General features: G+C 63.0%; 52 protein-coding genes (1 of these 52 running past the window's edge). 17 read left to right on the top strand and 35 right to left on the bottom strand.

The genetic code is table 11. The features are described 5' to 3' along the window. From argC to VFZ66_15555, 8 genes are all read right to left on the bottom strand, one after another. Positions 1-276, bottom strand: the 5' end (the start) of a protein-coding gene (argC, locus tag VFZ66_15590) for an N-acetyl-gamma-glutamyl-phosphate reductase (protein HEX6290612.1). The gene continues 747 nt to the left of window position 1, outside the view; only the first 276 of its 1,023 coding nucleotides appear in the window; its start codon is at positions 274-276; its stop codon lies beyond the left edge, outside the window. Further along, entirely contained in the window at positions 273-1,133 is an 861-nt protein-coding gene (lysX, locus tag VFZ66_15585; GenBank protein ID HEX6290611.1) for a lysine biosynthesis protein LysX, read from the bottom strand. Before lysX ends, argC begins: the two co-directional genes overlap by 4 nt. Before the next feature lie 3 nt (positions 1,134-1,136). Next, positions 1,137-1,301, bottom strand: coding sequence for a lysine biosynthesis protein LysW (gene lysW, locus VFZ66_15580; GenBank protein ID HEX6290610.1), 165 nt, complete (start codon positions 1,299-1,301; stop codon positions 1,137-1,139). A 240-nt stretch (positions 1,302-1,541) separates the two neighbouring features. After that, positions 1,542-2,906 (bottom strand): DegT/DnrJ/EryC1/StrS family aminotransferase, encoded by a 1,365-nt coding sequence (locus tag VFZ66_15575; GenBank protein HEX6290609.1) that lies wholly within the window; start codon positions 2,904-2,906, stop codon positions 1,542-1,544. A gap of 85 nt (positions 2,907-2,991) precedes the next feature. After that, on the bottom strand, positions 2,992-3,567 hold the full coding sequence (locus tag VFZ66_15570) for an alkaline phosphatase family protein (GenBank protein ID HEX6290608.1): 576 nt from the start codon (positions 3,565-3,567) through the stop codon (positions 2,992-2,994). Between the two features lie 23 nt (positions 3,568-3,590). Beyond that, positions 3,591-4,613, bottom strand: a complete 1,023-nt coding sequence (locus tag VFZ66_15565; protein ID HEX6290607.1) for a BtrH N-terminal domain-containing protein — start codon at positions 4,611-4,613, stop codon at positions 3,591-3,593. After that, the gene (locus VFZ66_15560) at positions 4,610-5,203 is read right to left on the bottom strand and encodes a hypothetical protein (protein ID HEX6290606.1); all 594 of its coding nucleotides are present in this window, start codon (positions 5,201-5,203) and stop codon (positions 4,610-4,612) included. The genes VFZ66_15565 and VFZ66_15560 overlap by 4 nt, the downstream gene beginning before the upstream one ends. Before the next feature lie 298 nt (positions 5,204-5,501). Further along, positions 5,502-5,771 carry a hypothetical protein gene (locus VFZ66_15555; protein HEX6290605.1) on the bottom strand — a complete coding sequence of 90 codons (270 nt, stop codon included), beginning with the start codon at positions 5,769-5,771 and terminating at the stop codon, positions 5,502-5,504. A 130-nt stretch (positions 5,772-5,901) separates the two neighbouring features. Here VFZ66_15555 and VFZ66_15550 point away from each other — a divergent pair, with 130 nt between their 5' ends. After that, on the top strand, positions 5,902-6,786 hold the full coding sequence (locus tag VFZ66_15550) for a neutral zinc metallopeptidase (GenBank protein HEX6290604.1): 885 nt from the start codon (positions 5,902-5,904) through the stop codon (positions 6,784-6,786). Between the two features lie 102 nt (positions 6,787-6,888). On the opposite strand, the gene VFZ66_15545 is transcribed toward VFZ66_15550, so the two are convergent. After that, positions 6,889-7,149: a hypothetical protein gene (locus VFZ66_15545; GenBank protein HEX6290603.1), complete on the bottom strand. Its 261-nt coding sequence runs from the start codon at positions 7,147-7,149 to the stop codon at positions 6,889-6,891. A gap of 85 nt (positions 7,150-7,234) precedes the next feature. Here VFZ66_15545 and VFZ66_15540 point away from each other — a divergent pair, with 85 nt between their 5' ends. Then, positions 7,235-7,825 (top strand): 2OG-Fe(II) oxygenase, encoded by a 591-nt coding sequence (locus VFZ66_15540; GenBank protein HEX6290602.1) that lies wholly within the window; start codon positions 7,235-7,237, stop codon positions 7,823-7,825. Positions 7,826-7,872: 47 nt separating this feature from the next. On the opposite strand, the gene VFZ66_15535 is transcribed toward VFZ66_15540, so the two are convergent. From VFZ66_15535 to VFZ66_15510, 6 genes are all read right to left on the bottom strand, one after another. Next, positions 7,873-9,138, bottom strand: coding sequence for a YcaO-like family protein (locus tag VFZ66_15535; GenBank protein ID HEX6290601.1), 1,266 nt, complete (start codon positions 9,136-9,138; stop codon positions 7,873-7,875). A 24-nt stretch (positions 9,139-9,162) separates the two neighbouring features. Then, entirely contained in the window at positions 9,163-10,038 is an 876-nt protein-coding gene (locus VFZ66_15530) for a SagB/ThcOx family dehydrogenase (protein HEX6290600.1), read from the bottom strand. Between the two features lie 157 nt (positions 10,039-10,195). Further along, the gene (locus tag VFZ66_15525) at positions 10,196-12,409 is read right to left on the bottom strand and encodes a hypothetical protein (protein ID HEX6290599.1); all 2,214 of its coding nucleotides are present in this window, start codon (positions 12,407-12,409) and stop codon (positions 10,196-10,198) included. Between the two features lie 93 nt (positions 12,410-12,502). Continuing rightward, on the bottom strand, positions 12,503-12,748 hold the full coding sequence (locus VFZ66_15520) for a hypothetical protein (protein HEX6290598.1): 246 nt from the start codon (positions 12,746-12,748) through the stop codon (positions 12,503-12,505). Positions 12,749-12,793: 45 nt separating this feature from the next. Further along, on the bottom strand, positions 12,794-14,179 hold the full coding sequence (locus VFZ66_15515; GenBank protein ID HEX6290597.1) for a DUF6065 family protein: 1,386 nt from the start codon (positions 14,177-14,179) through the stop codon (positions 12,794-12,796). 38 nt (positions 14,180-14,217) lie between these two features. Beyond that, positions 14,218-15,048: a methyltransferase domain-containing protein gene (locus VFZ66_15510; protein HEX6290596.1), complete on the bottom strand. Its 831-nt coding sequence runs from the start codon at positions 15,046-15,048 to the stop codon at positions 14,218-14,220. Between the two features lie 98 nt (positions 15,049-15,146). Here VFZ66_15510 and VFZ66_15505 point away from each other — a divergent pair, with 98 nt between their 5' ends. Then, entirely contained in the window at positions 15,147-15,464 is a 318-nt protein-coding gene (locus tag VFZ66_15505; protein HEX6290595.1) for a hypothetical protein, read from the top strand. On the opposite strand, the gene VFZ66_15500 is transcribed toward VFZ66_15505, so the two are convergent. After that, the gene (locus VFZ66_15500) at positions 15,455-15,730 is read right to left on the bottom strand and encodes a hypothetical protein (protein ID HEX6290594.1); all 276 of its coding nucleotides are present in this window, start codon (positions 15,728-15,730) and stop codon (positions 15,455-15,457) included. The genes VFZ66_15505 and VFZ66_15500 overlap by 10 nt on opposite strands. 142 nt (positions 15,731-15,872) lie before the next feature. After that, the gene (locus tag VFZ66_15495) at positions 15,873-16,265 is read right to left on the bottom strand and encodes an MTH865 family protein (GenBank protein HEX6290593.1); all 393 of its coding nucleotides are present in this window, start codon (positions 16,263-16,265) and stop codon (positions 15,873-15,875) included. 805 nt (positions 16,266-17,070) lie between these two features. Here VFZ66_15495 and VFZ66_15490 point away from each other — a divergent pair. Continuing rightward, the gene (locus tag VFZ66_15490; GenBank protein HEX6290592.1) at positions 17,071-17,604 is read left to right on the top strand and encodes a hypothetical protein; all 534 of its coding nucleotides are present in this window, start codon (positions 17,071-17,073) and stop codon (positions 17,602-17,604) included. Positions 17,605-18,521: 917 nt separating this feature from the next. Here the strand turns inward: VFZ66_15490 and VFZ66_15485 are convergent. Further along, positions 18,522-19,571, bottom strand: coding sequence for a ParB/RepB/Spo0J family partition protein (locus VFZ66_15485; GenBank protein HEX6290591.1), 1,050 nt, complete (start codon positions 19,569-19,571; stop codon positions 18,522-18,524). Next, entirely contained in the window at positions 19,555-20,535 is a 981-nt protein-coding gene (locus VFZ66_15480; protein HEX6290590.1) for a ParA family protein, read from the bottom strand. Before VFZ66_15480 ends, VFZ66_15485 begins: the two co-directional genes overlap by 17 nt. A gap of 412 nt (positions 20,536-20,947) precedes the next feature. Here VFZ66_15480 and VFZ66_15475 point away from each other — a divergent pair, with 412 nt between their 5' ends. Beyond that, on the top strand, positions 20,948-21,787 hold the full coding sequence (locus VFZ66_15475; GenBank protein ID HEX6290589.1) for a phage antirepressor N-terminal domain-containing protein: 840 nt from the start codon (positions 20,948-20,950) through the stop codon (positions 21,785-21,787). A 574-nt stretch (positions 21,788-22,361) separates the two neighbouring features. Here the strand turns inward: VFZ66_15475 and VFZ66_15470 are convergent. From VFZ66_15470 to VFZ66_15455, 4 genes are all read right to left on the bottom strand, one after another. Further along, entirely contained in the window at positions 22,362-23,831 is a 1,470-nt protein-coding gene (locus tag VFZ66_15470) for a DnaA N-terminal domain-containing protein (protein ID HEX6290588.1), read from the bottom strand. A gap of 698 nt (positions 23,832-24,529) precedes the next feature. Next, the gene (locus tag VFZ66_15465; GenBank protein ID HEX6290587.1) at positions 24,530-25,543 is read right to left on the bottom strand and encodes an ATP-binding protein; all 1,014 of its coding nucleotides are present in this window, start codon (positions 25,541-25,543) and stop codon (positions 24,530-24,532) included. Positions 25,544-26,002: 459 nt separating this feature from the next. Beyond that, entirely contained in the window at positions 26,003-26,506 is a 504-nt protein-coding gene (locus VFZ66_15460) for an isoprenylcysteine carboxylmethyltransferase family protein (GenBank protein HEX6290586.1), read from the bottom strand. 388 nt (positions 26,507-26,894) lie between these two features. Beyond that, positions 26,895-27,314 (bottom strand): nuclear transport factor 2 family protein, encoded by a 420-nt coding sequence (locus VFZ66_15455; protein ID HEX6290585.1) that lies wholly within the window; start codon positions 27,312-27,314, stop codon positions 26,895-26,897. Positions 27,315-27,666: 352 nt separating this feature from the next. On the opposite strand from VFZ66_15455, the gene VFZ66_15450 reads away from it, so the two are divergent. Continuing rightward, positions 27,667-29,328 carry an ABC transporter ATP-binding protein gene (locus VFZ66_15450; GenBank protein HEX6290584.1) on the top strand — a complete coding sequence of 554 codons (1,662 nt, stop codon included), beginning with the start codon at positions 27,667-27,669 and terminating at the stop codon, positions 29,326-29,328. A gap of 30 nt (positions 29,329-29,358) precedes the next feature. After that, positions 29,359-31,206: an ABC transporter ATP-binding protein gene (locus VFZ66_15445; GenBank protein ID HEX6290583.1), complete on the top strand. Its 1,848-nt coding sequence runs from the start codon at positions 29,359-29,361 to the stop codon at positions 31,204-31,206. Positions 31,207-31,271: 65 nt separating this feature from the next. On the opposite strand, the gene fxsT (VFZ66_15440) is transcribed toward VFZ66_15445, so the two are convergent. Beyond that, entirely contained in the window at positions 31,272-33,788 is a 2,517-nt protein-coding gene (fxsT, locus tag VFZ66_15440; protein ID HEX6290582.1) for an FxSxx-COOH system tetratricopeptide repeat protein, read from the bottom strand. 458 nt (positions 33,789-34,246) lie between these two features. Here fxsT (VFZ66_15440) and VFZ66_15435 point away from each other — a divergent pair, with 458 nt between their 5' ends. The 3 genes from VFZ66_15435 to VFZ66_15425 all read left to right on the top strand — a co-directional run bounded on the left by VFZ66_15435 (position 34,247) and on the right by VFZ66_15425 (position 36,045). Next, positions 34,247-34,798 (top strand): matrixin family metalloprotease, encoded by a 552-nt coding sequence (locus tag VFZ66_15435; GenBank protein HEX6290581.1) that lies wholly within the window; start codon positions 34,247-34,249, stop codon positions 34,796-34,798. Between the two features lie 74 nt (positions 34,799-34,872). Further along, a complete protein-coding gene (locus VFZ66_15430) occupies positions 34,873-35,535 on the top strand; it encodes a hypothetical protein (GenBank protein HEX6290580.1) in 663 nt (220 codons plus the stop codon). Between the two features lie 312 nt (positions 35,536-35,847). Then, the gene (locus VFZ66_15425) at positions 35,848-36,045 is read left to right on the top strand and encodes a hypothetical protein (protein HEX6290579.1); all 198 of its coding nucleotides are present in this window, start codon (positions 35,848-35,850) and stop codon (positions 36,043-36,045) included. Positions 36,046-36,105: 60 nt separating this feature from the next. Here the strand turns inward: VFZ66_15425 and VFZ66_15420 are convergent, their stop codons facing one another. Then, positions 36,106-36,696 (bottom strand): TetR/AcrR family transcriptional regulator, encoded by a 591-nt coding sequence (locus VFZ66_15420; protein HEX6290578.1) that lies wholly within the window; start codon positions 36,694-36,696, stop codon positions 36,106-36,108. A gap of 235 nt (positions 36,697-36,931) precedes the next feature. Between VFZ66_15420 and VFZ66_15415 the strand changes: the two genes are divergently transcribed. Continuing rightward, on the top strand, positions 36,932-37,654 hold the full coding sequence (locus VFZ66_15415) for a methyltransferase domain-containing protein (GenBank protein HEX6290577.1): 723 nt from the start codon (positions 36,932-36,934) through the stop codon (positions 37,652-37,654). A 263-nt stretch (positions 37,655-37,917) separates the two neighbouring features. Here the strand turns inward: VFZ66_15415 and VFZ66_15410 are convergent, their stop codons facing one another. The 7 genes from VFZ66_15410 to VFZ66_15380 form a co-directional block, all read right to left on the bottom strand. Next, a complete protein-coding gene (locus VFZ66_15410) occupies positions 37,918-39,378 on the bottom strand; it encodes a glycoside hydrolase family 32 protein (protein HEX6290576.1) in 1,461 nt (486 codons plus the stop codon). 301 nt (positions 39,379-39,679) lie between these two features. Continuing rightward, positions 39,680-40,681, bottom strand: coding sequence for a VWA domain-containing protein (locus VFZ66_15405; GenBank protein HEX6290575.1), 1,002 nt, complete (start codon positions 40,679-40,681; stop codon positions 39,680-39,682). Positions 40,682-40,720: 39 nt separating this feature from the next. Further along, a complete protein-coding gene (locus VFZ66_15400; GenBank protein ID HEX6290574.1) occupies positions 40,721-41,722 on the bottom strand; it encodes a VWA domain-containing protein in 1,002 nt (333 codons plus the stop codon). 13 nt (positions 41,723-41,735) lie between these two features. Further along, a complete protein-coding gene (locus tag VFZ66_15395; protein ID HEX6290573.1) occupies positions 41,736-42,635 on the bottom strand; it encodes a DUF58 domain-containing protein in 900 nt (299 codons plus the stop codon). Continuing rightward, the gene (locus tag VFZ66_15390) at positions 42,604-43,614 is read right to left on the bottom strand and encodes a MoxR family ATPase (GenBank protein HEX6290572.1); all 1,011 of its coding nucleotides are present in this window, start codon (positions 43,612-43,614) and stop codon (positions 42,604-42,606) included. Before VFZ66_15390 ends, VFZ66_15395 begins: the two co-directional genes overlap by 32 nt. Positions 43,615-43,716: 102 nt before the next feature. Further along, the gene (locus VFZ66_15385; protein ID HEX6290571.1) at positions 43,717-44,544 is read right to left on the bottom strand and encodes a trypsin-like peptidase domain-containing protein; all 828 of its coding nucleotides are present in this window, start codon (positions 44,542-44,544) and stop codon (positions 43,717-43,719) included. A 521-nt stretch (positions 44,545-45,065) separates the two neighbouring features. Further along, positions 45,066-45,194 carry a hypothetical protein gene (locus VFZ66_15380; GenBank protein ID HEX6290570.1) on the bottom strand — a complete coding sequence of 43 codons (129 nt, stop codon included), beginning with the start codon at positions 45,192-45,194 and terminating at the stop codon, positions 45,066-45,068. 469 nt (positions 45,195-45,663) lie between these two features. On the opposite strand from VFZ66_15380, the gene VFZ66_15375 reads away from it, so the two are divergent. Together VFZ66_15375 and VFZ66_15370 are read left to right on the top strand one after the other, a co-directional pair. Next, on the top strand, positions 45,664-46,779 hold the full coding sequence (locus tag VFZ66_15375; protein HEX6290569.1) for a hypothetical protein: 1,116 nt from the start codon (positions 45,664-45,666) through the stop codon (positions 46,777-46,779). After that, positions 46,776-47,072: a MoaD/ThiS family protein gene (locus tag VFZ66_15370; protein ID HEX6290568.1), complete on the top strand. Its 297-nt coding sequence runs from the start codon at positions 46,776-46,778 to the stop codon at positions 47,070-47,072. Before VFZ66_15375 ends, VFZ66_15370 begins: the two co-directional genes overlap by 4 nt. On the opposite strand, the gene VFZ66_15365 is transcribed toward VFZ66_15370, so the two are convergent. Further along, the gene (locus VFZ66_15365) at positions 47,069-47,809 is read right to left on the bottom strand and encodes an alcohol dehydrogenase catalytic domain-containing protein (GenBank protein ID HEX6290567.1); all 741 of its coding nucleotides are present in this window, start codon (positions 47,807-47,809) and stop codon (positions 47,069-47,071) included. The genes VFZ66_15370 and VFZ66_15365 overlap by 4 nt on opposite strands. 1,143 nt (positions 47,810-48,952) lie before the next feature. Continuing rightward, the gene (fxsT, locus tag VFZ66_15360) at positions 48,953-51,445 is read right to left on the bottom strand and encodes an FxSxx-COOH system tetratricopeptide repeat protein (GenBank protein HEX6290566.1); all 2,493 of its coding nucleotides are present in this window, start codon (positions 51,443-51,445) and stop codon (positions 48,953-48,955) included. Positions 51,446-51,986: 541 nt separating this feature from the next. On the opposite strand from fxsT (VFZ66_15360), the gene VFZ66_15355 reads away from it, so the two are divergent. The 3 genes from VFZ66_15355 to VFZ66_15345 all read left to right on the top strand — a co-directional run bounded on the left by VFZ66_15355 (position 51,987) and on the right by VFZ66_15345 (position 55,197). Next, positions 51,987-53,252, top strand: a complete 1,266-nt coding sequence (locus VFZ66_15355) for a S8 family peptidase (GenBank protein HEX6290565.1) — start codon at positions 51,987-51,989, stop codon at positions 53,250-53,252. A gap of 72 nt (positions 53,253-53,324) precedes the next feature. Further along, positions 53,325-53,525, top strand: a complete 201-nt coding sequence (locus VFZ66_15350) for a hypothetical protein (GenBank protein ID HEX6290564.1) — start codon at positions 53,325-53,327, stop codon at positions 53,523-53,525. Positions 53,526-53,799: 274 nt separating this feature from the next. Further along, positions 53,800-55,197, top strand: a complete 1,398-nt coding sequence (locus VFZ66_15345) for a hypothetical protein (protein HEX6290563.1) — start codon at positions 53,800-53,802, stop codon at positions 55,195-55,197. Positions 55,198-55,281: 84 nt separating this feature from the next. On the opposite strand, the gene VFZ66_15340 is transcribed toward VFZ66_15345, so the two are convergent. Next, positions 55,282-55,638 carry a hypothetical protein gene (locus VFZ66_15340; protein ID HEX6290562.1) on the bottom strand — a complete coding sequence of 119 codons (357 nt, stop codon included), beginning with the start codon at positions 55,636-55,638 and terminating at the stop codon, positions 55,282-55,284. Positions 55,639-56,145: 507 nt separating this feature from the next. Between VFZ66_15340 and VFZ66_15335 the strand changes: the two genes are divergently transcribed. After that, the gene (locus tag VFZ66_15335; GenBank protein ID HEX6290561.1) at positions 56,146-57,600 is read left to right on the top strand and encodes a hypothetical protein; all 1,455 of its coding nucleotides are present in this window, start codon (positions 56,146-56,148) and stop codon (positions 57,598-57,600) included. Positions 57,601-57,671: the final 71 nt, after the last annotated feature.

The following is a 57,671-nucleotide window of genomic DNA, read 5'->3' as shown; positions in this document are numbered from 1 at the left end:
GATCACGGTCGGCGCGAGCGTGAGCCAGCGCGGCAGGCTTTGCATCGCCGTGCCATGCGGCAGCGCCAGCAAGAGCGCATCGCACGGCTCCACGGCCTCAGGATGCACGAAGGTGAGATCGGTCTGGCCCCGCAGGTTGGGATGCGCCGCATGCAGCGGACGGCGCGCGTAGCGCGTCGATGTCGCCTGGACGAGCGTCGCGTGAGGATGGTGCAGCAGCAGCCGGATGAGCTCGCCGCCGATATAGCCGGAGCCGCCGATCACCGCGATCTTCATAGCTCGGCGACCTCCAGAACATACTGGACCAGCGCGTCCGCAACGTCGACCTTCGTGGCTGCCATCATGCCGTGGAACTCCATCGTGTGATTGACCTCGTTGACCAGGAGCGTCCCGTCGGCGCGCTCCAGAAAATCGATCGCCAGCGCGCCGCCGCCGACCGCATGTGCGACGCGCAGCGACAGCTCCGCCAGCTCATCGGTGATCTCACAGGCCGTCGTCGTCGCGCCGCGCGCGGTGTTGGTAATCCAGTGCTCGGCGTGCCGGTACATCGCGCAGAGCACGCGCTTGCCGAGCACGATCGTACGCAGATCGCGTCCCGGCTTGTCGATATACTCCTGCATATAGATCACCGAGTGCATCGGCGATCCCAGGACCTGTTTGTGCTCAAGCACGGCCTCGGCGGCATCGCGGTCGTTGACCTTTGCCAGCAGCCGCCCCCAGGAGCCGCTGACCGGCTTGAGCACCGCCGGGTAGCCAAACCGATCGAGGGCCTCCAGCGCCGCCTCCGGCGTGAGCGCCACCGCCGTGCGCGGCGTGGGCAATCCCGCCTGCACCAGCGCCAGACTCGTCAGCAGCTTATCGCCGCAGGTGGCGATGACCTGGCTGCTGTTGCAGACCATGACACCGCGCGCCTCGAACAGCCGGGCCACGTACGGGCTGCGGGTGTTCGACATACAGCGATTGATCAGCGCCGCCCAGGGTACCGGCTCGTCGGCGAGCGCCATGCTCAGATCGCGCTCGTCGAGATGGCAGTACGGAATGTTGCGCCGCTCAAGCGCATCAAAGATCCGCTTCTCTTCGATCCGAACGCGCGAGGTCAGAACGGCCAGGGGCGCGTCGCGTCCGACACTCATGGCCTACTCACCCCAATCCTCATCGACCTCAGGTGCCAGCGCCAGCTCTGCCGGGTCCAGGCCCAGGATCTCCAGCTCGGTCTGACAGTCGGGGCACGTGACGATCTCGCCGACGCGGGCATCCGCCGTGATCGAAACCTGGGCGTCGCATTCGGGACAATTGCTCATGGGTGCGTTTCCTTTCTTGAACGTGAGTGAGACGTGTATGATTGATGGATCACAGCTCGTGCGAACCTACCATGCCGAGTTTCGAGGCGGAACGTACAGCCCCGTCAGAATATCCGTCTCCGAGCGCGAGCCGCCGACATGCGTTCCGCCGAGAGCCATGCCTATCGTCAGGAGATGCTGGCGGATGCGCAGGGCCGTCTGCCGGAAGGTTTCAAGATCGGTCGTGCGGCAGCGCCTCGCTTAGTTCGCCACGTCGGCGACGGAAGCCTGGCGGCGCTTGAGCACCGTCTCCCAGGGCGCTTCGTAGCGCATCGACTGTGCGATCCGCCCGATGCGATCCAGGTTGTCCCAGATCTTGCAGAATGCGTTGGCGTACAGCTCAAGCAGCGGGCCGGAGCCCGGGTTCAGATGGACGCGCCGCAGACACAGCGAATCCTCGATCACCGCCAGCGTGTTGGGATACTCCTCGATCGCGTATGCCTGCGGCGACGTGCCCGCGATCGTCCAGGGATAGCCCCGGCCAAAGCCGTGCTGCTCGGCAAAGACGGGCTGGCCCGGCAGCGGGATCAGCTGGTACTGCGAAACCTGCACGCCCTCCGCCGCCAGCGCGCGGCGCAATGCTTGGCGGAACCGTCCAGGGGCAACACCCGTCAGACCGGCGGCCTCAGGATCGAAGCGGAAGCGCAGAATATGCCAGACATGCGTCCGATCGGGCAGCGTCCTGGGCACGATCACGCCCGGTAGCTCGGCCAGCTTGCCGAGCAAGGCCGCAATGTTACGCTCACGCGCCGCCTGATCTTCAGCATAGCGCGACATCTGGCTGCGGGTAAAGGCGGCCTGCATCGCGCTCAGCTTGTAGTTCCAGCCGAGCACATAGGAGACGTAGGCGCGCGGCACGTCGCTTTCGATCTCCTCGCCCATCTGGCGCAGCATCTTACATCTGGCGTACAGCTCAGGATCGTCCATCGTCACCAGGCCGCCCTCGCCGCAGGTTGGGATGTTCTTCTCGACGTTGAGGCTGAACGCGCCGATGTCGCCAAGCGCGCCGACCAGCTTGCCCTGGTAGGCAGCGCCCTGCGCCTGCGCGGCATCCTCGACGATGACCAGGCCATGCTTGCTGGCGATGGCGCGGATCGCGTCCATGTCGGCGGGCAGGCCATGGAGATGCACCGGCATGATCGCGCGGGTGCGCGGCGTAATCTTGGCCTCGATCTGCCGCACATCGATGTTGAAGGTAGCGGGATCGATATCGACAAAGACCGGGATCGCAAGCTGGTGCAGCGCCGCCAGGCCGGACGCGACATAGCTCAGCGCCGGGACGATCACTTCGTCGCCGGGCTGCACGCCGAGCGCCGTCAGCGCCACCGCCAGCGCGGCGGTCCCGCTGTTGACCGCCACGCTGTAGCGTGTCCCGACGAACTGCGCCCACTCCTGCTCCAGGCCGCGCACCTCCTGCTCGTCCTTGGAGCTGCTGGTGAACTTTCCGCTCGCCAGGACGCGCAGCAGCGCCTGCTCGTCGGACGGCGCGATCACCGGCCAGGGCACGTTGCGCTGATCGGCTGGGACGGCTGGCTCGCCGCCAAACATTGCTAGCTTCGCACTCATGACTTCCTCGTCTGATTAATCCAGGTACAGGGCACGCAGCCGGTTCGTCAGCTCCGCCTCGTCCTCGTCGGAGTGGACCGGGTCCTCATCGACATGAATCGGGCGTCCGTCCAGCTCGGGCGGGACCGGTCCATCTCACGAATCTGAGGCAGCAGCGCATCCCGATCGTATGCGCCTGCTCAGGCACGCACGCATCGAGGATGAACGGCGCGCTGGTCTGCTGCAAGAGCTGCTGCTGAAGCTCGGCGGGCGCGGTGATCGGCCGGTTGGTCGACGGTGCCATACAGCAGGAGACGCCGACGCCGTCTTTGATCGCGATGGGCGGGTAGCTGACCGGCACGCTGACCAGATGCACGCGCCGCCCGGCCTCCGGCAGCAGCGTGGCGAGCGTCGGCACCTGAGTCATCCGCGCGTGGACCAGGTGCAGATCGGTGTAGCTCGTGCCTTTGCGGCAGACAAAATCGGTGTAGCCCAGGGGGCTGGGATCGCGACCGCTGATCATCGTGGGCCACGCGACGGGCGTCACCGGCTGGATAATGCTGTGCAGCGGCCCGTAGATCCCGCGCTCCATCAGGTGGCGCATATGCGGCAGATCAGGCAGCCAGCGCTCGACCAGCTCCGGGCTGAGTGCGTCAAGGCCAACAACAGGCACTCGTGTCATCGCGTACGTCCTTCACCGGCTCCTTAGACCGGATGCAGCGCCCAATCTAACAGCTTCAAGGTCTGCTCGTGATCGGCCAGGAACCGCACCGTGCGCCGTCGCAGGCGCTCGGCAACGTCGGCGGGCCGTGAGAAGCCGTGCGCGCCCAGCATCCTGAGCGTCGTCCACTCGTTCGCGATGCGCTCCACATGCCGCCCGACCTCGGTCAGACGCGGCCAGTCGAGCCGATGCCCGGCCTGCATCAAGAAATCGGCGTGCAGCGCAGCCGCGCCCTGAGCCGTCCAGCCGACGGTGTACAATTCCTGCAAGGCCACGCCCGCATCCGGCCCGGTCGCGCGCTCGCCGATCGCATACAGATAGTGCTGCAACCCCTCCAGCCCAGACCAGGCGGGGCCGGAGCTGGGCGCGTGGAAGCGGCTCAGATTCGTGCTGACGACCTCCATCACCCACGCACGGGTGAGATCCGGGAACGGCTCGTGGATCTCTAGCTGCAACCAGCGGCTCTTAATCGGCGTTCCGGTGAAGAAGAAGTCGCGCTCCCCCACGATCGGGTTGTCGGAATTTCTGGCGATCAGGAATTGCGTGACCGGCAGCGGCCCGCGAAACTGCGGCGGCGTCGATTCGAGGAGATAGACCTCATCTGCATCGTCGTCGAAGCCGAACGCGACCATCAGGTGCGCGGCGTGAACGTCGCCATACGCCGGGCGGATCGGCATATAGAAATTATCCACGGCGACGATCACCGGCTTCTGCTGCGCGATCATCGCCTTCACATCGCGCCACGCCGCTTCCGGATCGTCCGACTGGTGCCAGGTCGAGGTGAGCGGATGAAAGGGCATCATGCTCTGCGCCAGGGTTGGGCGTGGCAGCGGATGATAAAACTCCTCGCGGCTGACCTGCGCCGGATCGTGGTAAAACTCCCACGACGCGCCCATAGTCAGAATCGGGTCGTGCCCGTAATACAGCAGCACCGTGGCGATACAATCCTGGAGACAGCTGCACAGATCGTGGAACCAGAAGGACATCGGTGAGAGCACAACCTTCATACGCGCAGCCCCCTGGTGGTCTTGATCGCCGTTGCCGCGAAGATATGCATCGCAAGGTTGTCGGGAAGATGGAGCCAGGCCAGCGGCTCCTGGCGCGGCACGGGGATGCGCTGCATCCAGATGCCGGGCTGCACGCGCGGCTGCACATGGCGCGGAAAATGCATCACCGAGCAGCGGAAGGCTTCGATCTCGCCAAAGCGGGCGCCCGCCTCCGGCCAGAAGTCGGAGACGCGCAGCCATTCGGGATCGACCGCGCCGCTGGCGTAATGTAGATAGATCAGATCCTCGGAGCGGCGCTCGCCTGCGACGAGCATGTAGATCCAATCATAGCGCGCGACGGGCACATCAAGGCGCTGCCCGGCGCAGACGATGTTATTGAGCATTCCATCGTCTTTTGGTGGAAAGCGAAAGGGAATACCGGCGACCTCGATCAGGCTGCGGCTCTCAGGAAGTTCCTCGGCAGGAAACGTGTTGTTCCAGACGTTAAAGCCGCCATCGCGCAGGTCGTGGGCGTACGATATGCCGTCGTTGTTGAAAAGAGCGCCTAGATCGAGCAGGACACATTCCTCGCCGACCGGGATAGCTGACACGCGCTTGCCTCTTTTCTGCTTCGTACTACCTTAAGGACCGGAAGTATGGCACGACGATTGAATGCGTGTGCCTGTTAGCCCACGAATAGCTGTCGAGACGTGTTTTGCAACACGCTCGTTATCTTCACGAAGCGTTGGGATGAAAGATACTATTCACGCCGGGGCGTGTGGTTAAGGGGGGTGCTCCAATATCGGCAATCGCCTTCCCAAGGGTACATGATCGTCTAAAATATGTCAAAATTGTGTTAATTATCACAAAATCCTCTATGTCTTGCGTATTCATATAGTTGTGATCGTGCTATGGTTTCGTTGAAGGCGGCACTGTGCTCCTGCGGCGGGTGAGCACCATGACGCAGCCAAGCCAGCGGCGGGGCATGCCCAGGTGAGCGGTTTCATGTTCACCGGAGCAGGCATCGGCAGCTACCGCGCGAACGGGCTCGTGCTCCGTGACGGCGCGGAAGTTGCTCTCGGCCAGAATCGTACATGCTCGCATGGACGGCTCCTCCTGCGCGACCGGATCGGAATAAAGCGTGTCGGGTGCCCTGGCGGTGTCTGGGCCTTCGGGCACCGCGCATCCTTGAACGGTCGTGCATGCGGAGCCGTCGAGGAACGGGCCGTATGGGCGCTGAGTCGATACAGGTGTGATCGCAGACAACTGCGCACACGCGAAGTCGCCGCAAGGCGAGGAGGACAGACGAATGCCGTTTAACAATCGATCACGCCTGGACCCCTCCCAGGTCCAGGATCGGCGAGGTCGGGGAGCTGGCACCACCGTCGCCATTGGCGGCGGCGGGCTCGGTCTGGTGGTCCTGCTGGTGGCGCTGCTGCTGGGCGTCAACCCGGCCGATATCGGCGGCCTGGCAGATGCGTCGCCGCAGCCCGTGCCGGAGCGCTCCGGATCAGTCGGCACCTTGGCAGAGCAGTGCCAGACCGGCGCGGACGCCAATGCGCGTGAGGACTGTCGTCTTGTAGGCTTTGTCAATAGCATCCAGTCGTACTGGACCGATGAGTTTGCCCGCCGTGGGGCACGCTATACGCCCGCCAAGCTCGTGCTGTTCACCGACGCTACCGAGGCTGCCTGTGGCTACGCTAGTGCTGCGGTGGGGCCGTTCTACTGCCCACGAGATCAGCAAGTCTATCTGGATATGAGCTTCTTTGAGGAGCTACGCACGCGCTTTGGCGCCCAGGGCGGCGCGTTCGCCGAAGCGTATGTGCTGGCGCATGAGTATGGGCATCATGTGCAGCATTTGACCGGCGCGCTGGAGCAGCGGGCAGGCGCGCAAGACACCGGCCCGACGAGCGGCGCCGTCCACACGGAGCTTCAGGCCGACTGTCTGGCGGGCGTCTGGGCATACCACGCAACCGAAACCGGCTATCTGACCGAGGTGTCGGACGCGGAGATTTCTCAGAGCCTGGACGCCGCAGCCGCGATCGGTGATGACCGTATTCAGCAGCAGACTCAGGGCTATGTCACGCCCGAGTCATGGACGCATGGGTCATCCGAGCAGCGCCAGATGGCATTGAAGGATGGGTTACAGTCAGGCAACCTGGATACGTGCGAGACGCCGGGAACAGCACCGTAGCGACGACGATCTGACGTGTCGGGGGCTGCACGAACGTCCCACCGGCACCGCTGTGGCAGCCCATCCGTGAGGGCGCCCGCCACGCTCAGGCACGGCTGTATCTCAGCAGGCAGACTGAACGGGCGCTGCGGCGGCATCCAGCGCCCGCCAAGTGCTGCGCGGCCAACGCTTCGGGATGCCGCAATCGTATGCCAGCACGTGGCCTCCTATCGTGGGTTCCTGCGGAAGTTTGCCCCACGCACGACGGGCCTGGGCCGCATCCAGGAGCGCCGACAGGCGGAGCGGACGGACATCCACGCGGTGCTGATCATTGCGCTCGTCGACCGTGATCAGCCAGTGCCGCCGTCCAGTGGGCATCCCCACAGGGTCCCTCCGCAGGCCCCAGACAACGCTTCGCTCATTTGACACTGGCCTTACTGTAGTGGTCATATCAACAAGGAGGCACGCTATGTTGCTGGTCCGGCCCGCATTTATTCCATCCAGCTCGTGTACCGACCTCATTTCCGCATTTCAACACATTGCTTCTACCGCGCCACCTGATCGGAACGATGTACGCACAATGCAGCGTCGCACCGAAATCGATGGGTATGCCCTGAGGACATTGGGATTGACCGAGCCAGACACCGTCCTTGTTGATATTCGACAGCGCGCGCTCACCGCAGTGCTCGACTACTATAACGTGGCAGATCCCGGTTACGTCGAGTTCACCCTCCTGACCGAAATGCGGCGTGGCGACTCACACGCCTTGCATGCGGACAGTGAGAAACAGGATCACGATGGAAACTGGATTCAAAACCATACAGCGTGGCGTAGCTATACCGCGATGGTATACTTGAATACGAGTGGCGTAGATTATGCTGGCGGTGTATTGCAGTTTCCTGAGCTCGGACAGGATATTGTCCCGCAGGCAGGTCTACTCGTCGGCTTCCCGTGTGGTCATCTCTATCAACATGCAGTTACGCCGATTCAAGCAGGAACCCGGTACGCCCTTTCCATCTGGATGACGGACGACGCCGCCTTCGCCGAACGTTGGGACTGAGCGGTGCGTTCCAGCGGCACAGCCGTCCACCATCGATCGTGGACCGGCTAGGCCATGAAGTGGGGTAACAATGTCGCAAGGCGACCGGTTGCTGTTGGCTGCGTGAGACGACGACAGCCAAGCCTCCATCGCTGATAGCCAAAATGTATTGGAATGAGTCCTGGTATCAGCACTCGTTGCACGGTCGTCCCGTAATCTGCCACGACCGCAGGCGTAATATCACAGCCGTAGGCGCGATAGCGACACGCGGCTAGCGCGTCAAGCACGTGCGCGAGGGCCTGCTCATCGGTGGTAGCCTGCGCCTCGATCGTCTGAGATGCTTCAGCCTCGCCGACGCGCAGGACCTGACTCAGGACCTGCCGCAACACCTGGTGAAATGGACCGCCGTTATAAAGATGGTAATGATCGGCTGGCGTGCGCACGTCCAGCAATGAACCGTGAATCTGCCTCACCAGCGGTCCCTCGTGGAGCGTCGAGATACCAGCGGCCAGCTCCAGCATCGCATGGTGCAATGCGTGGTACCGGCTGGGGTGACAGCCAAGGCCATACGCGAACGTGTCACCTTTCAGGGCGAGAACAAGGAAGCAGGGCAGCGCCACATCATACACCAAGCTGCATACGGTCACTACATACCCCACCGCTTGCATCTCCTGGAGCGCGGCGCGGATGTCCGGCTGCGGGATCGTCCGGATGGGGATCGTCTGTGTCGTCGGCTGTCGGTACCAGAATTGCATAAAGCTATCGCGCTCGACGAGCTCGCAGAGCGCCGCTACGGTCGCGGCTGTCGGCTCACTATGGGCTGCTGTACCGCTTGATGTCTCGGCAACCAACGGCTGACGTGTGAGACTCGCGCGTGGGTAGATAAATTCCACGGGCAGCAAACGGGGCGCGCCCGTGGTGAGATCAACCACGTCAAGCCATTCGAGCGGCTCCTGCTCTGAGAAGGCGGCAAGGCCGAAGTCTGGGCTCGCATACTGCGCCGCGCTGTAGAGTCCACACGCCAGCGGCGAAATTGCATCGGGCATCAATGCCGCGTAGGTATCGACGACGGCAACCGGTGGCGCATAGCATCCAAATTGGGCATAGCGCTCAACACACTCCATCACGGCTCGGCGTCGTGCCAGCTCCGGAGACGATCCGGTCGCAGATCCATAGATCGGTTCGCGACCAATCGCCGTTCGAGCGGTCGCACTGAAGCCAGGGAGCAGCGCTGTCGAGCGCGACGTGCTCCGTACGACAACCTCCATCTTCAATCGTTCGATGATCGTCTGCTCATCGATGGTCGTGCCACCCTCGCGATCGAAGCGTGCCATATCTGCGACCTCTGAATCCATCGTCTATGCATCCGCACCATGTGCAGGTGCGCCAAGCGCAAGCACGTAGACGATCGCCTCGTGGGGAAAGCTCAACGCCGCAGCGCGGCTTAACGCCGCGTCGTCGAATCCACAGATCGGAAGCGCCGCGTATCCGAGGCCAGTCGCGACAAGTACGACATTCTGGGCCATATGCCCGGCCTCCAGTAACGCTAAGCGATACGCCTTCTCGCCATACTTGCCGAGCGACGGACGCGCAAAGTCTACAAACAGGCACACGATGACGCTTGCGTGTTCGATCGGATGGTTGCCCAGGAGCACCACCAGATCATCCGCTGGCCGTGGCGCTGCAACGGGAACGATTCGGTGAGCGAGTGCCTGGTAGGAGTAAAACCCGGCGCTGACATCCTCCACGCGCAGGGGATACACCAATGTTTCGACAGCATACAGGCCGCCCCCGGAAGGATAGGTCCGTCGACCGACTGGGCCACCGGGAACCAGCGGAGCCGGAGGCTCTGGATCGCTGCCGAGGCCCACGCCACACGCCAGAAGCGTGGCAAACTGGCTCAGGCGCATGGGAGCGTCGTGGAACGCGCGGCAGCTCCGCCGAGCATTCAGCACAGCCATCAGGTCGATGTGTGCAGGCGCGGGCGCGGGAAGCGAGATCGCGCCTGCACACTGCGCCTCCCGCAATATGCGGCTGGTTTCGACGGCCGGGCTTACCGCCGCCCATTCGCTAGCGACCGTCGTCCGTAGGTGGAGATCGACGAGACGCGCGCCAAGGCTCCACGGAACCAGCATCTTCTCGGTGACGAGACGATCGATCAGACCGTTCGCGGATACTGGATCGACGCGAGCGAGCGCTGCTCGGAGCCATACCTCAGGACGGGGACTCTGCAACAGAACCACCAGGTTGGACAGCAGCGTCCCCTGATGGGCAAGAATCAGCGGAGGTCTGTCGGCGCATTCAACGATACCATCATCCGCATAGACGCGTATGCGAACATCATCGGCGAAACGGAGCATCATGGCGTCTCTATCGCGCGCTGACCAACCCTCAGGTCGTTGCCAGGAGCGCTTTCAGGCAGAAGGCCGTCGTGATCGTGCGACTCGCGTAGATCTCAACACCGTCTGTCGTCGGAAAAGCAATAAATGGCTGCGCGGCCCAGCCACCATCGCCCTCCTGTGTTCGTCCGAGGTAGTCTCCCCCGCGCGTGATCGCCGCATGGTCGCGCGGCAGGCCAGCGGCTGCTAATGCCAGCAGCGCGAGTGCGGTCGACAATGGATCGGTATCATGAACACCCCAGCCGCCGCAATCATGCTGGCGTTCCAGGAGAAAGCGCTGGGTGCGCTTGAGTGCGGTACTCTTCGGCGTCAGCCATCCCAGCACGGTCGCAACGCGATAGGTTCCATAGAAGGGACCCGCATACCACTTACTGGGCCACATACCGCCTGGATCTTGCACGGCTTCAAAATACCGTACCGAGCGCATCAGGGGAGCCTGATACCGCACCGGGTTGTACAGCAGCAAGCCATACACCAAATTGGCGACCACATCGGGATGGACCCCCGATCCTCCGATCACACCGAGATAGGTACGCATGATCTGCTGAAGCGATGAGCTGCCCCGCAGGTCGAAGATCCAGGTAGGAAACCCACCATCGGCAGCCGTCGCATCGAGCGCTAACCGGATCGCTTCGTCGCAGGTCGCGGCAAGTGCAGAACCACCGATCCGCACAAGCACCTGAAGCACCATGCCGAGATCGTCGGCGTCCGGCGGCAGCTCGGGAACCTCAGGGATGTAGCTCCAGCCGCCACGGACATCACGGTGTTTGGCACGCAAGATGGTCAGCGCTTCGGCGCTCATCACCTGCTCAGGAATCGTGTAGCCAGCGGCCTGCGCATCGAGCAACCCATCCAGCACAATCGCCCGCTGGAAGAGCAGCGCCGCATGCGTCTCGTAGCGCACGGTCGAGATCGTGCCGCGTGGAAAGCGAAGGTTATGGATCGCTTCGGGATAGCCCAGACGTTGTTGAGCAAGCAGCAGGTCTGTCGCAGGACGGATCGCGGTCGATCCTCGACGCCCACCCTGGAGCGGCTGCCGAGGAAGAGTCGGCGTGTCGGGCTGATCCTCAAACCAGTTGACCCATCCTGCCACCATACACGCCGCGAAGGTCGCGAGATGTGCCGGATCACTGTCGCGCAGGCGATCCGCTGCGCCCGGATCGTGGTCGATCTGGAGACGTGGCGCCTCCTGCTGGTCGGTGGGAAGCCCGCGCAGCGTGCGCAATAACGCGACGACCTCCGACGCCGCCGCGTCGATCAGATCGTAGAGATCGGTGTCACTCGCCCATGAGCGTCCCGCTGCCGCCAGCAGATCGGCAAGTCGGAGGAGCGCCATGCTGGGCGTGCCTCGGCGACAATCAATCGGGAGATCGACCAGATCGTCAATCCAGCAGAACAGCCGACCAAGGATCACGCTTGCCTGGTAGGCGTGGTGAGATTCTTGACCGGCATGCGGCAGCGCAAGCGCCGAGAGCTGCCACATTGCCACCGACGGAAGCACGGATTTCGCTTCGATCAGGGGTCCCTGGCTGCGCGCCTGCTCCACCGAGCGGAAACCGCCGAGACTGACGGCGCGCTCAGATTCGTACAGGCGTCCCAGCGACTGGGCAAGGTCATGCCAGGCGGTATCGTTGCCACTACGTTGATACAACGCTCGAAATCCGCGCTCGCAGGTTGCGATCAGCGCGCACAATACGCGGAGGCGTGGATCGTTCACCTGGGCGTAGGTCGTTGCCAGCCTGGCAGCGGCATCGCCGGTGGGAGCGCAGAGCTCATGGATTAGCTCAGTGGGCAGCAGCTCGAACAGGGATACGCCCGTCTCGGATTCATCGACGAGATAATCCAGCACCGCGATGCCCGTGTTAAACGCTGCCCCGACGAGCGCAGCAGCAGCGCCTTGATCTGGCGAGAGGGCTGCCGCGCGGGACAGCGCACACGTCTGCTGGTAGCCAAGCCCGGCCATCCACGCGAGTCGCTGCCACAGGTAGGGGTCATGGTGCGCAATCGCTCGGTACTCGTCAACGTCAACAAACGCAGGAAACTGCTCCGGCAACATCTGGTCGCGCAGCCAGCAGCCGCACTCCCATTGGGCAGCGACGGTCTGCGTATAGGCGTCCTGAGCGACGGCGAAGCCATGCGCGCGCAGCGCAACACGGATCGCAGCATGCAGGTGACGATCGTCTACAACACTCCGCAGTAGCAGCATGGATCCTCGCCGTGGTGAGAACCAACAGAGCGAAGACGGTGCAGTGACTCACCTCCTTCGCCCTGGGACAAGCATTGCACGGGTTAAGCTGGCCTAGGTCCAGCAGCTGCTGCTGCTCGGCGGCGGCGGCGGCGTGTACACCGATAGGGCAATCCACATACTTGAGTAGGAATCGGTGCTGCCCCAGATGGAGTTATACCCGGTCGCGCTGCACACGAAGGACTGGTTCCAGCCGATGTACACATAGTAGTAGCCGTCACCACGGTTGTAAAACTGATAGTTGAACCTGGCGTTCGTGATAACGTTGCCGGTACTCGCATTCGTCACTAGCATCCACATACCTGATACCTCCTGTCCTACACGATGGGTAACATGTCCTGCCGCTTACTCTGACTTCTTCAGGCCAACGGCTCCCGGCACCCCCGGCTGTCGTGGAATGCCGTGGAGCAATTCGTCGGGTGGCGGCACGTCGGGCGGCGTGTCCACTTGCTCGCCCCACTGAATATCGGCGTGATCCGGTTGTACCGGTGGTCCTCCGCGTACGCGCGCCTGCACATCTGCAAGTTTTGCGATCAGATCGTCCTCGGAATCGATCGGAAAATAGTAGGCGGGGATCGCCGACCGAAGCGCTGCCAGGGAGAACGAGCGCCCGTGGAAGCTGATCGTCGCATCCGGTCCCCCAAGCGCGGCGACGAAATCGTCAGGCGTCTGGATGGGGTAGACGGTCTGCTTCGACAGCATTTTGAGCGTAGAAATCAGGTCGACGACCTCCGGGTAATGCTGCAGCACACGATTGATAAGGTCCAGATCGGCTGCCTCAAACGGCGTGGTCAACATCGTATCCCTCCTTGACCTGAGTGCGTCTGCTCCTGCGGAGGCTGCGCCCGAAGCAGCGGCTGTCGCACGTCGGCTCCTAGCCACGGGCATGGTCCCAGGCTCAGCCGAGGCCGACCCACTGCCATCATCAAAGGGGTGCAGCTGCAGCTTAACCTGGTGCTCCGGAGCATGGTCGCCACCTGGCGACGTGCCCTGGAAGTAGTGTTTCTGCCAGGCGTCTTTGGCAGAACGTACCGTCGGCAGCTTGAGCCCCGCGAGAAATTGCTCACGGCTGCCTAGCCACTGTCGATAACCGGCATGGATGGCTGGCGCGCTGGCAATGTCATGGATCTCAGGCCGAAACGCTTCGAGCTCGCCACGTCGTTGCGGCACGATCATGCACATGGGCTCGTCAACGTCGAACGTAACGGCATGGTTCGGGCGAGTCAGCTTCCAGTTCATGGTGAAAGTTGCCACGGCCCAATCCGTTTCGACCATACCCTCAAGTGGGTATATTCCGTCCTTGGGTGAGTTCGCCGGACCACGCACCAACAAGTTATACCCTGGTGGCGTGCGAAACATATAGGGGATATGCCACGTCAGAATACCATGTCCGAAATGGCTGGCTATGGGATATGGTGCTGCGCCGCTCAGGTACTCGACGCGGACACCCGAGATATGGTCGTCCCCGGTCCAGGTCACGCGCACAGCATGGCTGTTGAGGATCACCCAGCCGTGCTGATTCGCGATGCGCAGCGGTAAACAACGATGTGCAAAACGATCTGCGGTGTTGTCCATCCATGCGCGGGCAGCGGTGGCCGGAGCAAGACGCATCGAGTCCGTCGGCGTGAGGCGGTATGCCATGAGCGTTGAAGCCTGACGATCCGGCGCGCTACGCTCCGTCACGGCCCGTTGTTCCGAGGGCTGATCGGCCTGATCCTCATACGCAGACACCGCGTACTCCTCCCACGTATGCACACCGTGCTCCAACATTAACGCCAGGCTCTGGCCTTCACCGTACACGGCAAGATCACGAGCGAATCGGGCTGCTGGCACCATTGCGTGACGCCGGCAGTAACCTCATCGATCGCATCAGGCGCGATCAGGCCGTGCCGCGCAGCAGCCGTGAGGACACCGAGCAATGGTGCCAGCCACGTGCCGTGCGCCAGGTCCCTCCCGGATAGCACGGTGGCATGAGGTGCCGCCTCGGCAACCTCAACGTGCTGAAATCCTGCGGCGCGAAAGAGACGGGGCAGCTTGCGGCCAATTTCGGGATCACCGCCGCTGCGCCGAATATGGTTGCAGAGCACGTCGATGCACTGCTGAAGATGCTCGGATGGTGGGTAGATCGCGACCGTTCCCCAATCACCCTCAGACAGTGCCGCCACCATCCCTCCGGGCACTACCAGCTGGCGCTGCCGGGCGAGCGCCGCAGCAGGAGTATCCAGGTACATGAGGAGCGTGTGGCACACGACAACATCGAACGATTCGGGGGGCAATTGTGGATGGCACGCATCGTCGCACACAAAGTCCACGTTCGCGACGCCGTCCGCGATAGCGTGCCGTACGGCGAAGCCTAACTGCGCGGGCGATGCATCGATCCCAAGCACCCGGGCCGGCTGCACGGCGCGCGCGATCTGGCGCGTAATGCCACCCGTGCCACAGCCCAGGTCGAGCACACGCATGCCACGCTCAAGCTGAAGCCACTGAAGGTCAACCGCTTGCTCCCGCTCGTCAAGGAATGCCTGGGTTTCCGGCGTTGGCGCTGGAATACATCTGGCATCGCCGTCTGCCGTCGAATTGTGTTGTCCGGTTGCGAGCATCAGCCCCTTCTTTGTCGGCAGTGTTCAAACGCGACGTGGTTGGTCGGCTCTGGTACAGGCGTGCCTGACTCGGAATCAAGCGAATGATGGGATGAGGGATGGATAAAGACGTCGAGGCAATCGCAAATATCGGCAACTGCATGAGTCTCCCCTCGGGCTATCGCAGCCGTCAGATGTTCAAACATCTGAATCATCGCCTGACGCGCATCGTCGGCCAGCCGGTGTTGCCACAGTGCCTCGCGCCACAGCTCCAGACCATGCGGATGTTTGGTAAAGCACAGGGCATGGTTGACGACATCCAGCGCCTCCACCAACTCCTGGCTGAGGACACCTTCGGTTGGCTGCTCCTGAAGGCGGCGCTCGATCACGTCGACGATCTGCGTAATCTGCTGGAATTGAGAAGCGCTCATGGCTGACTCACGGGTGCGAGGCCACGTGCGATCAGGAGCTCGTATGCTTTCTCTACCAGGTCCTGCTCTGACGCAATGGGAAGGTAGAAGGTGGGGAGCAGGCGCGAGGCAAATTCGGCATCGTATGCCACGCCCCGAAAGACGATCGCCTCACGCGATCCGCTGATCTGTGAGACAAATTCATCCAGGGTTTCGATTGGGTACGTGAGCTGCAACTCACGCACAATCTCAACGATCTCGTCACGTGGAGTTGCTGTCGTTTCTGGCTCCATCACCGTAGCGGCCTCCAGGAACATACGATCGAGCTGATAACAGGAGCGCCAGCATGCACCTCACGAGCGGCTCAACACGATGCGCTGATCGGCAATAACCAGCGCACGGTTCAGCCTGAGCGTGCTCAGGACCTCGGAGGGGCTATTTCGTCTTCCACCCTTTGACGGCTGGAACACCCCGTCCTTTCGGGATTTCATTTTGGGGAATGTTTGGATTGCCTGCGTTGTCGGGGGGACTGGCGACGGGATCGGTATACTTAACGTCGTCGGTATCGGCGTCTCCGCCTTGACCGCGCAGGTGCGCAATCTTCGCGATCAGATCTTCTTCTGACTCGATCGGGAAGTAGTCCGATGGGATCAGCTTGCGCACGTGACCGATTTTGTGCCCCTGGCCTTCAAAATCGATGGTGCTGTTGTCTCCACCTAATGCTTTTACAATGTCGTCGAAGCTGTTGATCGGATACTGCACCTTTTTAGAAACATTCTTAGCAGTATCGATAACATCATCCACCTTGAACTTATTGCGTGGCATCATGACCTCCTATTACTGAACCTTCGGAGATGGTGGCGAATGAGAACAGGCACAACTGCTTCATAGTCCTCACATTGTTCTCTGTGTCGGTAGCGATCAACTCCTTTCATGTTTCGTGTTTTTCCGTATGCGTGAGCTGCTATGAATTATTACCACACCCTGTGGAACGGTTCATTGGATTATGTATGTAGTGATGTCTCATATTATGTACTTTAAGTTAGCAAGCGCAGAAGATTCTTGTATTCAACAATAGGATTAGGTACGTCCTATCAATAAAATACATAGAAACGGGGATAATGAGGCTTTGTATGGAGTGGTGGTAGAAGGTGATGGTAGGATGATCTGTAAATACGTTATAGCCTGTATTACCCTCTGCTATGATTATGCGTGCCTCTTTTCAATACCACACAGCTACATAAGAAAACATTCAAATTCAATATACACCGCTTGTCAAGGGGAGGGGTTTTTCCAGCTCCAGGCGGTCACAGCCGCCACACTGCTGCCGTGCCCATCCAGCAGATCGGTATAGGTGCCTGGATCAGCCAATACAGAGGCGCTCGACCGAACGGTATGGTGGCACGGTTGCCACGGATGCTATGATTCTTTCGCGAGAATGTGATTGACTCTTCTTAACGCTGGTTATAATCACCGAGCCGCGATGGCCGAGGCGGGTACACGTCACCCAAGACGGCGGCGCCACAACGACGCTGAACGGCCAGCGTGGGCTGGGCCACCACGGTTTGAACAAGAGGCACGCCTGCATCGTGAACTCCACGCAGTACGATCAAAGGCTACGGAGCTTCAAGGATTGCTTGAGACGTATCACGATGCAAATGTTCTCCCATTTCTCAGCGAGTACCCGTTTGAAGTAGCCGTGCCAAGGTTTTTTGCCTCCCATCTTGGCATCGCGATCTATCGAGACGCACACTATCCCGAAGATTTTTGGATCACGAATGCACAATCAGAAAAATTGGCTCTTGTGGAAACAAGGACCTATGCCGGTGAATTTAAGAAAGGTGGGATCGATGCCCTCTACAGTCATCGAGAATCGTATCATCTTGATCCGGATTTTCCCGCACTGCTGGTTGTGAATGCACAGACAAACGCAAGGTCGTGGAAAGAAAAACTCCGCCCGATCGATCGCCAGGACTATGAGTTAGCGGCTGCCGAAAAGGTGCTAATTGTTCGTATTGAAGATGTGCTGTACTTGTGGAACGCGATTGTTGAAGGACGGCTGGATCAAGCGCAGCTTATCACGCTGTTCCTGCATGAGCATGGATGGTTAGAAGTGCAGGAGGACGGCACGTTTCGCGTCCATCCCTCACATGCGGATACGGAATAAGTCCGTATCCTCGGTCTATCGCCCAAGACATACGGAAATGGGCCACGGACTACGGCGTCTTGTGCTCACCCCCACGACCCCCCAGTCGCCTCGTCGACTCAGCGCTGCATCGGCAACCACTGCGACTCATGGAGGCACATCTGATTCTCGCCACGCTCGTCCAGGGCGTCTCCTGCCAGCGGGACGATAACCTGAATGGTCCGATCGACGAAGGCTGCGACGATGCGCCGACCGTGAATGCCGGTGGGCCGTACTCCAGCAGCGAAGGCACGCCAATCACCTTAAATGAAAGTGCCTCCGACCCGAACCCTGGTGACCGCTCACCGCGACTTGGAGCTACATTCCGGCCCTGCTGTTACTTCTGGCGCGACCTGCTCCTTTGGCGGACGTGCCCGCCGACACCATGAGCGCAATCGTCGCCCGCGTCGACGAGGCGTACCAGCGCTGTTCGCGGATCGCAAGGCGGGAAAGCCGGTACGCTGCGCTGAGAGAAATGTTATTATGTCAACTGTACGTCAGAAGTACACCTTTAGCGGACCTCCGCGCATCGACGGTCATTCTGCGCGCGCCCCTGCGTGCGCACTGCGTACAGGTGAGATACGCACCGGCAGGAAGCGATGTACAGCCGCACATGTATCACATCAACAGGTGGCAGGGGCCTGCGGTCAGAGACTCTTTCGGCACGGGAGCGAGGTATACCGCAGATCAATCGTTATGTCAACTGTACGTCAGAAGTACACCTTCAGCCGCGATCGGCGCAGGCACACACAATAATTTGTCGCATGTTGCACTCTCTCGGCTGGATCAGATCCACGCGATTGCCTGGATATGTACCTGCTCCCGATGTCTGGGTCTACGCAAACGGTCGCCCTCTAAAGAGCGACCGTTTTATGTCAACTGTACGTCAGAAGTACAGTCTACTCGTCGGTGGAGCTGCGGAGCTGATTGATGATCACCTCCAACTCCTGAAAGTGCTGCTGCACGATAAAGTCAAGCAGCGCTGCCCGCTCTGCCGCTTGCAGAGCGGGCAGCGCGTCGTGCAAGTGCGTCGTCATCGCGCGCAACATGTGCGTCGCGCGTTCAAAGGCACGCTCGCTGTGACGTGTCAATCGCTTCTGCTCGCCCACCGCTCGACCACGCCGGTCATGACCGGCAGCCTGTCCCTGAACCTGACGCTCGGACACTGGCATCGCCGCCGGGTCGTCCCATCTCGCTTCCCCCGCATCCTGTCTCGGCGGCTGCGCGCGCCTCGGCACCACCCCAGTTGCGGCGACATCACGGACAATACCGCGCACCGACTCCTTGTCCAGATCACCTTTGATCACACTCTCGATCAGGGGCCGACGCTGCTCAGCCGTCGGCAGTTGACCGATCAATAAGGCGGCGGTAAACGTTTCGGGATGTGTATCCACCATCTGCTGCACGTCGTCGGGCGCGCGGAGGAGATCGAGGCGGCTCTGCACATACCCTTTACTTTTGCCGATCTGCGCGGCAAGGGTACGGATCGAATACCCGCCCGCGTCGATCGCCACCCGAAACGCCCGCGCCTCCTCCAGCGGCTCCAGGTCACTGCGCTGCAGATTTTCGGTCAGCCCAATCTCGCGCATCTGCTGATCGCTATAGTCTGCGACATCACAGGGAATGACCTTGATGCCGGCGACATGGGCCGCGCGCAGGCGGCGCTCGCCGTAGACGAGCTGGAAGAACTGCGGCTGGGCAGGATCGCGCCGGACCCGGAGCCGACTCGTAAACCCGTGCGTCCGCATGGAGTCGGCGAGCTCGTCGATGTCTTTGAACTTCATCCGGGCCTGAAAGGGATTCGTGCGAATGCGCTCGATGGGAATTTCCTGGGGGGCACTCGTCGTCCGTTCGGTCATCGGGCCAAACACCGCATCGAAATCATCATCCGTTGCGACCACCGGCGCAGCATCGCGGTTAAAAAAGCGGCGCTTATTCCCCGAGCTCATGCAACACCTCCTCCGCAAGTGCCCGGTAGGCGGTCGCGCCGGGTCCCTTGGGCTCGTAGGTCAGAATGCTCTGGTGCGCGGCCAGGCTTTCGCGGATGCGCACCGAGTTTTTGATCTGCGTCGTGAAGAGACGCGCCTGGTCGCCAAAATCGCTTTGCAGCACGTCCAGCACTTCGCGGTGGAAGTTCGTCTGGGCCTGCACCCGTGTCAGGAGCACGCCGGCGATGCGCAGATTCGGATTAAGACCCGGTCGGCGCATGCGGCGAATGTTCGCGAGGGTGAGCGCCAGAGACTCGAGGCTGACCGAGTCGGCCTCCATTGGCAAAATGACCTGATGCGCGGCGACCAACGCAGCGCGCACCAGATGGTTGTTGGCCGGTGGCGTGTCGATCAACACCACGTCGTAGCGCGGCGCTACCGGCGCGAGCAAGGATTTCAGCACCAGCTCGCGCTGGGTCGCATGTAAGAGCTCATCTTCCATCGTGCTGAGCCGAATGCTGGCCGGAACCAGATCCGCGCCGATGGTGGTGCGAACGATGGCGTCGTCGAGCGCGGCCTCATAGTCGGTAATATAGCGATGAATGACCGCGTACAGATTGTCGTCGGTGCTCTTCGGACGAACGCCGAGCGCGAACGTCAGGCTGCACTGATGATCCGTGTCGAGCATGAGCACGCGAAGGCCGCGCTCGCTGAGCGCTGCCGCCAGATTTAGCGTGGTGGTACTTTTTGCGACCCCGCCTTTGACCAGCGCAATGGCGATGATCTTGCCCATAGGGTTTCCTTCCCGGGTCGGCCCGACGATGAGCCGTGGTCGCCCTTCGCGCAAAAACCGTTCAACTTCGGCAGGGGTCACGAGATTGTCCGTCGTGATGAGTCGGCCATCGTAGGCCGCCCGGCGGAGGCGATCATACTTGACGCCAAAGCGTAACGCCGCATCCTTGATCGTGAGCAGTTCATCGTCCATGTCGATCTCCCGTGCGTGCTGCACGCAGTGTACCATAGATTTCCTAAGAATGTGAAAATTTCACACGATGTGAAATCTATGCTACACTAGGGACACGCAGGGCTTGGAGGTCGAACCTGACGGGAGTCCTCGAAGCGACCACGACACGTACCTCAGAGCAGGGAACCCATGCGAGCGCAGCACGCTGGAGGCGTTGGCCGGGGAAGCGTGGTTATTATGACCATAGTTGACATAATACAGCACACAGCGCAGGCCAGGGATCGGCGACGCGCCGACACGAGGACACCCGCTCGCTGATGCCAGGGGGTGGAGCGAGGCGCTCCTTCGTTCCGCCGCCACGGTGATCAGGAACGGTGGTTGTTATAACCACGGTTGACATAATATATATCACATCGATAAGCAGGAGCCGCGTATGGCTGATCACGACGGAGCGATCCCCGAGGCCGAACGGACGATCGACTTTTACGGCGACCCGATCACGGTCGCCGTCATGCCGGATGCTGAGGTCTATGTGCCCGTGCGACCGATTGCCGAGCTGCTCGGCCTCGATTGGAGTAGCCAGCTCCAGCGTATCCGGCGCGATGAAGTGCTGACACGGCGCGCAGCGACGCTCGTCATGACCACCACCGATCAGAGTCGTCGTGAGATGGTGTGCTTACCGCTCGACCTGCTGCCGGGCTGGCTCTTCGGCATCTCTCCAAGCCGTGTGCGCCCCGACTTAGCACCCAAGCTGCACCGCTATCGTGAAGAGTGCTTCCGTGTCCTGTGGCGCGCCTTTCAGGCCGATGCGCTGACGGCGATCGGTGCCGGCGAGCGATCCGGTCCCACCTCCACCAGCCTGGTCCATATTCGCGACCTGGGGATCGCCATCGCCCAGATGGCCGAGCAGCAGCTTGCCCTCGAACAGCGCGTGAGCACCCAGGCTGAACGCCTCGACAAAGCGGCGCAGGTCATGCGCGCATTTGATCGCCGTTTAGGCGCGCTGGAAGATCAGCTCCATCCCAGCGCCTATCTGACCGACACGCAGGCCGCCGATATTGCCGCAGCCGTAAAAGCGCTGGCTGAGCTCCTCACGACACAGGATCGCAGCAAAAATCACTACCAGGGTGTCTTCGCGGAGATCTATCGTCGGTTCCGCGTCAGCTCGTACAAACACCTCCGTCAGGACCAATATGCCGCCGTCCTCGCCTTTCTTGCAGATTGGAGTACCGTCGCCCAGGGTCCTGATCAGCTATCGCCAGGATCGGCGTGACGTCATACCGCCCGCGACGTGCCCGCTGCCGAGGGTATCGCGGTGGTTGATCCCCGGCGCTTCCCGACGCAGCCTGCGCTGCGGACGATCCGGCAAGGGACCGGTCATCATCCGGTCGCGCAGGATGACCAACGAGCAGCGCACGGTCGCGCATCGCTGCCTATGCCAGATCAGGAGATCGATGACCGCGACCTCGATCGTGGGGGCTGCCGATACTCGTGAGCGAGAACGCGCTGTGTCAGCAGGAAGCAGCGCATCGTCTGCCGGGGCGACACCAGGATGCATGATCAGCACTGCTTCGCGCTCCGGATGGATACGATCAGCTCGACATAATGCATAACAGCCATTGGATCTCGATTGCCGGTGCCTGTCGTGGGCAGCCGACCGTTCAACAGGTGCTCGTCGAAGCCTTGCAGGCCGATCCGGCACGCTACGGGTGGGAAACCCGCACCCTCTGTGCGCCACCACCCGTGGTGATCGTGACTGAGCGGGACCGATCGCCGTATGGGTACGGCGGGCAGGCTTCTTGATCGCCTCCCTGGCAGCCTGGAGCGATCGCTGGGGGCGATCCCTATCACCGCGCGCTCCGTATCCCCATCGAGGAGCGCGACGCGCTATCCCACGGTGTGGCAATCACAATCTGAACACGCACCGACCGTCCGAGCACCTCGCTCAAGGTCTGCTGGATGGTATCGAGATACGCGGCTTCGATGTGCTCGCGCGCGAACACGTTGCTGGCTCCCACAAACGCCGAGGTTGCATCAAGCTCGATCAGCGTTGTTTCTTGCAGCCAGGTGGTAAACTCGCGCGGCGCGACCTGGGCTGCGATCCGGTCGAGCACGCTGACCCACGTCATCATCTGTGGTGGCGGCGCGACGGTCTGGCGGATCGCCGCCGATAGGGGACACGGCTTCCCTGGCAGCCTGCGCACGTCGGCGATCATCCGCCAGACCGCTTCGAGCGCCGCCACCGTGTCGGGGGCTGGGGGTGTCCCGACGAGCTCCATGAGCGGCGGGAGCGAAGCATCCGGCCACTGTTCGGCAACCAGATCCAGGAGTTGCTCGGCTTTGTCGGGATCGAGGCGCGCGAGCGATGCTCCGACGGCGTCGTAGTGCTGGGGAAGAGCAGCCGGACGGGCCTGCCGCACCGCTTTGTCATACACGGCATTGATCAGCAGGGGGACGCTCCAGCGTTTTGCTCGCGCATACGTCCAGAGGGTCCACGCTTCCGCCGGTGCCAGGCTGGCTCGGATGCGTGAGCGAACCGGAAGATCGATCCCGATGCGCTGTAAAATGCTATCCGTCTGCGCGACCTCAGCCGCCGACAGCGGTTGACCCTGCCGGAGCGACCATCCGGGTGGGGCATCGCCTGCGCCGGTATCAGCGACCTGTTGACCTGCTGCATGATACATCATGCTTTCTTGTTCTTGTGGGATTCTTTTTTCCGTTTTAAGCCCTGACGGATCGATCAGTCGGTCCGTGATCGATCCGTCAGGGGTGCCCCTGACACCCAGGTCATCCCACCCCGTGACAGATCGGTCAGGGGTGCCCCTGACCGATCCGTCAGGAGGGCGACGGCCAGATCCAGCGGCGGCATATGGAGACGCCGTCTGCGGGACGAGGTCGCCGCCGGACGACGTGCGCCGCTCGCGCCGCCGGGCCTGGCCGCCAAGCGGTGGCTCCGGCGCAAACGCGGCCAGCCGCTCGAAGAGCGGGGAGAGATCATAGCCGTTTTCGATCTGCGCCCCAGAGTCGTCATACTGGTCGTAGAGCGTGATGAGTCCCAGCGCAGCGACGGTTTCGCTATAGCGACGCACGCTGCGCGCATGAACACCCATCCGCCGGGCGATGTCGTTGACCGTCTTCGGCGGTGCCGCCAGATCCCAGTTGATCTCCATGAGCTGGAGCACAAACATCGCCTCAGCGTGACCAAGCCCAAGCTGGGCATAGTGGCGCAGGAAGAGGTGGGGCGTTGGCATAAAGCCCGCACGCATCACCGCGTCGCCGAAGTAGGCGGTGATGCGCGGATCGTACGAGCCGCTCATAGCGCGCCTCCGAAAATCGCTGGGGTATTGACATGCGCCACACACACTGTTAAGATCAACGACAACATCTAACCCTCCCCTCCGGGGCGTGGTGTGCATCGCGAAGCTAGCCGGCGGGCGATGCACGGCGCGATGGGTTTTGATCCTGCGAACAGTCACCATGGCGGTGGCTGTTTCGCGTGTTTAATCCTGATTCGCCATGCTAGAAAAAATGCTAGAGATTTTATCGGCAAGAGTCAAGAGCGTTGACGGCAACCTTGCGGATTCTTTAAGGCGACCTTTGGGGCAACTGCGGCGGAGTATGGCAAATTGCGGCAGATAGATGCGCATTCCGGCAACGGGCATGATGTCGGCACCTGGAGCGCGTGACGAGTCGAAGCGGGTACACGGAGCATGAGGAGACAGGCAGAGCGGCAGCGGTAGCGCGTGGCGCTTATCGGCAAATTGCGGCAGATTCCGGCAAGATGGCGGGTGCCTCAGGCGGCGGCTCGTCTTCGGCAGATTCCGGCGAACTTTGGTAGCGGGCAGCACCCGCCTGCGCCGCGCCCTTATCGGCAAATTGCGGCAGATTCCGGCAAGATGGCGGGTGCCTCAGGCGGCGGCTCGTCTTCGGCAGATTCCGGCGAACTTCGGTAGCGCGCGGCGGAAGATCGCTCTGCCTCCTTATCGGCAAATTGCGGCAGACAAGGGACGGCCAGCTACAGGGGGAGTCGTTGGACATCGCTCGTCAAGCGATAGGTCACGGCGCGCGTTTCGCCTAAGCGCAGGATCACGCCCATCTGCACCAGCCCGTTCAGGTCGCTGCGGATCGATCGCTCCGAGCGATGCGGCAGCAGCGCGCTTGCCTGTCGCGGATTGAGGCTCCCAGCCTTGACGAGATGCTTGAGCAGCACGAGCTGCGGCTCGCTCAGTCGCTCGACCAGCTCCATGCTCAGCCCCGTTGGCTGATGGCCTTCAATGCTGATGAAAAAGTTGGCGGCGGCGACGTCGATTCGCGGCTCAGGCAGATCTTCGCGCGCCATAGTTTCCAGAATCGTGCGCAGGCCAAGACCAAACGCTTCGCAGAAGCGCACCTGCCACAGCAGCCGCATAAGGGTTGGATTCCGCGCATGCGATGATTGCATGAGGCCCTGGAGCGGCGCCGCAACGGGCGGTCCTCCCGGCGACGCGACCTCGATCCGATTGGGAAACATCGAAACCCGCACCGCCGCACCCGTGAGCGCATAATCCCGATGCCCCCCGGCATTCACCAGCATCTCGCGCAGGACGACGGGTGGAAACTGGGGGCGCTCCCGTCGCTGCGGCCCTTCCTCGATCGAAAAGCCGCGCTCCATGTGCGACACGATGAACTGCTCTACGCTTCTGATTTGCTCCGGCAGCGTGCCGCCATAGCGCTCCAGATGGCGGCCTTGCTCCGAGGTAGCCTTATCGCCCGGAAAGCGGCCCAGCACGAACTCGGCGTAGGGCAGCCAGCGCTGCGGGTCGTTCCCAAAAAAGAGGATGCCGGCGACGGTGGGCACCGTTTCACCCTCGACCTCCGTCAGGCAGCGGTGGTACCGGAGGAAGCGTTCCGGCGTCGTAGCCTCTTCGGGGCGCATGAGCCGACCTTCCCGACGGGCCTGGTCGATATGCTGCGTGACGTGCTGCATGCTGATGTCGGCGATGGTTGTGCCCAGTACTGGTTCTTCTTCAAACGCGCGCTGCTCGATCATGATGGATCCTCGTTGGTCGCCATGCTACGCTCGCATCCTGCGCGTATGGTCCTTCGCTGTGGTGTCGGACATACCCGCTTGGATGAGCATATCGTACCACAGCTCGGGAACAGCGAGGGAGCGCAGCACTCCGGATGCCTCCGCTTCGTGGGCCATGCTCCACGTCAAACGCGGTCCCGGCCCGCCGGGCAGGACTGAGCAGCGGCGGGACACGCCAACAGCCGAGACGCCGGTGGACAGCCAGTAAGATCGCTGATGGCGGTAGGGTTGGCAGACCGGCAGGATCGATCCGGTACGATTCCCCTGGCTCGGCGCGTCGACCCGCGACAGATGGCAGACCGCCATCCGCTTCACGAAGCGTAACGGGCTGCACGAAACGGCTACATAGCCGCGCGTCGTTTCCTGCGACGTGTGGGGCGGTCGCTTGCCGCGCGCTCTGCTGTGGCCTTGGAATACATCTCAAGGTTGCTTTGAGTGGCGCGCGCGGCCCATCCACCGCTGCACAGAGGCGGCGTACGTCTGGTATTCAGCACCAAACTTCGTGGCGAGATACCGCTCTTCCGGCGTGATGAGCAGATAGTGGCAGGCGAGGATCGCTGGCAGGAGCAGCACGACGATCCACGGAAGGTTGAGGACCAGGGCAATCCCCACGAGAAGGCACATGCCGCCGAGGTAGAGGGGGTTGCGTGAGATCGAGAAAACACCGGTGGTGACAAGCGTGCTGGTCGGAAGCCCTGGGTCAGTCGGTTGCCCACGCTGGGCCAACTCCCGCCGCGCAAGGACGACCAGGGTGGCACCCGCAAGGATGAGCGCAACGCCCACGACCATCATCGTGCGCGTGAGGACCCCATGTGGCAAGACAAGCGGAACCATCAGGTGCAGGGCAATGGCAACAAGGAGCGGAATGCCAACGACCACCTCAAACATCTGCCACCACCGAGTGTGGGCGGTATCTGTCGTCATCGGGTAATCTCCTTCACCTGGACGCTGGCGCGTGTTCAAGACGCAGCCGCCCAAGATCGCAATCGCAGTGGATCACCTGCGTACCACCTTCCCACTGCGATTACATCTAACCGCCCAACGAAGGAAGGAGCGGTTGCATCGGCAGAAGAGGCTTGTGTCATTGCTGCTTGCCATCTCATCATAGCGCGTGCGCCGCGCCAGTTGTATCCGATGTCGCGTCGAGCAGCATATCGGCACGAACAACTCAACCACGATGCCCGTCTGGACCATCGCTTGCGCCTTGCGGGAGCAGCATCAATCCACTCAAGGACGGACGCTGTACGCTGCGGTCACGAGCACGGGGTCCACCCGGCTACCGACCGCCGGATGCTGCCGACCGATCGTTGCCTCATACATCGCTTGCACCATGCGCTGCGTCCGTAGGTCGCCGATCGAGCGGGGCGGCATAATACACCTGCCACACGGCCACTCGCGTCCCTCGGACCACCACGTTCCACGCCGCTGGCACCTCCCAGGGCTGCCCTCCCTGCCTCACGCCATCATGCCGATCCGTGCCGCTCACCGTGCCGAAGATCGCGATGGTTTGATCCTCCGAGATCACCTGCTGACATACAATCCGGTAATCCGGCACGCGGCTGAAATAGGTTTGCCACGCTTGCCGCAGGGCGGCTCGTCCCTGTCCCGTCACCCCGAACACATCGACGCACCGGTGATCGTCGGTCATCAGCTCGCACATGCTCGCCACACAATGGGCATTGATTTTGGCGATAAACGATCGCACTACTTGCAAAGCCAGCGATTCTTCCATCGAACCTCCTCCCTCAACGCGGCTACCGCACCGTGGTTTGGAGCCGTGTGACCATACTTCTCCCAGAGCAGCACGGCCTGGATAGCATACCACTTTCTCTCCGGGGCCGAAAACGCGCTGATGAGCATCCGCGATCCGTGCCGGTATGTCGTCTGGATTCCGCCAGAGGAACAGGTTCCTGATTGACCCTGCCACCGACCTATGCTACGCTCCAAAGGCGTGTTCCCAATCGTGCCTGGAGCACGATCGCACTGAAAGAAACTCTATGTCGGCACCGTCCACGTCGTACCGTCGCTTGCTCCAAACCTACCTCGCACCGCAACGAACGCACCTGGCTATCCTGGCAACGTTGATGCTCATCGATCTCGCGTTGCAGCTGGGCCTGCCGCGTGTCGTGCAGACCTTTATTGATAGCGCGACGCGCCACGCGGAGCTGCGCACGCTGCTGTGGATCGGTGTGGCCTATCTCGCGGTGGCGCTCGGCCAGAGCTGGACGCTGGTGGGCTGGCAATACATGGCACACAACATCGGCCTGATCGCGACCAATCGCATTCGCGCCGACCTGACCATCCATTGCTTGACGCTCGACATGGGCTTCCATACCACGCGCACGCCCGGTGAGCTGATCGAACGTGTGGACGGCGATGTGAGCAAGCTCCAAAACTTCCTGTCGCAGTTCGCGGTGCAGGTCATCCTCAACGGCGTGCTCCTGGCGGGCGTGGTTGCGCTGCTCTTCCTCCTTGATTGGCGTGTCGGGCTACCGAGCGTCGTAAGTGTAGGTGTCGCGGTGGTTTGCGCCGGCGTCGTGACCAGGCCCCTGGCAACCTACAGCGTCAAGGAGCGTCAGGCGAGCGCCGAGCTGTTTGGTCTGCTAGAAGAACGGTTGTCGGGAACCGAAGACATCCGCGCGAACGGAGCGGTGGGCTATGTGCTGCGCCGCCATATCGAGCGCTCGCGGGCGCTCTTCCACGCCGGCGTCATCCGGGCGCTGCTCGGCGTGATCAGCTGGCGCTCGTTGAACACGGCGATCGAGATTGGGGCCATCTTGTCGCTGACGATTGGGGCGCTGCTCGCGCTCGACGGTGTGTTGACGATCGGCCAGGTGTATCTCATCGTCGCGTACACCACGATGCTTAACCGCCCGGTCGAAGAATTGATGCGGCAGCTCGACGACATGCAGCAGGCGATGGCGAGCATCGCGCGGGTGCAGCAGCTCCTCGTCACCCAACCGCAGATTGTTGACGCGGAACGGGGAACACTCCTTCCGCACGAGTCCTTGTCGGTTGATCTGGATGGCGTGAGCTTTGCCTATCCCGACGATGAACCCGTGCTGCGCGAGGTGTCGGTGCATATACCGGCCAGCACCTCGCTTGGGGTGGTCGGGCGCACCGGGAGCGGCAAAACCACGCTGACGCGGCTGCTGCTGCGCCTGTATGACCCGACTATTGGCGCGGTCCGGCTCGGCGGCGTCGATCTTCGCTGTGTGCCGAACGCCAATTTGCGCACACGGGTCGCCATCGTCACCCAGGATATTCAATTGTTCAGCGCGACCGTGCGCGATAACCTGACCTTTTTCGACCCAACCATCGCCGATGCCCAGATCTGGGCGGCGCTGGACATGCTTGGTATGGGCGACTGGGTACGCGCGCAACCCCGTGGCCTCGACACCCTGGTGGCCTCGGGTGGCGCAGGGCTGTCGGCGGGAGAGGCGCAGTTACTGGCCTTTACCCGTGCCTTTCTGCGCGATCCCGGGCTGATCATCCTCGATGAAGCGTCGTCGCGGCTCGACCCGGCCACCGAGCGGCGGCTCGACCAGGCGCTCACGAAGCTGCTGCGTGGACGCACCGCGATCATCATTGCGCACCGGCTTGGCACGCTCGAGCGCGTCGATCACGTGCTGATCCTGGAGGATGGGCGGGTGCGCGAGTGCGGGCGACGCGCCGACCTCGTGCGCGATCCCGACTCACGCTTTGCGCAACTGCTGCGGGTCGGCATGGAAGACGCGCTGGCCTGACGCGCCGCGCGTGAGCAGAAGGATCAATGCATGAATAGGCGTGAGATCGCGCAGCCAGACACCCTGCCATCGGCCTGGTTCCAGGTCGTGCGCTTGATCGCATTTCGACCGGGGCTCTACATCCTCAGCGCGCTGGGCATCATCAGCTTCTATCTGTGGCCGCTGGTACCGGGGATGTTCATCCGGCAGATCTTCGACCAGCTTTCGAGCCAAATGCCGCTCACCGATGACGCCCACGCGACGATCTGGGCGCTGGCGGCAGTGCTGATCGGGGTCGCGATCGCCCGTTCGGTCACGACGCTCGCCTACCCGTTTGGTGAAAAAGCGATCATGCTGGTGGCCGAGACACTGATGCGGCACAACCTGCTCCGAAGCATGCTGGCGCGGCCCGGCGCAAATGCATTGCCGCCGGACTCATCACCGGGTGAGGCGGTCAGCCGGCTCCGCGATGACATGATGCATATCAGTGTGTTTATGACCTGGACGGCAGACCCGGTCGGGCAGGTGGTGACGTTTGGGATCGCGTTTGTCACCCTGGCGCGGATCGATCTCCGCATCACGGTGCTTGGCTTTCTGCCGCTGGTCGTCATCCTGGCCGTGGTCAACGGGCTGAACAACCGCATCCGGCGCTACCGGAAGGCAAATCAGGAGTCGATCGGGCGCGTGACCGGGCTGCTCGGCGAGGTGTTCGGCGCGGTGCAGGCGGTTAAGGTTGCCGGGGCGGAAACGCACGTAGTGGCGCATCTGCAACGTGTCAACGAACTCCGGCGGACTGCGGCATTGCGCGATCACCTGCTGACCAACCTGATCAACGCATTTTCGTTTGGGGCGACGAACATCGCTATCGGCGTGTTGCTGATCCTGGCCGCACAGTCGTTGCAGGAGGGCCGACTCACCGTTGGTGATTTTGCGCTGTTCGCCTCGTATCTCGGCTGGATGGCGTTCGTCATGGGGATGGTCGGTGGCTACGTGACGAAATACCAGCAGGTCGGCGTGTCATTGCGGCGCGCCGTCGAGCTGTTGCAAGGCGCCCCGGCCAGGCTGCTGACGCAGCACGACAGCGATGTGCGGATGCGTGGTAGGCTCCCGGCCATCCCCGCGACCGCCACGCCTGCTCAGGAGCCGCTCCGGACGCTCACGGTCACGGGGCTGACCTATCGCTACCCCGGCAGCGATCGTGGTGTCGAGGGGGGCACTCTCCACGTCACGCGCGGGCAGTTTATAGTGATCACCGGGCGGATCGGCAGCGGCAAAAGCACCCTGCTGCGCGCACTCCTCGGATTGTTGCCGCTGCAGGCTGGCACTGTCTGGTGGAACGACCGACGAGTCGACGACCTGGCAGCGTTTATGACCCCGCCCCAGGTTGCCTACACACCGCAGGTTCCACGGCTGTTCAGCGAAACCCTGCGCGACAACGTGTTGATGGGGCTGCATGATCGGACCACGAGCGACGGCGAGCGGCTCCAGGCGGCGCTCCACAAAGCGGTGCTCGACCGTGATGTGCCGAAGCTGGAACGCGGGTTGGAAACGGTGGTTGGGCCGCGCGGCGTACGGCTGAGCGGCGGGCAGATGCAGCGTGCCGCAGCCGCGCGGATGTTTGTTCGAGAGCCGGAGTTGCTGATCTTCGATGACCTTTCGAGCGCGCTCGATGTTGAAACCGAGCGGCGCCTGTGGGAACGATTGGCGGCAACAGCCGATCACATCACGGTCATCGCCGTGTCGCATCGCCGCGCCGCATTACAACGAGCTGATTGGATTATCGTCCTCAAAGATGGTCACATCGAGGCGCAGGGGCGTCTCGATGACCTGCTTGCCACGAGCATGGAGCTGCGCGAGCTGTGGCGTGCGGAAAAGGATCAGTCGTCTACCCAGGGCTAAAGCGCCTGGCCTTGCGCCTGAATAGGCGCAGCAGGCTACCACGCACCGCAAACGACTGGCTCGCGCTACCACTGGTCACATCCTGAATCAGCGATTACATGCCCGGCAACGAGGGCCACGAGCGCGCGGCGAGTCTGCTCGGTGTCGGGGTGATGGGGGCCGAGCCGGTGCGCAAAGATGGCGACGGCTTGCTCAAGATACTGGTGCGCCAGCGTTGTCTCCCCGTGTGCGTACAGCAACTCACCTAAGCTTCGCAGGCTTCTGGCCGTGTCGGGATGATCCGCCCCGAGCACGCGCTGCCGGATCGCCAACGCCTGTTCCAAGGAACCTTGCGCCGCGCGGTACTGCCCCTGATCGCGGAGCACCTCGCCCAGGCTATGGAAGCTCCGCGCGGTTTCAGGATGGTTGGTACCGAGCAGGTGCTCGCGAATGACCAGCGCTTGCGCATAATACTGCTGCGCCTCGGCATACTGCCCCTGGGCCTGCAACACGTCGCCCAGGTTGTTGAAGCTGTAGGCCGTCTCAGGATGGTTCGTACCAAGTACGCGCTGCCGGATCGCCAGCGCCTGCGCGTGGCAACGTTGCGCCTCCGCGTACTGTCCTTGTGCCCGCAGCAAGACGCCCAGGTTGTTGAAGCTCCGCGCGGTCTGGGGATGATCCGGCCCCAGGCAGCGCTGGCGGATCGCCAACGCCTGCTCCAGGTAGCCCTGCGCCTCGCTGTACTGTCCTTGATGATAGAACACCACAGCCAGGTTATTAAGGCTTTGGGTGGTCTGGGGATGATCCGGCCCTAGGAGGCGCTGGCGGATCGCCAACGCCTGCTCCAGGTAGCCCTGCGCCTCGGTATAGTGTCCTCGTTCCTTGACCACATTGCCCAGGTTATGGAGACTCATAGCCGTATCGGGATGATCCGGCCCTAGGAGGCGCTGGCGGATCGCCAACGCCTGCTCCAGGTAGCCCTGGGCTTCAGGATAGACTCCGAGCTGCCAGAGATGATAGCCCAGCGCATTGCCTAACGCCGCAGAACGGGCATCCGCACGCGGCTGGGCTGCCCCGGCCATCCAGCGCAGATGGGGCTGGACCGCCAGCACAGACCGGGGATTCTGACTCGCGTTGAGCTCGTCAATCACGCGCAGCATCGTGGCTTCTACCGCCGCCCGGGCGGTGGCATCGACCAGCAGCGCATGAGCAAAGGTTGCCACCAGGCGGTGCAGACGCAGCGCGCCCTCCGCCGTGATGTCCAGCAGCCCGAGGTCGACGAGGCGCGTGAGGGCGTCTTCGGCCAGGAACCTGCGATCGGGGTCATCACCGAACCGATCAAGCGTTTGGAGCAGTAAGGAGCGCGGCACCGGCTCACCCGGCGCGAAGCAGGCGGCGTGCGCCAGGAGCGTGCGCGCCAGCGCATCGGTCGGATCGGCAGGATCGAGGCGTTCGTAGCTCTGCGCGAAGGTCCGCGCCACATGCTGCACATGCAGCGTTGGCGAGACGCCTGCTGCCTGGAGGGAGCGATCGTCGAGCAGCGTCGGACCCTGGAGCCGCTCGAGATAGTGGGCCGGCGTGATCGCATGGCGGTATTTCGCCAGAAAGCTGCCCGCCAGATGCAGCGCCAATGGCAGATCGCCCAGTGCCGCGCCAATCCGCTCCAGGTCGGCATCGTCCGCCGCCAGATCAGGGCGGAACTGGCGGAGCAGCATAAGACTTTCGGCGCGCGGCAGCACATCGAGCGGGCAGGTCTGCACGCCGAGCGCGGCGTCCCAGTGATGGCGGCGGCTGGTGATGAGCACCCGACAGCCGCCATGCGTGGGCCGCCACTGAAGGAGCAGCGCTTCGTCCTCGCAGGTATCGAAGACCAGCAGGCGCGGGAGTGGCTGTTTCCAGGCCGCGAGCACCCGCTGCACCTGCGTATCGAGCGGCAACGTGTCAAACTCCGGGCTGAGATCCATACCGTCACCCCCACCACAGGCCGCCACTTCCGCAGGGATGGCAGCCGGATCGGCGAAGCTCAGCCAGAACACACCGCCTGCAAAGGCGTGCCCGTAGCGATGGACAAACTCACAGGCGAGCTGCGTCTTGCCGATGCCGCCCAGGCCCGTTGCAGCAGCAATCTCTAGGTGCCCCGTGGCACCGGTATCGCCTGCGTGGAGCACAGCCGCGAGCTGGCGGAGATCCGACTCTCGACCCACGAACAGGGGATTGCGGCTCAGCGGCATGCGCGAACCGGATGGCAATGGTGCGGGGCGTGGAAGAGGACCCGGAGCAGCGGGCCAGCGCTGCGACGGTTCGGAGGCCACGGGCCGGGGAAGGTCCGCGCTGGCGAGCGGGAGCGGTAAGCGCCGCACACTGCGCTCGCCACACGCCACCTGAAGAAACACCGCCTGCTCGTCCGGCGGAAGGGCTAAACAGCGGGCCAGCCGTTCCGCCATGACGCGCGATGGGCGCATGGCGTCCTGTTCAATTTTGCGAATGGTGACGACCGCGCAGCCCACGCGGTCGGCGAGTGCGGCCTGCGTCATATCGAGCGCTTTCCGCCGTCGGCGCACCCACGATCCGAGCGACCACGCTTCCTCATCTCGATCGGTCATGGCACAGCTCCCCAAGCGATAACCCAACAAGCATGGACCGCAACGCATTGGGGGGCATGCGCTGCTCTGTACGCACGGCAGCGCACAGTCCGGAGTCTAGCACCATTCGGCGCCACACCAACGCACCTGCCGTACCAGGTGCGCCGGGCAAGGTGGTTCTGGCTCCATCCCGGACCGGCGCGATTGTCGTCCGCGCAGCCTGGTCGGTGGCGATCGCCACGGATATCACTGAGCAGTATCACTGAACAGTATCACTCTGCTATCACAAACTGATACCACGACCTGGGACTGGCATGGTGTAATACGTCAGCGCTGAACACAATGCGTATGCACGAGGAAAGGAGCAGCAGGCGAAGGACACATTCCCCTCGAACGGTATTCATAATCGTCGGTTCGGACCATGATCTCGGTGATCGTTCCCTTGTGGATCAACACATGCGTTAGAATGTGAGGCTCTCATGTATCGTCAAACGTATCGGTTCCTGGTTGCTGTTCTGCTGGGCGTTAGCCTTGCCGCTGGGGCCGCTCCGTCCGCTCAGGCCTACGTCCTGAAATCCTGGTATTGGTTGAGTTTCCCGGTCAAGTACAAATGGGGCGCGAACTTAGCTGGAGCAAACCTGTCCACAACCCAGCAAGCCTGGAAAACAGCGTTCCAAAGCGCAACGAATGATTGGTATAACACACCAACCATCGTGGCCTTCTCCTATGATGCAACGGCAGCCACGGAGTTTAACACCTATAGTGCTGCGGATAATCTCTTTGGCAAGAACGGAACAACCTACTCCGCCGCAACCAGCCTGGCTTCCAAATGCTTAAGCTTCGGCAACACCTACGCTGGATATTCCACGACGGCAAATCAGCGTCGCAGCACCGCTGGACACGAGCTCGGGCATTGCCTAGGGCTTGCGGATAGTAATGTTGCGCAGGCGTTAATGCGGACGGGACGCAATCGCGACCTCATATACACGCCGCAGCAGGATGATATCGATGGGATCAATGCGAAGTACTAGCGGACACATCGCATGATCACCGTGAACGTTCCCCCTGACTCACATCGTAGGCTTTTATCAGAGGAGTATAGTGTATGCGTCGCTCGATCTCTATGAACACGCTTGGACTGATCGCCGTGGTGATCGTGACGTTCCTGAGCACGTCCGCGCTGCTGGCAGCCCGTGATATGGTGCATCGTGAAGGCGACTACGTGACCGTGCAATCACTGCGCGAGCGAGTTGAGAACAGCCCTATCATTATCATTGGCGAGGTGCAGGCAGTTGGCACCACGGTCAACATGGCGCGGAGTGCCGAAGACAGCACCCGAGCCGATCCGTATACGTTTGTGGTGGGCCAGTCCTACACGGTTGCGGTCGAGCGCTACCTGAAAGGCGGCGTCCCGGATCAAGAACAAGCGCCAATGATGCTCAACGTCCTACAGCCGGAAGGGATGCTGACCGGGAGTGGACAGCCAATCACTCCAACCGAGGCCGACATTGCGCGGGCGAAATCGGAGTATGAGCATAGCCCGATGCAGGTGGGAGGACGGTATATGTTCTTCCTCTATGACCTGCCGGAGATGGGCGCTCATCCCGCCTATGTCACGGGGTATGGCTACCCCTGGCGCTTTACCTTGCCACATACGGGCATGGCCGTACCGGAAAGTCCTGCAACCGAGGCCAATACCGCCTTTCCGAGGCTCACATCGGACGAGCTGATCACGCAGGTCCAAGATCTGATCGAGTCACGACAGTAGGCCAGAGCACATAAGCGAGGTGCGCCGCTTGGATGAAAGGCACGTCATCCGAGCGGCGTATCTCGCTCCACGCGGCTTTGTTGCATAATTCGCTCAAGCGCATTGCCATACACAACAGGCCGCATTGATTCTGTACCGTTAGCAGGCAGGTGCGGGGTAGGAATCGGGCATGTCGAGGTAGGTCATCCGGTTTGATGCCAAACACCGCACGGCCCGTTCCGCCTGTTGCCGGTTGTTCTTTCGTGCTGCGAGGTGGTCGCCGAAGCCCCCCACGACACCGAGCCAGCACGGAGCTTCCGGCGAGGAGTTTGCGTGGGCAGGCCACCGCTCCACCACCGGGATCGTCTGGAAGCGCGCGCGGCTGCGGCGGCCTTTGACCAGGATCTTTTGCTCGCGCTGGAGGGGCTGATCATTCCACTGCACCTGGAAGGACGCATCTTTATGAGCGCGGATCAGGATAATCAGGTCGGTAGGGCCGGACCCGGACGCGGATCGTGCCGCCGTCGATGACGACCACGCTTAACCAGCGGCTGGGCGCGCTGCTCAATCGTCGTCCTGGTGCGCCTGAGGTCATTCCCAGGTGCTCGCTTCGTTGAAGAGGGCCGCGGCAAGTCGGGCGCTGCGTGTGGCGATCTCTCTCGGCGTATAAGGTCTGCCCTGCTCAAGCCACCAGATGATGGTTTCCACAAACAGTGCCGATACGAGGTCTGGGACCAAGGTAGCTGAGCAGGTGTGGACGGATTGATCGGCGGCGTTTGGCCCATGCGGAAGGTGCCCGCGCTCGTTGATCAGGTCAGCCAGCGCCGCACGCATCTTCCGCACAAACCAGGGGCTACCCGTCTTACCGAGGAGCGCGCGATAGAGCCGTTCGTATTCAGCGATATGCTCGAAGAACGTCACCCAGATCTCGGGGGGATGTGCTCGCCCCAGATCTCCGACCGCTGCGCGCAGGGCGCTCATGGCTTCCTCAAAGATCTGGTCTACCAGATCGTATTTATCCTGATAGTGGCGATAGAACGCGGCCCGGCTCACCATTGCCCGCTCGGTCAGCTCGCCGATGGTGAGCGCGTCGAATCCCCGCTCCCCGATCAGCTCAATGAGGGCCTCCCGCAATAGCTTCTGCATCCGTCTGAGACGGAGGTTCTTGCCCGGCTGAGTCATCTGGCGCTCCGTGTCTCATATGGGACACTTCTTCCCGATTGATCCTTGCTTCTGGACCCGCATCCGACTACACTTGACGTAAGACAGGATTATCCATTTGAGATAGTATGTCTCGAACGAAGCAACCTGTCAACTCATAGTTCTGACTCAGCGGTACCTGTGCGTGCCTGCATCACGCGCAGCGTGAGTCAATCCATGTACAAGCGAGCAGGTTTCTCTGAAAGGAGCACGAGCTATGCATCGGTTCGCACGTCACCACCATCGCCCAGCGGGCGAGGCGCCGACCAACGAAACCAACGGGCTCAGCCTCGCGGGCGGCTGGCGCTACGACCTGCATGAATGGGTCATAGACACCTGCTTGTTCCTGGGCAGGGGCCGGGCACTCAGGCAGCGGACGGCCACCCTCGCCCGCCTGCACCCAGGAGATCAGGTGCTGGATGTGGGCTGTGGTACGGGAACGCTCGCGCTGCACGTCCAGCGCCACGTGGGCAGCACAGGCCGCGTCGTTGGCATTGACCCTGGACCAGAGCAAATTGCCCGTGCCCGCGCGAAAGCGACGCGGCATCATGTGCCGATTGAGTTCCAGATCGGGGTGATCGAGCAGCTCGCCTTTCCCGATCAGACGTTCGATGTGGTGCTCTCAACCTTGATGATGCATCATGTGCCTGCGAGCCGCAAACAGCAGGGCCTTGCAGAAATCGCTCGGGTGCTCAAACCAGGGGGCCGCCTGGTCATTGCTGATTTCAAGCCTCCGCAGGAACGCGCGGGCCAGACGGGGCGCTTTCACGCCGGGGGGAGCAGCCTGCTCGCGTTGGCTGGCTTGGTCGCGGACGCCGGTTTCTCGCAGGTGGTCATGGAGGAGATGCATGCTTCACGCTTCTCTGCGTTCCCAGGAGCAGGCTTTGTCAGGGCATGCAAACCCGCAGACGCACGTGCGATCACCGCAAGCGAAGGCTAGGGCCACGCGAAGGGTCTTCGTACGGCACCCACGTGGCGTACTGGATGGAGCCGCGTTGCGCCAATAGTGCCGAGGTGTGCGCGATCGAGAGGAGTTCATTGCTTCGGCTGTGCCGCACCCCAACGGCACCGACCCACCTCGTCCCCCGCCTCGATCACCGCGTACGCACGTCGATCATGCAACGTATCGGTCATAGGTGTATCTGCGCGCCTCCAGCCTGTGCGTGACCTCGCCTGTGGAACGGAAGCTCCGGGGTGACGCTGTCATGATTCCCAGATCGAGCGCAGCTGCCACACATCGAGCGCCACGAGCTGTCCGGGAGCACCCTCCGCGAGGAGTGCCACGCCGAGGCTGTCCGCTCGCGTCGGGTAGATCCGGCTGCTGATGGTGACACACTGGTTGGCAAAGACTTCAAGCACCGAGTGATCGAGGAAGATGTGCAGCCGCAGTGGATCACCCGGCGCAATCGGGAGCGGCGCGATGTGCGCGTTATGATCGGTGGTCAGATCAAGGCTCGCGTGCCTGCGATCGACGATCAGCTGGCGCTGTGCGGCGTCGTAGGCGATGCGCGTTTGCTCCGATCCGTCGGGCGCGCGGCGCACCACAAGACCGCATACGCCATCGCCACCGGGGGCGAACTCAGCCAGCAGTTCCAGCATGTCGCCGGTCACGCCAGGAACATCGACCTGCTGGCCCGCTGACACGGTGATCGGGCCACAGCGCATGTGTTGAGCGCGTAGCGCGGCCAATTCAGGCGCGGGCTGCATGCAGACGTGCCCATCGGCCCCAAGCGCGAGGACGCGCGGCAGCGACATCACTCCTGACCAGCCGCAGGCAAGCTGTGCCTCGATGCTGCGCGCTTCATGCATCCAGCCAAAGATGATCCGCCGACCTTGAGCATCGCTGAACGACTGTGGCGCGTAGAAGTGCCGGTCGCCATAGTCGAGCTTATGCTCGACCTCCGGGATAAGGTGGTGGTCGCGATAGCTGCCGACAAAGGCCGTGCTGTAATGCAGCCGTTCCCGGTCCCAGATCGAGGTGATCAGGACCTGCCGACCATCGAGGGGGAAGAAGTCAGGACATTCCCACATCGATCCCGTCCAGATTGGCTCAAAGCGATGTTGATCACCCACCAGGAGCGGGTGGAGGTATTCCCAATCACGCAGGTTGGGCGAGCGGTACAGCAGCACCGTGCCACCCGCTCCTTCGAGGCCCGCGCCCATAAGCTGGTACCACGTGTCTTCCTCACGCCAGACGGCGTGGTCGCGGAAGGCCACCAGATGGAGATCCGTCGGCGGCTCTGGGATGACCGGGTTGCCAGGATGTTTCTGCCAGGTCAGCAGGCCATCGGTGCTGGTTGCCAGGCACGCGCGCTGTACGCCATCGCGGTTCCCGCTATAGATCAGCGTCGGCACGCCGTCATCGTCCACGGCGACGCCCGACCAGCAGCCGTCCTCGTCGGCAGTACCTGGATCTGGTGCCAGCGCGATGGGCAGATGCCGCCAGTGGACGAGATCCTCGCTGAGCGCGTGTCCCCAGTGGATCGTGCCGTGAAAGGGACCGTGGGGATTGTACTGGTAGAACAGGTGATACTGCCCTTGCCAATGCATGAGTCCATTGGGGTCGTTCATCCAGTTCGCCGACGGCAGGAAGTGATAGCGTGGCCGGTGCGGGTCCGTTGCCAGCGACACATGCCCAGCACGTGTCAGGTTTTCCATAGACATGCGCTTCCCCTTTCATCCCCGATGTCGTGATACTTCGGATATACCCCGGATCGAACGTGATCCAGCAGGCGAAGATCGGGAGCCTGATTCGTATGCACACCGCACGCGGCGGAACTGTTGCGCGTGGTGCCGGTAGACCAATGGCCCGCTTGGGCCTCCATCGTCCCGGCGACGGTGATTCGTATCAAGCGCGTAGTGAGCTGGTAGAACGCCGTACCTTCCGCCACGGCTTCATCCGCTCCGGTGCAGTGTCTCGCGGCGACCGACGTCTGCCACCAACGTCCCTATGAAAAGCTTGATGCTAAAGCAGCGGATTCCAGCGGAGCGACAAGGCCATTGCCGATGCAGCCAGAAGGACGCTGAGCGCGACGCCGACGACCGTCAGCTCCATGGTTTCATGCCTGGTAATCAGGGATGTTGGCACATTCCGAAACACGCTTTGCAGCTCGTCGGCGCTGGCAGCCGCGTAATACCGTCCGCCCGTCAGCTCCGCCACCTGCTTGAGCGTGTCCTCATCGATGCCCCGGCGAAACTGTCCTCGCGGGCCGCCCCAGTGCTGGGAGCCGCGCTCGGTGCCGAACCCGATGGTATACACCCGCACACCGCGATCAGCGGCTTGCTGGGCAGCAGCCTGTGGCGCAGGCCCGGTGGTCGCAACGCCATCGGTCAGGAGCACGATAATCGCCGGCGCATACGCGCCGCCTGGCACCGGATCAGGAGGATCGACGCTGTCTCCCTCGGCGATGCTCGGCGCGACGCTCGGGTCGATAGTGGCGATGACATCAATCGCCTCAAGAATGCCGCTGCCGATCGCCGTGCCGCGCCCGGTGCTCAGGCTGTCGATCGCCGCTTCCAGGGCTTCCTGATCGGTAGTCGGCGGCTGGATCATTTCCGCGAACGCGGCAAAGGCCACGATGCCAATCTGCGTTCCCGGCGACTGACTCTGGATGAACGAGCGCGCCGCATCCTCTGCCGCCGCTAAGCGGCTGGGCTGAATGTCGTCCTGGAGCATGCTGCGTGATACATCAAGCGCGAGAATGATCGTCGTCTGGCTGGTGGGAACGCTGATGATCGCCACGGGTCGCGCGAGCGCAAGCACCAGGCTCGTGAGCGCGAGGAGGAACAGCGCAAAGGGCAGGTGCCGTCGCCAGCGGGCGGAGCGCGGCAGCGCCGCCCGGATCAAGCTCAGGCTGGAGTAGCGCACGGCAAAGCGCCGCTTCCGACGCAGCACCCAGAGATAGGCCGCGACCAGCAGCGGCATCAATCCCAGCAGCGGCAAAAAACCAGGCCAAAACCAGTCCATCAACGCCTCCCCGCTACCCACCTACGATCGCAATCCCGATCACGGCGTGCGACCGAACCACAGCAGCGACCACGCGCCGCCGATCAGCAACACGAGGAAGCCGACACCCGCAAACAGGGCGGTGATCTCGGCCTCCTCGGATGTCATCACCAGTTGCAGATCGAGGTTGTCATACATCGCCCGCAGCGCTTCCTCTTGCGCGGCGTTGAAATACGTGCCCGCGGTGCGCGCGGCGATCTGTTGCAGCGTTGCTTCGTCGAGCTGCGTATGCACCGTGAAGCCGTTGACCTTCAGGGTGGTCCCCGCAGCGCTGCCGATGCCGATCGTGTAGACGCGCACGCCCCGATCGGCGGCGGCCTGGGCCGCTTCCAGAGGGTCCGGTGGACCGGTGTTCTCGCCGTCGGTCAAGAGCACAATGGCTGTCGACCGGTTGGTTCCTGGGGGCACCGGCAGCGGCGTCGGCGTCGGTGTAAGGGTCAGCGTCGTGTAGCGGCGAGGACTCGCCGTGGCATCGAGCACATTCAGCGCCGCTCCGATGCCGTGACCGAGCGACGTTCCCCGCTGCGGGGTGATCCGCGCGATCGCGGCGAGAATGGCCGCCTGGTCGCTCGTCGGCGTCTGGATCGCCAGACCGCTGTCGCTGAATGCGACTACCCCGATCTGCACGCCGCGTGGCTGCTGCTGCACAACGTCCTGCGCCACGGCTTTCGCCGCCTCCATGCGTGTTGGCTGCACGTCGTTGGCCGCCATGCTGCCGGAAACATCGAACACAAGGATGACCGTGCCTTCGACTCGGGGCAGACTGACGGTGGTCTGCGGTCGCGCCAGGCCGATCAGCAGCACGGTGAGGCCGAGGAGCAACAGGGCAGGAGGAAGATGCCGCTGCCAGCCGAGCCGACGACCCGCAGCGCCGTAGACCAGTCCCAGGCTGCCGTAGCGCGCCAGCATCCGCTGACGCCGCTGCTGGAGGCGGACGTACAGCCCCACCGCGAGCGGGACCACCAGGAGGCCGAAGAGCATGGCGGGCCAGATGAATGACATAGGCACATCCGTATTATGTTCGGCGCTGCCGCCGCAGGTTGGCGAACCGCACAATCGCGCGCACCAGGTCCTCTTCCGTCGAGAGCGACAGCGCATCAACCCCGGCTCGTTTGAAGGCCGTGCTCAAGGCCGCTTCGCGCTGACGCGCTGCCTCGTGAAACCGCTGGCGAAACTGTGTGTCGCGCGTGTCCACGTAGATCTGCTCGCCGGTTTCCGCATCCTCCATCAGGATCAGGCCAAGGTCCGGCAGCTCCACTTCGCGAGAGTCCCACAGGCGGATGGCGATCACATCGTGCCGCCGGTTGAGCACGCTCATCGGTCGCTCCCAGCCCGGCGCGCTGATGAAATCCGAGATGATGAAGACCAGGGCGCGCTGCTTGATCGTGTGCAATCCCGCTTCGAGCAGCGGTGTGAGGCTGGTGAACGATGCCTGAGCTCCAAGTGGCTGCTTGAGCAGATCGTTGACCAGCCGCAGCACGTGCAGCCGACCGCCGCGCGCCGGGATCATGCGCTCAACGCGGCTGCCATACAGCACGGCACCCACCCGATTGCCGTGCCGGGTCAGGAGCCGCGCAAGTGTCGTCACGACATCGATCAACACCGTCCGCTTCTGGCGCTCGACGGGTCCAAAGTCCATCGAGGGACTGAGGTCCAGCAGAAACCACGCGGTGATTTCGCGATCTTCGACATACTGCCGAACATAGGGCGCGTTCATCCGCGCGGTGACGTTCCAATCGATGTAGCGAATGTCATCTTCCGGCTGATACTCGCGAACGTCCGCAAAATCCAGGCCGTAGCCATAGAACAGGCTGCGGTAATCGCCTTGCAGCAACCCGTCCAGGCGGCGAATCACCTGCCAGTCGAGGCGTTGGAGAATACGCTCAGGTGTTGGCGCGGATCGTGGCGTATTCATGCAGCGGCACCTTTGGGAGCGCAATCCGCTCAAGGATTTGTTGCAACAGGTCATCGCTGGTGACGGTATCCGAGAGCGCTTCATACGAGAGGACGAGGCGGTGCCGGAGCACGTCCAGGGCGATATCCTGGATGTCCTGCGGCAGCGCGTACGCCCGGCCACGGATAAACGCAAGGGCTTTCGCCGCCAGGATCACATGAATCGACGCGCGGGGGCTGGCACCAAAGGCGATGTAGCGCTCCATCTCTCGGAGGCCGTGAGCGTGCGGCTCGCGGGTCGCGGATACGATCCGAATGGCGTACTCCATCAGGGCCGGGTCCACGTACACGCGGCTGGCCTCATGCTGCAAACGTAGCAGCTGCTGGGCGGTCAAGACCTCCTGTATGGTTTCGACACTACCCGTCATCCGCTCGACGATGACGAACTCTTCCGTGGGGCTTGGATAGCCCACGAGCACCTTGAGCATAAAGCGATCGACCTGCGCCTCAGGCAGCGGATAGGTGCCCTCGGTTTCGATCGGATTCTGCGTTGCCAGCACCAGGAACGGATTGGGCACGGGAAACGTGTCGACGCCGATCGTCACCTGGCGCTCCTGCATGACTTCGAGCAGCGCGCTTTGAACCTTGGCCGGCGCGCGATTAATCTCATCGGCGAGCAGCAGGTTGGTAAAGACGGGGCCGAACGAGGTGCTGAACTCACCGGTTTTTTGATTGTACATGCGCGTACCGATCAAATCCGCCGGCACCAGATCCGGGGTAAATTGGATGCGCTTGAACTCGCCGCCGATGGCCTGCGCCAGCGTTTTGATCGTCATGGTCTTCGCCAGGCCCGGCACGCCTTCGACCAGGACGTGCCCGCGCGCCAGCAGGGCGACAACCAGCCGTTCGAGCAGATGGTCCTGGCCGACGATGACTTTCTTCACCTCATACACGACGTGCTCCATCGGCATCCGATGGTCGGCGCTCCTGGGTTGAGTCATGGACGATGTCCTTTCAGCGGGGCGGTCTACCACACGCAGCCGCGCCCCTGTGCCGCGCTGACGCTTCCGTTTCGGACGAGGACGTTGCAACCGGACATGGCATCAATAGGGTGGGAAGCCAGCCCCGGATGCTGCCACGGTGATCGGCACAGCAAAACCAAGGCCAATAAAGACCTCCTGGTTGGTCGGGTTGACCAGCCCGGCGACAATGCCGATCACGTGACCGTCCCGATTGAGCAGTGGACCGCCTGAATTTCCCGGGTTCACAGCGGCATCGATTTGAATCAAGCCATGCAGGGGCCGATCGCCGGTCGTGGGCTGGAAGGAGCGGTCGAAGCCGGAGATGACGCCCGCGCTCATCGAGCCGTAGAGGCCAAGCGGATGACCCACAACGAACGCCTCATCTCCGATGCGCATCGCGTTGGGATTGCCAAGGATGGCAGGCACGAGCTGCTGCGGAGGTTGGCGCGCGCGGAGCACCGCGATGTCATGCTCCGGCTGCGCAACCACGATCCGCGCCGACGAGCGAGAGCCGTCGGTAAACGTCAGCTCAATGCTCCGTGCGCCCGCAACGACGTGGAGACTCGTCAGAATGTCCCCGCGATCGTTGACGACAACGCCACTGCCCAGACCATACCCGTCCTCGCCTTCGTCGCCGACGGCTGACGTTTGGATGAGCACCAGTGAGGGGTGGATCGTTCGATACACCTGCTCAGAAAGGGCGGGTGGCGGAGTGGCCGAGGCCATCAGGTGTGCAACCGTCTGCTGAACCGCCTGCGTCGTGAGGGGCACGGGAGCCGGCACGAGCCAGTTGTACAGCAATATCGCGGCAAACGCCGCGAGCACACCTCCGGCGAAGGGTATGCCGCTGCGCATCTGCCGGATGCGTGCGCGGAAGACAGCAGATCGCGAAGCCGGTCGCTCACTCATGATCGTCTCCACTCTCCAGCCACAGCACCATCGACAACACAGATGTTGTCCGGTGATCATACCGGCATTATCCGACCGAGCCTCGCCCGCTGGTCCAGCGCCGACGCTGAGCGGCCCAGGCCGTATGCGAACGCAGGCATGTGACGCGCCTCCTGGGTTTGTGCCTGTTGCCAGGAGGGGCAGCGCCTCTGGTTCCCATAGTACACCATCGAAAAAGCCGTCGGCAAATTGGCACAGATGGTTCGCCCTGGACAGAATGTTCCCCGTGGCGGAGGCTCACCCACAGGCTCGTCATCGCAGCGGTGCTTGCCGTGAGCGCCTGTCTCGTGTGGACGGATGGCTCCGTGCTCTGGGCCATCGTCTCAGAGTCCAGGGTCCGTAGGGTAAGGAGATCCTGGATCTGTCGTGCGGGCGATGCAGGTCAGGGCAGCGGCAGCGTCACACCGATAATCGGCAGGCACCGGGAAATGGTGGCGACCCCCACGATACCGCGTGAACTCCGGGGCGCACCCGTCGGCGTGCTACCCCGGCGGCTCTCGCAGCGCCGCTGACGCCTGATCGGGGTGGATCTTGGTTTCTTGCACCGCGACGATGCCCGCGTGCGTCGTCTGCCACCATGAGAGCAAGCCCTTCCGGTCAGCAGCCCGCATACCGTTGACGTTCCATAAGACCATTGTGATCTGCCGCTGGGTCGCGCGCTCCTCCTCCGCCTGGGGTGTGCAATGGTCATCGAACCGACATGCGCGCGTAGACCACCAATGACGTGGCGCGGTATACTAGCTGTGAGGCTAAGCGGGGTGCGCCAGCAGCGGAACGGGAGCCACTCGTGCTACGTACGATCCCGCATCTCGATCTCCATGCCTGCTGGCGACCGTAGATGTCACAGTGCCGCGCTAGAGTACACGTCAGGACGAGGTACGATGCCCTGCATGCCCATCGCTCGTGCCACCAGCGCGCTCACCTGCTGGCCCTAGGTTGAGCAGGAGAGCGATGATTGCGGCACCGCCTGGCACGTGGCGCGTAGATGGCTCGAACGGCGCAGGCTGCTCGCTGGTGCGGCGCTCGTCCTGGCACTTGCGTGCCGGCGCGCATCACCGGAAACGCACAGGGGACGACACCATGAGTGGAGTACGCGTACTGGTTGGCACCCGCAAGGGCGCGTTCATCCTGACCGCGGACGGCACGCGCGACCAATGGACGGTCAGTGGGCCGCACTTTGGCGGCTGGGAGATCTATCATCTCACGGGCTCGTCGGCTGATCCGAATCGGCTGTACGCCTCACAGTCCACGGGCTGGTTCGGGCAACTGATCCAGCGCTCCGATGATGGTGGCCTGACGTGGACGGCCGTTGGGAATGCGTTTGTGTACGACGGCGTGCCCGGCACGCATCAGTGGTACGACGGCACGCCGCATCCCTGGGAATTCACGCGGGTCTGGCATCTTGCGCCGTCGCTCACCGATCCGGAGACTGTCTACGCCGGGGTGGAAGACGCGGCGCTGTTCCGCAGCCTGGACGGCGGCCACACCTGGCAGGAGCTGGCCGGGCTGCGGGAGCATGGCGCCGGGTCGCGCTGGCAACCCGGCGCGGGCGGGCTGTGCCTGCACACGATCCTGCTCGATCCGTCCAACCCGGGGCGCATCGTCATCGCCATCTCGGCGGCGGGAGCCTTCCGCACCGATGATGGGGGCACCACCTGGCAGCCTATTAACCGAGGGCTGCGGTCTGACTATATCCCGGACCCCGATGCCGAGGTCGGGCACTGCGTCCACAAGATCGCGCGCCATCCATTGCGTCCCCACGTGCTGTTCATGCAGAAGCACTGGGATATTATGCGGAGCGACGACGCCGGCGATTCGTGGTATGAGGTCAGCGGGAACGTGCCGTCAGACTTTGGGTTCCCGATCGCCGTGCATGCCCATGAACCCGACACGATCTATGTCGTCCCGATCACCAGCGACTCCGAGCATTACCCACCGGAGGGGAAGCTGCGCGTGTACCGCAGCCGGACGGGCGGCCATGCATGGGAAGCCCTGACCCACGGGCTGCCCCAGCGCGACTGTTACGTGAACGTGTTACGCGACGCTCTGGCCGTGGACGCGCTCGATCCATGCGGCGTGTACGTCGGCACGACCGGCGGACAGGTGTACGCATCGGCCAATAGTGGCGATACGTGGACCGCGATTGTCCGCGATCTGCCGTCCGTCCTTTCCGTGGAGGTGCAGACGCTCCCATGATCCGAGTCATGCTCCCCGCCCACCTGCGGATGCTGGCCCAGCTCACGGGCGAGGTGGAACTCCAGATGGCGGGTCCTGTGACCCAGCGAACGGTCCTGGACGCGCTCGAAGCCAGGTATCCTATGCTGCGCGGGACGATCCGCGACCACGTGACGCAGGAACGCCGCCCCTTCGTGCGAATCTTCGCCTGCGAGGAAGATCTGTCGCATGAGTCGCCGGATGCGCCACTGTCCGCCGCCGTTGCGACCGGGATGGAGCCGGTGATGATCGTGGGTGCGATTGCTGGAGGCTAACGCGGCGCACAGGGCACGCGCCGCGTCTGATCGGCGCTGGTCCAGGTCATCATGTCCTTGATCCGCGCCACGCCCGCGTCGCCGCGCTCGGTCACGATGTCGGTCGCGCCGAACGCCAACGCGAGCTTCTGGCGATCCGCGTGACGGCTCATGGCGATGATCCGCTCAGCGCCAAGCTGCTTGGCCGCGAGGATGGCGCAGAGGCCGACCGCGCCGTCGCCGACGACCGCGACGGTCTTGCCGGGACCGGCGTCGGCAGCCACGGCCCCGAACCAGCCGGTGCCGAGCACGTCGGAGGCCGCCAGCAGGCTCAGGATCAGGTCGTCGGGCGGCCTGTCCGCGGTCGCGACCAGCGTGCCGTCGGCAAGCGGGATGCGGGCGTACTCGGCCTGGGTCCCGATGGTCTGCGACACGAACTCGCCGTTCACGCAACGGGACTGGTAGCCGGACTGGCAGATCGGGCAGGTGTTGTCGGAGATGACGAACGAGCCGACGACGAACTGGCCGGGTTTGATGGTGCTGACCGCGCTGCCGACCTCCTCGACGATGCCAACGTACTCGTGCCCCATGGGCTGCGGCTGGTTAAACACCTCAATGCCGCGGTAGGGCCACAGGTCGGACCCGCAGACGCAGGCCGCCGAGATGCGGATGATGGCGTCGGTCGGTTCAAGAATCGTTGGGTCGGGGCGCTCCTCGACGCGTACATCCCGCGGGCCGTACAGTACTGTTCCTTTCATGGTGTATCTCCTCCAATAATAGTACGTATGTGGTCGTGTCGTCCATGACGGCGGCATCTCGAACCCACGCTTGCCCAGCGCAGAGCTGGACCGCGACATCCTCGAGTATGTCAGGGCGGAGCAGTTCGAGGGCATGCCGCCGTACCGAATAGTGGTAGAGCCCGGGAGCAACGCCCTCCACGCGCTGGATGAGCGGATAGACCTCGATGGGGTGACGCGCCCCGCCGGAGGGACTGGTCTTGAGCAGGTACGGACCGAGCACCGGATCCTCAAGTCGGTGACTCGCGCCCCACGTCCAGAGCACAACGGTTGCGAAATCGGAGCGCGAGATGGGTTGCCGCAGAAAGTGTCGTAGCGTGCGTCGTCGACGCAGCACATCCCAAAACTCCCCGGTTTGCTCCTCGAACCGCGCGGGCAGGTGTATCGTGACATCCCCGTACTCCTTGTACGGAGATGGCGGTGGATGGGCTGCCGCGAGCACCTGATGGCGCTCGCGTTCGGTCATCAGATGGGGGAAGGTGTCAATAACCGCCCCGTGAACGAGGCGGCTTGCATCTAGACCCGCAGGTCTGATGCGATTGGCTGATTGACGGGCAGCCCGCCAGGATCAGATCTACCGCTCCTGGCTTGGTACGTGGCAGCGATCGTGTAGGCGGCGTTCACATCCGCCGCGTTCCCTGGTGGGCGTCCAAACGATCGACCAGGGGCGCGTGTTCGGGCGTCTGTATCACGCTGGCGGAGGTACCGCCTTTCGCGGCCACGGTCGTCCATACCACCGCGAGCGAGAACGCCACGACGCAGGTGAATCCCCAGCAATGCGCGTGCCGTGTGGGAGCACGCGGCGCACTCCGACACCCCCACCACCCAGCGCGCAAACTCCATCTGGTCATGCGGTCCCTGCCGCTCGACCATCCAGCGCTCGACTACCTGCTCCACGATCCCGGTGTGGCGGAGTGGGCAGCGGCGCTTCATCTCCCCGCGAGCAGCGTGTCTCAAAAGCCTTAAAACGTTCGGAGAACGGCATGTTGAGACATCATGTGAGAGCCGTTACCATAACGTCGCAGAACGTATACCTTTCGAAACCTGTTATTCAACATGCAGGGTGCTTATCGTCACCGTTGCTTAGGGTGGCGATAGGTGCGGTTAGCGTTCTCGGTGGTGCTTCACGAGCGCTGCCAGACTCGCTCGGACACCCTGGGTACTCGGATGATCCGAACCGACCACCTGCTCGTAGATCGTCAATGCTTGCTCCAGATAGCGCCGCGCCTCGGCGTCCTGTCCCTGGGCGTGCAGGACGAGGCCCAGATGGTGGAGGCTTTCCGCGGTGTCGGGATGCTGCGGGCCGAGTCGGTGCGTAAAGATGGTGAGCGCTTGCTCCAGATAGCGCCGCGCCTGCACCCGCTCGCCTTGCGCGTGCAGCACCTCGCCCAACCCGCTCAGGCTCCTGGCGGTGTCGGGATGGTCCGCCCCCAGCACGCGCTGCTGAATCGCCAACGCCTGCTCCAAGTAACCCTGTGCCTGCGCGTACTGACCTTGAGCCTTGAGGACCACGCCCAGATTGAGGGGGCTCCTGGCGGTGTCGGGATGGTCGCCGCCCAGCACGCGTTGCTGGATCGCCAGCGCCTGCTCGTAATAGCGTTGGGCATCGGCGTACTGGCCTTGTACCTCCAGCACCACACCAAGGTTGCTGAGACTCCTCGCGGTGTCGGGATGGTCGTCGCCCAGCAGGCGCTGCCGGATTGCCAGCGCCTGCTCATAGTAGCCCTGTGCCGCCGCGTACTGTCCTTGATCCTTGAGGACCACGCCCAGATTGTTGAGACTCCTCGCGGTGTCGGGATGGTCGTCGCCCAGCAAGCGCTGCCGGATCGCCAGCGCCTGCTCATAGGCGCGCTGCGCCGCAGGGTAGTGGCCTTGCGCCCACAGCACAATGCCCAGGTTATTGAGGCTCCTGGCGGTGTCGGAATGGTCGTCGCCCAGCACGCGCTGCCGGATTGCCAGCGCCTGCTCCAGGTAGCCCTGCGCTTCGGGATAGACACCGAGGAGCCAGAGATGGTAGCCCAGCGCATTACATAATCCCGCCGTGCGTGCATTCGCGCGCTGCTGCGCCGCATCGGTAATGAAGCGGAGGTGCGGCTGGATAGCCAGGACGGGGCGGGGATTGCGCTGCTCGTTCAGCGCATCGGCCACGTGTAGCATGGTCGCTTCCACCGCCGCCTGGGCCGCTCCGTCGACCAGCACGGCGTGTACAAACGCCACCACCAGCCGATGCAGACGGAGGTTGCCTGCCGCGTCGGTTTCCAGCAGCCCCAGGTCGATTAAGCGTCGCAGGGCATCCTCAGCGTGCAGCGCACGGTCCGTGGCATCGTCTGGGAGCGCCAGCGTTTCGAGGAGCAACCGGCGCGGTAGTGGCTCCCCCGGTGCGAAGCACGCCGCATGCGCCAGCAGCGTCAGCGCCAGCACGTCCGTGGGATCGGCACCATCCAACTGTTCATAGCTTTGCTCAAAGGTGCGCGCCACATGGTGCACGTGCTTCGTCGGCGAGATGCCCGCTGCCCGGAGTGAGCGATCGTTGAGGATCGTTGAAGCGCGCAGGCGCGCCCGATACTGGGCGGGCGTGATGGCATAGCGGTAGTGTCCCAGGAAGCTGCCCGCGAGATGCAAGGCCAGCGGCAGATCGCCCAGGGCTTCGGCAATCGCCTGGAGGTCGGCATCATCCTCTCGCAGATCCGGGCGGAATTTGCGCAGCAGCGCGATACTCTCCAGCCGGGGCAGCACGTCCAGCGGCACCGCCTGCACACCAAGGGCGGGATTCCAGTGATGACGGCGGCTGGTGAGGAGCACGCGACAGCCGCCGTGCTTTGGTCGCCATTGCTCCAACAGTGCCTCGTCCTCACAGTTATCGAAGACCAGGAGTCGCGCAACCGGCTCCTTCCAGGCCGCTTGCACCCGCTGCACCTGCTCGTCCAGCGACAGCATGCCAAACGTGGAGCGAAGATCCATGCCATCTGCACCACCGCACGCCGCAACCTCTGCTGGGACGGCAGCAGGATCAGCGAAGCTGAGCCAGAAGACGCCGCCCGGAAAGCACGGCCCGTAGCGATGGACGAACTCACACGCCAACTGGGTCTTGCCGATGCCGCCGAGGCCCGTCGCCGCCGCGATCTCCACCTGCCCGATGGCCGCCGTCTCGCTTCCCGTCAGGGCACGGGCCAGCTGGCGTAGGTCGGTGTCCCGGCCCACGAACAGCGGATTGCAGCTGAATGGCATCCGCGAACCGGGTGGCAGTGGTGCAGGTGATGGTACCCGGTCAAGGGGCAGTGGCGCGATCGGAGGCTGCGGGGTCGCCTGCGAACCGGGATCGCTCGGAGTGAGGATCGGCGGTAAGCGATCCGCACTGCGTTCGCCCCGGGCCACCTGAAGAAACAGGGCGCGCTCGTCGGGGGCCAGCGCGAGGCAGGTCGCCAGCCGCTCCGCAAGCTGGCGCGAGGGTCGCTGGAACTCCGCTTCCTGTTTGCGGATCGTCACTTCGGCGCAGCCCACGCAGTCCGCTAAGGCCGCTTGGGTCAGGTCAAGGGCTTTGCGACGGCGGCGAATCCACGCCCCGAGCGACGGCTCGTGCGCTCGATCGTCTGGCATAGCTGGTTCTCCCCAAGGTCCAAGCGACACCCGCATCCGGTGCCGACAGTCGGGGCAGCGTGGGGGGATCGGGATGATTATACACGGCTTCCGTCCGCAGCGGGAGTCCCAGCGTGGTCGCCGGACCGGGGCCGGCATCCGTTAAGTCTATCTTAACTCAATCGGTTTTTGGATCGGAAACCGGTCGCATACCCTGGCAGAAATCTGGTGTACTACCGCTAGCGGACCTGCACCCCGGCCGCAGCGGAGGCGGAGCGACGAGCGATGATCGGCTGGTTCCGCACCGCGGCTGGTTCGGCCCGGGTCGCCCGTGATGGGTCGGTACCAGGCAAGGCAGCTGACACGCCGGATGCGCCGAGCCGCATTCCCGAAAGGAGGTCCAGCGACCAACGGTGGTGTCTGCCTGTACTCCTCCCAGCTGCGGATGCGCGACCATCGCCCCTGATTCGGATTGCCTGGGAAGGTTGTTCGGCTCTGCCAGATCGCATCGCCATAGTGTTGGCGCATGTGTGTCCACAATCATGTGCGGAAGGATGACTCTATGAAACGGTTGATGACCCTGTTCGTGATCGTCGGTGTCCTCGCGGTTCACTCCCTCTCGCTGCAAGCCGCATCAGGCGCGGTGGGTGTTGCCCGTGCGCCCGCCGCCCCGGTCAAGGGCAAGCCCATTGCCGATCAGTACATTGTGGTGCTCAAGGAAAGCGGCGATGGTCAGGCCGTCGCCCATGCGCTCGGTGTCCAGGCCAGGCACGTCTATTCAGCGGTGCTCAACGGCTTCGCGGCAACCTTGAACGCGCGCCAGCTTGCGGCGCTGCGCCAGCATCCGCTGGTCGACTCCATCGAGCAGGATCAGGAAGTCACGCTCGATGCCACGCAATACTTCCCCTGGGGGTTGGATCGGATTGACCAGCGCCCGCAGCCGCTGTCGGGCAGCTATACCTACAACTCCACGGGCGCAGGCGTGTATGCCTACATTATCGACACCGGCATCGCGACGGCGCATCCTGACTTTGGTGGACGCGCGTCCAACGTCTACGATGCGTTTGGTGGTACCGGCGCGGACTGCAACGGCCACGGCACGCATGTCGCGGGCACCGTGGGCGGCGCAACCTACGGCGTGGCGAAGCAGGTGCAAGTACGGGGCGTGCGCGTGCTCGACTGCAATGGCGCTGGCGCGTGGTCAGACGTGATCGCGGGTGTCGATTGGGTACGGCTGTACGGGCAGCGTCCGGCGGTTGCCAATCTGTCGCTCGGCGGCGGCTTCCTGTCGTCGGTCAACACGGCGGTCACGAATCTGGTGAACTCCGGCATCTTCGTGGCGGTTGCAGCAGGCAACAATAATGCGGATGCCTGCAATTACTCGCCTGCCAGCGCCGCCGGGGTGCTCACCGTGGCGGCATCGGACATCAACGATGCCAGAGCCTCGTTCTCGAACTACGGCAGCTGCGTCGAGGTGTACGCGCCGGGCGTGAATATTGGATCGACCTGGCTCAACAATGGCTCCAACGCGATCAGCGGCACCTCGATGGCTTCGCCGCATGCGGCGGGCGTGGCGGCGCTGTACAAAAGCAGAAACGGCGAAACCGCGTCGTCAACCATCGTGAACTACATCATCACCAACGCGACGACGAACGTGATGACGGGCAATCCGACAGGTACGCCGAACCGACTCCTGTTTGTGGGGTCGCTCACCCCACCGTCAGGGCCAACGCCCACCGCCCCCCCCCTTCAACCGACCGCGACACCACAACCGCCAACGCCAATGCCGACACGGGAACCCTGGACCTGCCCCCCAGAGTGTCGGTAATGGTGGCTCCCGCAATGTGGGTGTAGTAAAGGTGCAGCCCAGCGGCTTGCGGCGGGTAGCGAGCCGCTGGACATGGATGCAGCAGCGCGCGAAGTGCTGCGCATCGCTCGGCTGGTGCAGGCCGACAAAGAAGCGCAGCGCCATCAGGCAGCGGCCTCGTGCGCGATCTCTGGCGCGGCCTGGCGTGCTGCGTTGATGTGTGGGGCGATCGTCATCGTCGTCCTCCTTGATCGTCCTACTCGGTTCGTCGCTCCGGCGGTCGTGGCGCTATGAGCACCGGGCATCGGCCTGGGCTGAACACTGCTCGCAGCAGGACGCTCCCCTACCACCGAGCGCGGCGCAGGGTGATCGTGCGCCCGCCCCCTGAATCGTGGTCAAACCCTTCCCTGCGGTGATTGAATTGTCCTGCGCCCGAACGGTACGCGGGTGTAGCCTGGTGTGAGGGATGGCCCACACGTCCCGATCGTGCATAGTCTGCGCCCCTCCCTCCGTTGCTCCATGACCATCCCATCAGCAACAACCGCAGTGCAGTTCAAAGGAGGCTCGTATGCCACTATCCTTAGAACACGTGGCAGGTGGATGGCAGCACCGTGTCCGCGCCGTCGTAGCCCTCCTCCTGCTCCTGCTGCCGACCCTCGCCGCCGCGCAGACTCCACCGCCCAGCATCACGCTGACCGACCTCGGTGCCACCGAAGGTGCCTATAGCGAAGCCACGGCGATCAACCATCAGGGCGACGTGGTGGGCTACACGGACGCCCGGAACATCGTCGTGTGGCGGAACGGGGTGATGACCAAGCTCGGCATGTCGGGCACGGTCACGGCGATCAACGACCACGGCCAGATCGTGGGCGCGGCCTTTAACCACGGCTTCATCTGGCAGAACGGGCAGCGGACCGACCTCGGCTGGGGCAACATCCCCGAGGCGAACAACAATCAGGGCCAGGTCGTCGGCTGGAGCAGCGGGGGTTGGAGCCCGTGGGCGTCCGACACCGGCTTCATCTGGCAGAACGGGCAGCTGACCCACGTGGGCACCCTCACCGATGTGGTTGGTGCAAGTAGCGCCGCCGTGGCGATCAACGAGCAGGGGCAGGTGGTGGGCACCAGCGACACGGCGAACGGTGAGCGCCATGGCTTCATCTGGCACCACGGGGTGATGACCGACCTCGGCACCTTGGGGGGCGCTCGGAGCGCCGCCGTGGCGATCAACGACCGCGGCCAAGTCGCGGGTGTCAGCAGCACCACAAGCGGCGAACAGCATGCTTTCGTGTGGCAGCATGGGGTGATGACTGACCTGAGCACGCTGGGCGGAGATTCGAGCAGTGCCGTGGCGATCAACGAGCAGGGGCAGGTGGTGGGCACCAGCGCCACGGCGGATAGGCAGGACCACGGCTACATCTGGCAGCACGGAGTGATGCGGGATCTTGGAACCTTGGGGGGCCATGAAAGCCGTGCTACCGCCATCAACGAACAGGGCCAAGTGGCCGGGCACAGCGTCACAGCGACTGGCGCATATCGTGCCTTCGTGTGGCAGCACGGGGTGATGACGGACCTCGGTACGCTGGGCGGAGATGAGAGCCGCGCTGTGGCGATCAACGACCGCGGCCAGGTTGTGGGGTTCAGTACCACTCCGAGCGGCGAGCAGCATGCTGTGCTTTGGACGCTGACACCGCCCACGCCCGCGCAGCAGCTTGGTGCGCTCAAGGCCGACGTGCAGCAGCTCGTCACCGCCAGGGTGCTCAACCAGGGCCAGGGTAACGCCCTCACAGCCAAGCTGGATGCCGCCCAGCGCAGCCTTGACCGCGGCCAGCCAAAGGTCGCTGCGAACCAACTGGATGCCTTTGTGCAGCAGGTGGAGGCATTCCAGCGGAGCGGCGTGCTGTCGGCTTCCCAGAGGCAACCCCTGGTGGACCAGGCGAACGTGCTGATTCGGCAGCTCCAACGGTAGGACCGCCACCTGCATCAATCGTGCGTCGCCCAACCTGTCTTGGTTGGGCGACATGCTCTGCTCCGCTGCTCTACCAGAACGCCGTCAGGCAGCGGCCTCGCGCGCGATCGCCGGCGCGGCCTGGGCCTCGGCGGGGAGCGGCAGCCGGATGGTGGAGCCGCTGGCTCGCGCCCACCAGCGATCGATTTCCGGCAGGCCGTAGCCGTCGTGGAGAATGACCTCGGTATCCCGCTCCGGCGTGAGCGCGTAGCAGATCCGCAGCGTGACCGTGGTGTGGGGTGTGTCCGTCGTCAGCAGCGGTACGAACCGCTCAGCGCTGCAACGGCCTTTGACCATGATCTTTTGCTCGCGCTGATGCGGCTGGTCGTTCCACGCGAATTGGAAGTAGGCGTCTTTGTGCTGCCGGAGTAGGTTCTGGATGTCGTAGGGTCGGAACCGCACGCGCACGCTGCCCCCGTCGATGACGGCGACGTGCAACCACCGGCCGCTGTGAGGTAGTGCACGGCAGGGCAGCACAGGGTTGGTAACGTTGAGCTGGGGTCAGGCAGAGGACGGGGGCAGCATACCGATAATCTCTATCTTCTCCGCGATCCTGCTGCTCTATCTCTGGATTTCTTCCCCTCCCTCATCTTCCCTGGTTCTCGACCGATTTTAGGGTGTGATCATAATCGTTAAATCCAGTGCGCGAATCCATGTTCACACGGCAGCGCCATGTGCTACAATGGATCGGCACATGAGCAAACCGCTTAAGGCCCGCACATCTCATTGGCACGTTGCCGAGCTATTGGAGATCCCCGACGCTTCAGCCACGTATTCCCGCCATAAGGGGGCAGCGCGATGACGCATACGCACCAGCACCTACAGCCAGCGGCAACCAAGAAGGTATCCGAACGCATCACACGCACGCATGCGGCGCACGGCTCACCCGCTATGTCACCCCAGGAGGTCATGCGCTCTTCCATGGTAGGCATGCAGCCTGCCGACATCCTCGCGCTGCAAACGACGGTGGGCAACACCGCGGTGCAACGGCTGATCGGTGAGCGGGTGCAGCGGACGGCTGGTGCAGCCCCAGCCGCTCCAGCACCAGCCGCGGCGGCTCCTGTGCAGACGGACGTGGGACGGGTCGATGGACTCAAGCAGTACAAAGCGTGGCTGGAGGATCGGCTGAACGAGGTCGATCGGTTGCAGGGCAACGAGAAGGTCAGCCGGGTGCGTGGCATGCTGTCACAGATCGAAAGCGTCTCGGCGGCGATCATGGCGGGCACGCTCCCGGATGTGGACAAGCTTTCGAAGGCCCCCGAGTACGAGGAAGGCGGCAAGCGCGGCAGCGTGCCACCCGAGCTCATCGGCACGGTGCGCCAGTTTATCGAGCGGATCGAGCGTCCGGTGGCAGGAGCTACCGCCTCCGATCAGGCGCAGACCGAAGGCTCGCTCTATGACGCTGGCATGGACTGGAATGCTCGTCTGGGCGTGCCCCAATACCGCACACAAAGCGACAACCTGGCTGCGCCTGAGGCCACCTGCAACGTGACGAGTTTCGCCATGGTTGCGGAGCGCCTGGGCTACACTCGCGAGGATCTGCTGAGAGCCATTGAGAAGGAGCTACGGTCAGATTATCTGAAGACCGCCGAGGGCAGAGCGGCCGTCAAGGAAAAGAAGGCCGAGGAGATCCCGGTCCCTGACACCTTCTGGCAGCAGCAGGCCAAGCGCTATCTGGAAAAGGTCAACAGCGCGGCGAAAGGCTATCAAAGGTTGCGCGGCGGCACGTTGATCGGGGCGACCGCCACGCCGCGCCAGAAGAACGAGCAGATGACCGCGCTGGCCGCAGATTTCAAGGGTAGCGCACAGACCGAAGACCTGCTCGATTTTTTCCTCTCCCTCCAGAATATCTCGCGCATCACCATCAACTCCGATGCGACGCCCAAGCATGTGATGGATAGGATCAACCCCAACGACAGCACCGAGAACCGGGTGGAGCATGTTTGGGGCCCGTGGTCCGCCGATACCCGCAAGAAGCTCAAGGCCTGCCTTGATGCAGGTGGCGGGGCGATGATGAGCCTGTTCCACAAGGGCAGTGCCAGCACCGACACGCACATCATCAGCATCCAGTCGGTCACGGACAATGGCATCGTCGTGGATGATCCCTATGGCCGGATTAACCCGGCGTACCGCCGAGGCAAGGGGCAGGATGCCTATAAAGATCCGGGCAAGACCAGGAATGCCTCGCCCTACAAGAACCTGGTCCACAGCGAAGACAACGAAGATTGGACGGTCGCTGCTACGCAAGCGCCAACCAGCGACGAGACACGGGGCAACTCCTACGAGATGAACGACGAGATGGTCAAGACCCTGTGCCGCAACCTCGTGCTCTTCCATCGCGCGCAGGAGAAGAAGAAGAGATAATCCCAACAGACCTGCAACTTCCGGTGCACGGCCCGTGGGGTGTCTGTCGCCGCATCAGTTCATGGGGTAGG

This window comes from Herpetosiphonaceae bacterium, from assembly GCA_036374795.1.
In the GTDB taxonomy this organism is placed as follows: domain Bacteria; phylum Chloroflexota; class Chloroflexia; order Chloroflexales; family Kallotenuaceae; genus LB3-1.
The sequence above is the reverse complement of the archived record's forward strand: the minus strand, read 5'-3'. Positions and strand labels throughout refer to the sequence as shown.

What these genes read in the sequence shown, in the direction of transcription:
- lysX (HEX6290611.1), bottom strand. Translation starts at nt 1,133, where the DNA reads ATGAGTGTCGGACGCGACGCGCCCCTGGCCGTTCTGACCTCGCGCGTT.
- lysW (HEX6290610.1), bottom strand. Translation starts at nt 1,301, where the DNA reads ATGAGCAATTGTCCCGAATGCGACGCCCAGGTTTCGATCACGGCGGAT.
- VFZ66_15575 (HEX6290609.1), bottom strand. Translation starts at nt 2,906, where the DNA reads ATGAGTGCGAAGCTAGCAATGTTTGGCGGCGAGCCAGCCGTCCCAGCC.
- VFZ66_15570 (HEX6290608.1), bottom strand. Translation starts at nt 3,567, where the DNA reads ATGACACGAGTGCCTGTTGTTGGCCTTGACGCACTCAGCCCGGAGCTG.
- VFZ66_15565 (HEX6290607.1), bottom strand. Translation starts at nt 4,613, where the DNA reads ATGAAGGTTGTGCTCTCACCGATGTCCTTCTGGTTCCACGATCTGTGC.
- VFZ66_15550 (HEX6290604.1), top strand. Translation starts at nt 5,902, where the DNA reads ATGCCGTTTAACAATCGATCACGCCTGGACCCCTCCCAGGTCCAGGAT.
- VFZ66_15540 (HEX6290602.1), top strand. Translation starts at nt 7,235, where the DNA reads ATGTTGCTGGTCCGGCCCGCATTTATTCCATCCAGCTCGTGTACCGAC.
- VFZ66_15535 (HEX6290601.1), bottom strand. Translation starts at nt 9,138, where the DNA reads ATGGCACGCTTCGATCGCGAGGGTGGCACGACCATCGATGAGCAGACG.
- VFZ66_15525 (HEX6290599.1), bottom strand. Translation starts at nt 12,409, where the DNA reads ATGCTGCTACTGCGGAGTGTTGTAGACGATCGTCACCTGCATGCTGCG.
- VFZ66_15520 (HEX6290598.1), bottom strand. Translation starts at nt 12,748, where the DNA reads ATGTGGATGCTAGTGACGAATGCGAGTACCGGCAACGTTATCACGAAC.
- VFZ66_15510 (HEX6290596.1), bottom strand. Translation starts at nt 15,048, where the DNA reads ATGCTCGCAACCGGACAACACAATTCGACGGCAGACGGCGATGCCAGA.
- VFZ66_15505 (HEX6290595.1), top strand. Translation starts at nt 15,147, where the DNA reads ATGGATAAAGACGTCGAGGCAATCGCAAATATCGGCAACTGCATGAGT.
- VFZ66_15500 (HEX6290594.1), bottom strand. Translation starts at nt 15,730, where the DNA reads ATGGAGCCAGAAACGACAGCAACTCCACGTGACGAGATCGTTGAGATT.
- VFZ66_15495 (HEX6290593.1), bottom strand. Translation starts at nt 16,265, where the DNA reads ATGATGCCACGCAATAAGTTCAAGGTGGATGATGTTATCGATACTGCT.
- VFZ66_15485 (HEX6290591.1), bottom strand. Translation starts at nt 19,571, where the DNA reads ATGAGCTCGGGGAATAAGCGCCGCTTTTTTAACCGCGATGCTGCGCCG.
- VFZ66_15480 (HEX6290590.1), bottom strand. Translation starts at nt 20,535, where the DNA reads ATGGACGATGAACTGCTCACGATCAAGGATGCGGCGTTACGCTTTGGC.
- VFZ66_15475 (HEX6290589.1), top strand. Translation starts at nt 20,948, where the DNA reads ATGGCTGATCACGACGGAGCGATCCCCGAGGCCGAACGGACGATCGAC.
- VFZ66_15470 (HEX6290588.1), bottom strand. Translation starts at nt 23,831, where the DNA reads ATGAGCGGCTCGTACGATCCGCGCATCACCGCCTACTTCGGCGACGCG.
- VFZ66_15465 (HEX6290587.1), bottom strand. Translation starts at nt 25,543, where the DNA reads ATGATCGAGCAGCGCGCGTTTGAAGAAGAACCAGTACTGGGCACAACC.
- VFZ66_15460 (HEX6290586.1), bottom strand. Translation starts at nt 26,506, where the DNA reads ATGACGACAGATACCGCCCACACTCGGTGGTGGCAGATGTTTGAGGTG.
- VFZ66_15455 (HEX6290585.1), bottom strand. Translation starts at nt 27,314, where the DNA reads ATGGAAGAATCGCTGGCTTTGCAAGTAGTGCGATCGTTTATCGCCAAA.
- VFZ66_15450 (HEX6290584.1), top strand. Translation starts at nt 27,667, where the DNA reads ATGCTCATCGATCTCGCGTTGCAGCTGGGCCTGCCGCGTGTCGTGCAG.
- VFZ66_15445 (HEX6290583.1), top strand. Translation starts at nt 29,359, where the DNA reads ATGAATAGGCGTGAGATCGCGCAGCCAGACACCCTGCCATCGGCCTGG.
- fxsT (HEX6290582.1), bottom strand. Translation starts at nt 33,788, where the DNA reads ATGACCGATCGAGATGAGGAAGCGTGGTCGCTCGGATCGTGGGTGCGC.
- VFZ66_15435 (HEX6290581.1), top strand. Translation starts at nt 34,247, where the DNA reads ATGTATCGTCAAACGTATCGGTTCCTGGTTGCTGTTCTGCTGGGCGTT.
- VFZ66_15430 (HEX6290580.1), top strand. Translation starts at nt 34,873, where the DNA reads ATGCGTCGCTCGATCTCTATGAACACGCTTGGACTGATCGCCGTGGTG.
- VFZ66_15420 (HEX6290578.1), bottom strand. Translation starts at nt 36,696, where the DNA reads ATGACTCAGCCGGGCAAGAACCTCCGTCTCAGACGGATGCAGAAGCTA.
- VFZ66_15415 (HEX6290577.1), top strand. Translation starts at nt 36,932, where the DNA reads ATGCATCGGTTCGCACGTCACCACCATCGCCCAGCGGGCGAGGCGCCG.
- VFZ66_15410 (HEX6290576.1), bottom strand. Translation starts at nt 39,378, where the DNA reads ATGTCTATGGAAAACCTGACACGTGCTGGGCATGTGTCGCTGGCAACG.
- VFZ66_15405 (HEX6290575.1), bottom strand. Translation starts at nt 40,681, where the DNA reads ATGGACTGGTTTTGGCCTGGTTTTTTGCCGCTGCTGGGATTGATGCCG.
- VFZ66_15400 (HEX6290574.1), bottom strand. Translation starts at nt 41,722, where the DNA reads ATGTCATTCATCTGGCCCGCCATGCTCTTCGGCCTCCTGGTGGTCCCG.
- VFZ66_15395 (HEX6290573.1), bottom strand. Translation starts at nt 42,635, where the DNA reads ATGAATACGCCACGATCCGCGCCAACACCTGAGCGTATTCTCCAACGC.
- VFZ66_15390 (HEX6290572.1), bottom strand. Translation starts at nt 43,614, where the DNA reads ATGACTCAACCCAGGAGCGCCGACCATCGGATGCCGATGGAGCACGTC.
- VFZ66_15385 (HEX6290571.1), bottom strand. Translation starts at nt 44,544, where the DNA reads ATGAGTGAGCGACCGGCTTCGCGATCTGCTGTCTTCCGCGCACGCATC.
- VFZ66_15380 (HEX6290570.1), bottom strand. Translation starts at nt 45,194, where the DNA reads ATGCGGGCTGCTGACCGGAAGGGCTTGCTCTCATGGTGGCAGACGACG.
- VFZ66_15375 (HEX6290569.1), top strand. Translation starts at nt 45,664, where the DNA reads ATGAGTGGAGTACGCGTACTGGTTGGCACCCGCAAGGGCGCGTTCATC.
- VFZ66_15370 (HEX6290568.1), top strand. Translation starts at nt 46,776, where the DNA reads ATGATCCGAGTCATGCTCCCCGCCCACCTGCGGATGCTGGCCCAGCTC.
- VFZ66_15365 (HEX6290567.1), bottom strand. Translation starts at nt 47,809, where the DNA reads ATGAAAGGAACAGTACTGTACGGCCCGCGGGATGTACGCGTCGAGGAG.
- fxsT (HEX6290566.1), bottom strand. Translation starts at nt 51,445, where the DNA reads ATGCCAGACGATCGAGCGCACGAGCCGTCGCTCGGGGCGTGGATTCGC.
- VFZ66_15355 (HEX6290565.1), top strand. Translation starts at nt 51,987, where the DNA reads ATGAAACGGTTGATGACCCTGTTCGTGATCGTCGGTGTCCTCGCGGTT.
- VFZ66_15350 (HEX6290564.1), top strand. Translation starts at nt 53,325, where the DNA reads ATGGATGCAGCAGCGCGCGAAGTGCTGCGCATCGCTCGGCTGGTGCAG.
- VFZ66_15345 (HEX6290563.1), top strand. Translation starts at nt 53,800, where the DNA reads ATGCCACTATCCTTAGAACACGTGGCAGGTGGATGGCAGCACCGTGTC.
- VFZ66_15335 (HEX6290561.1), top strand. Translation starts at nt 56,146, where the DNA reads ATGCGCTCTTCCATGGTAGGCATGCAGCCTGCCGACATCCTCGCGCTG.